The following is a 43,630-nucleotide window of genomic DNA, read 5'->3' on the forward strand; positions in this document are numbered from 1 at the left end:
AACACGGAAGTTAAGCGTCTCAGCGCCGAAAGTAGTTGGGGGTTCTCCCCCTGTGAGGATAGGACGTTGCCAGGCAACAGCGAAGACGATCAAGCATAGCGCTTGGTCGTCTTTTTTAATAGTTTAGGAGGGAATACCATGGCTCGTTCACCAAAAAATCCATTTACGTTTATTGAAGTGCTTGAACAACATGTTAGAGAAAAAAGAGTATCTTTCCATGTTCCTGGTCATCACAATGGGACGGTGAAAAACGGTGATTTGCCTCTACCTTTTTCTAAAATCATGCCATATGATTTGACGGAGCTTGCTCATTTGGATGATCTTCATGATGCCGATGGGATTATCCAGCAAGCTCAAGATGCTTTAGGTAATTTGTATAAAAGTAAGAGCAGATGGTTGGTGAACGGTTCAACAGTCGGAAATTGGAGTATGTTGGCAGCTACCGTAAAACGAGGTGAACAGGTATATGTACAACGTAATTCTCATAAATCAGTCTGGAATGCGATTGAGTGGCTGGGGCTGAAACCGATTTTACTGACTCCGGAAATTGAACGAGGCACAGGTATCCCTACTGTTGTACAATTAGAAACAATTCAAGAAGCGATTGAACAGTACCCAAATGGAAAAGCTGTATTATTAACTTCTCCCACGTATTACGGGGATATGGCCGATATTAGAGCAATCTCTTCTTTTTTAAATTCTGTTGACATTCCTTTACTTGTCGATGAAGCACATGGAGCGCATTTAATTCACCCCCATCTCCCAATGCGATCTGCGATTTTTGAAGGGGCTAGTGCAGTTGTTCAGTCTGCTCATAAAACATTGCCCGCGTTAACTATGGGTGCATGGATTCATTATAAGGAAAATATAGATGAAGAACGGCTAAAGCATGCTTTAGCTTCATTTCAAACATCTAGCCCTTCTTATTTAATTATGGCATCTCTGGACTATGCGAGATCTTATTTAGAAAATTTGAGCGATGATGATTGGTCATCAATCCAAATGAGTCATGCTAAATTTGTTTTAGAAATGAAACGAGCTGGTTTTATTGTCAAAGTAGGTGATGACTTTACAAAGGTAACAGTCTTAACCTATCCGAAGAATGGGCTTGTATTTAGTCAGCATTTAGCGTCGATTGGAATAGATGTTGAATTGGCTGCTGCAGATCATGTGTTATTTTGTCTCCCTTTGAGGGAACTTAAAGGACAGGAAATTAATCATTGGATCAAATTAATAAAGAATGCTGCGCGACATGTGCCGGTGATTGAAGAGGATGAAACGATTTTTCCTTTCCCCAAAACCAATCGCGTATCTTCTTTATATACTTTTGATGATCATCCTGAAGTGAAACGCGTACCTTTTGAACAAGCGATCGGACATATTGCCGGGGAAACAGTTATTCCATATCCGCCAGGAATTCCATGGATTTTAAAAGGGGAGCGAATTACAGCGGAAAAAATTAAAGTTCTGACTGATTGGATTTCTCTTAGAAGGAAGCTTCAAGCCAGTAGGCATGTTATGATAAAGCAAATTGATGTTATCGTAGAGGAGTTTTAAAGTGAACGGAATGTTTATAACAGTGGAGGGACCAGATGGTTCTGGAAAAACGACGCAGCTAAACTTATTAGTAGAGGCATTAAATAGCAAAGGGTATGAAGTCGTTGTCACACGTGAACCGGGTGGTACAACGGTCGGTAATAGTATTCGAGAAGTGCTTTTATCTCCCGAACATCATGAAATGACACCTCGTGTGGAAATGATGTTGTATGCCGCTTCACGAGCACAAAACGTTGATCAAATCATCCGTCCCGCTCTCGCAAGAGGGGCTGTTGTACTGTGTGATCGCTTTGTCGATGCTTCTATTGCTTATCAAGGTTATGGGTTACAGTATGATATGGATCAGATTGAATCCTTAAATGAATGGGCTACGAGTGGAATCACACCGGATGTGACATTCTTATTTGACTTGACCCCACAACGTGCACAAGAACGCATGAAAGACCGAGGACAGCTAGATCGTATTGAAAGTCGTGATCAAGCCTTCCACCAACGTGTATATGAAGGGTTCCATGCCCTGTTAAATAAATATCCAGAACGCATGATTCTGATTGATGCAGATCAATCTGTAGAATGCATTCATGACGAAGTGCTTGATGCCACATTAGAACGTCTAAAGAATAGAGGAGTGAAATTATGATGAAAATGGTGATTGCAATTGTGCATGACAAAGATAGTGCACGTTTGTCGGATGCATTGATTGAACAAGATTTTAGAGCAACGAAACTGGCAACAACAGGTGGCTTTTTAAAAGAAGGGAACACGACATTTATGATGGGTGTGCCTCAGGAACGATTGGATGATTTATTGAGCGTGATTCAGTCAAATTGTTCGAGCCGCGACCAAATGATTACGCCGATTTCACCGATGGGAGGTCACGCAGACTCGTACATCCCATATCCAGTTGAAGTGCAGGTTGGTGGAGCGACTGTGTTCGTCTTACCGATTGAAGGATTCCACCAGTTTTAATGGGAGTTGGACATATGCGTTTTCAGGATTTAGTGGAGTCGCAAACTGTAATATCTAAAGTGATTCAAAACTCAATCGTCATGAATAAAGTTGGCCATGCTTATATCTTTTCGGGGGATTATGAACCGTTTTTAATTGAAACGGCGCAATTATTTGCCAAAGCATTATTTTGTGAATCCCCGGAAGGTGCTGAACCATGCGGAGTTTGTCGGAATTGTCGTCGAATGGATTCAAAAAACATTGTGGACTACATCGAAGTGGAGCCGGATGGTGCAAGTATTAAGAAAGAACAGATTCAACAATTATTGAGTGATTTGTCATTGCGCGGAGCTGAAGGGGATCGACAAGTATACGTCATTCACCAAGCGCATAAAATGACTACGCAGGCTGCGAATAGTTTACTAAAATTCTTTGAAGAACCCGGTGTTGGAAAACTTGCGATATTGGTTACGACGCAACCTCAATTGCTCCTTCCGACCATTCGTTCTCGGGCACAGCAGTTGGCGTTTCGCCCAATCGATCGTACAAAATTAGCTGAAACAATGTCTGAAGAATTAGCTTGTACGTATGATATGGCTTATCTTGCTTTGACTGTTTACCCAAAATGGGAAGAGGCAAAAGAGGCGCTTCATCAGGAGTGGTTTGTACAGGCATACGGGCTAGTGGTACAATTAATTGAAGTATTGACGAAACGTCCACAAGAGTTGATTTTGTTCGCACAAGAAAAGTGGTTAGGACATTTTAAAGGTCGCAACGAAATGCGTGTTGGTTTAGAACTGTTTGAAATTTGGTTGGAAGAAGCGCTTAATATGAAAGTGCGTGATTCCTACACACCGAAGATTTTTACGAATGAGGCATCATTATATGGTGAATTTGTTCAAAATCGATCAGTTCAAAAAATCGCACGTGCGATTGAAAGTGTTCATGACGCGATTCGTAGACTCGAGGCAAACGTCAATCCTCAATTAACGTTCGAGCGATTATCGTTCGATTTGCAGAAAGGATAGGAGAGCGTGCTTGAAGTAGTTGGAGTCCGTTTTAAAGAAGCGGGAAAAATCTATTACTTTTCACCAGGCGAAGCAACGCTTAAACGTGGGGATCACGTAATCGTTGAAACGGTTCGTGGAATCGAATACGGGGAAGTGGTCCAAGTCGACAAACAACTCGGTGAAGACGAAGTTGTATTGCCGTTAAAGACGATTCTTCGTGTCGCGGATCAAAAAGATGCGGAAATCGTTCGAGATAACCGACTGGCAGCTGTCGATGCTCACGCCGTCTGTGAAGAAAAAATCCGAGAACATCAACTAGAGATGAAATTAGTAGATGTTGAGTATACATTTGATCGAAATAAAGTCATTTTCTACTTTACGGCTGAAGGTCGCGTCGACTTTCGTGAGCTCGTAAAAGATTTAGCGAGTGTGTTTCGAACTCGAATCGAACTCCGGCAAATTGGTGTGCGTGACGAAGCAAAACTATTGAGCGGAATTGGTCCATGTGGGCGCGTTCTATGTTGTTCGTCCTTCCTAGGAGAATTTGAGCCGGTATCGATTAAGATGGCGAAAGACCAAAATCTTTCTTTAAATCCGAACAAGATTTCTGGAGTATGTGGTCGTCTCATGTGTTGCTTAAAGTATGAGAATGACACATATGAAGAGTTAAAACGAGATTTACCAGATGTCGGCAAGCGAATCAAAATTCCAGAAGGTGACGGACGAGTGATCGGTCTGAATATTTTAGACCAACTCATTCAAGTGGAGTTGCACGATCGGACACGTATAGTCACATATACGATTGATGAACTCGTTGAAGTGGGTGCGATTAAACGGAAACCGTCAAAACAGTGATGGGGTGCTGAGTAGTGGAAAGAATGGATAAGAAAGAAGTTATGATGCGCGTTGATGCAATCGAGCAACAGATGCAACTCTTGACGGAGCACTTAGGCGTATTAAAAGAACAACTCGCTTATTTGCTAGAAGAAAATCAGCATATGTATCTTGAAAACCATCATTTACGTGAAAAAGTCGAACAGTTGGCGGAAGTCGACACGACGAACGGTGACTCGCAAATTGCGTTGTCAGGGAAAGGGCAGAACAACTTAGCTGCTCTTTACCAAGAGGGATTTCATATTTGCAACTTGCATTACGGGCAAGTTCGAAAAGATGGAGATTGCCTCTTCTGTTTATCAATGCTTAATAAACATTAATAAAGGGGCGATAGATGGGGGAAAAGCCCTATCCATCGCCTTTATTTTATAGTAGGAGGGAAACGAGTTTGACGGTTAAAAATGGTGAACGCCTTGACGATTTGCTCGGGCGTCCAGGTAAAATCATTCAAAGTGATGAGGTGTTCTCGTTTTCGTTAGATGCGGTCTTGTTAGCTGAATTTGTCTGGGTACCCATTCAAAAAGGGAACTTAGTCGATTTATGTGCAGGGACGGGCGCCATTCCACTTTTTTTATCCTATCGAACAAAAGGGAACATTACCGGGGTAGAAATTCAGCCCAAATTGGTGGATATGGCGAATCGAAGTATGGAAGTCAATCATCTCGAAGAAAGAATTCGCATCGTTGAAGGAGATGTCAAGACAGCGGCAGATGAGCTCGGACATGCTAAATACGATGTCGTGACGTGTAATCCGCCCTATTTTTTAGCGAACGAAACATCATTACGTAACAAAAAAGAGCATCATACGATTGCGCGGCACGAAGTGTTATGTACGTTAGAGGACTGTATCAAATCTGCCAGTCAATTAGTGAAACCTGGCGGAAAAGTCGCGTTCGTGCATCGGCCAGAACGTCTACTCGATATCCTGACCTTGATGCGTGCGTATCGAATCGAGCCGAAACGGATGCAACTCGTTTACCCAAAAGCCGGACGGGAAGCAAACACATTGCTCATTGAGGGGTCGAAAGATGGAAAAGCCGGACTTAAAGTTTTACCACCGTTTGTTGTGTATGAAGAGGACGATACGTACACGAAAGAGATGCGAGAAATTCTCGATGCTTAAACACTATACGTACATTGTCGAATGCAGCGACGGCACATATTATACGGGATATACGACCGATATTGAAAAACGGCTCAGCGCCCATAATGCAGGAAAAGGCGCAAAATACACAAAACCTCGTTTGCCTGTTCGGTTGTGCTATGTTAAATCGTTTCCGACAAAACGAGAAGCGATGCAATATGAGTGGTCTGTCAAACAATTGACACGTGCTCAAAAAGAGCAGTTGATGGAGGGGACGACGAATGAATTCACAAAAAAGCTATCAAACTGATCGGCCGACACTATACGTAGTTCCAACGCCAATTGGCAACTTGGAAGATATGACGTATCGGGCAGTTCGGACGTTACGTGAGGTCGATCTTATTGCGGCAGAAGATACACGACAAACGATGAAGCTGTGCCGTCACTTTGAAATCACGACGAAACTTGTTAGTTATCATGAGCATAATAAAGAGGCAAGCGGTCCTCGCTTAATTGAAGACATTCAAAACGGAAAATCCATCGCTGTCGTATCGGACGCGGGGATGCCCGGTATTTCGGACCCAGGGAGCGATTTGGTCAGGTTGGCGATTGAAGCAAACATACCTGTCGTCGTTTTACCAGGAGCTAACGCCGCGTTGACGGCTCTTGTAGCTTCGGGCCTTTCGACAGAGCGGTTCTTGTACTATGGCTTTTTGCCGCGTAAAAAGAAAGAACGGGTTGATGTTCTGACTTCATTACGCTATGAACCGGGAACTGTTATCTTTTATGAGGCACCGCACCGTTTGAAAGAAATGTTGTCAGCGGTTCGACAAGTGTTAGGGAACAGACAGCTTGTGTTAGGTCGTGAAATCACGAAAACGTTCGAGGAATTTTTAAGAGGAAGTGTAGACGAGGCAATCGAATGGTGTGAAAGTGAAGTACGCGGCGAATTTGTCGTAATGGTGAGCGGGGCTACGGAAGAGGCTCCGACAAATGAGTGGTGGGAAAGTCTTACGCCGGTTGAACACGTTACGCATTACATCTCTGAGGGACTTAAACCGAATGCAGCGATTAAGCAAACTGCAAAAGATCGAGATGTATCGCGAAATGACGTGTATGATTTGTATCATCAACTCGATAAAAAAGAGTAAGCAAGGAATCCCTTGCTTACTCTTCGCTGTAGTAGTTTTCAAGCATGTTTTTCAACTCAACGAGAACACGTTGTGCACCTTCTGGTGACAAGATGAGTTTACCGTCTGCCAATTTGAAGTTATCGTCTGATACTTCACCTGTAACTTGGCAAGTCATGTTTGGTTTGTATTTTTTCAAAACGATTTGATCGTTGTCGACATAAATTTCAAGAGCGTCTTTCTCAGCAATCCCGAGTGTGCGACGTAATTCGATTGGAATAACGACGCGACCAAGTTCATCAACCTTACGTACAATACCTGTAGATTTCATTTTGTATTTCCTCCTCCAATGGTGTCGAAATCTCATGGTGACAATAATCGTCAAAATTCGACAAAGTGACTTCAGCAAAAAGCATACTAAACTTTCCAATTGCAGTCAACTGCTGACTATTATAAATATCAAAAAACGAATTTTGTCGAATAAAAAACGATATATATCTAAAATTCCCCGAAAGTTTGAACTTGAAACAAAGAAAGGGTATTTTTGGAACATTTATGGCGGGCGCTTCGAATAGAATTCCAAACAATTGGTTTGGAAATTCTTTTGTCGAACCGTGTATAATGAAAATTGCAAATGTCGAAAGGATGGAGACTACATGATGGCAAAGCCTACATTTTATATTACAACCCCAATCTATTATCCGAGTGCAAAATTGCACATCGGTCACGCGTACACGACGGTTGCAGGAGATGCGATCGCGCGTTACAAGCGTTTGAAAGGTTTTGATGTCCGTTATTTGACGGGAACCGATGAACACGGACAAAAAATTCAAGAAAAGGCGAAAGAGGCAGGGGTGACCCCTCAAGCGTTCGTCGACGACGTCGTCAAAGATATCAAAGTACTCTGGGACCGTCTTGAAATCTCGTACGATGATTATATTCGTACAACTGAAGACCGGCACAAAAAAGTGGTCGAACATGTGTTTGAAACGTTATTGAAGAATGATGATATCTACTTAGGCGAGTATGAAGGCTGGTACTCTGTGCCGGATGAAACGTACTATACAGAATCCCAGTTGGTGGATGGAAAAAGCCCCGACAGCGGTCATCCTGTAGAGCTTGTTCGTGAAGAGTGTTACTTCTTCCGTCTCAGCAAGTATGCGGACCGCTTAATCGAATATTTCGAGTCGCATCCAGACTTCATTTTACCGGAGTCACGTAAGACAGAGATGATTAACAACTTCCTGAAGCCGGGGCTTCAAGATTTGGCTGTTTCACGTACAACGTTTGATTGGGGCGTAAAAGTTCCATCTAACCCGAAACACGTCGTGTACGTGTGGGTCGACGCGCTCACGAACTACATTTCTTCGCTCGGCTATGGTTCGGAGAATGATGAGCTCTTCAAGCGCTACTGGCCGGCAGATGTACATTTAGTCGGAAAAGAGATTGTCCGATTCCATACCATCATTTGGCCAGCACTTTTGATGGCGCTTGACCTCCCATTGCCGAAGCAAGTATTCGCGCACGGCTGGTTACTCATGAAAGACGGTAAGATGTCGAAATCGAAAGGGAACGTTGTCGACCCGATTCCGTTGATCGACCGCTATGGATTGGATTCAGTACGCTACTACCTTCTGCGTGAAGTTCCGTTTGGAGCAGACGGTACGTTTACTCCGGAGGCGTTCGTGGATCGCTTGAACTTCGATTTGGCGAACGACTTGGGGAACTTACTCAATCGAACTGTCGCGATGATCAAGAAGTACTTCGATGGAAAAGTGCCTGCCTATGCTGGAAACGTGACAGCGTTTGACGCAGACCTGTTGAATATGGTGAAAGAAACGACAGAAAAAACAGAAGCAGCCATGGAACATATGGAGTTTTCAGTTGCTCTCACAAATATTTGGCAGCTCGTTAGTCGTGCAAACAAATATATTGATGAAACGCAACCGTGGGTTCTCGTTAAAGATGAGACGAAACGTGAAGAACTTGCTTCTGTAATGACGCACCTTGCGGGAGTACTGCGTCATGTTGCGATCATGATTCAACCGTTCATGACACGGGCACCAAAAGAGATGTTCCGTCAGTTAGGTCTTGAAGGAGCGGATATGTCATGGGAAGCACTTGAATCGTTTGCTGCATTCGACAATGCAGTGGTGACGGACGGCACACCAATCTTCCCGCGTCGTGACGTGAAAGAGGAAGTCGATGCGATTCAGGAAATGATGCGTCAAGCATCGAAAGCGCGTACGGAAGAAGCGGAAGCCGAAGTCACAGCAGACGAGGAAGATGAAGATGTACGCCCTGAAATTACAATCGATGTATTTGACCAAGTCGAGTTCCGTGTCGGTCAAATCATCGAGGCAGATAAAATCAAAAAAGCGAAGAAGCTCTTGAAACTTCAAGTCGATCTCGGGAAAGAAACACGCCAAATTGTTTCGGGCATTGCCGAATGGTATGCGCCTGAAGATCTTGTAGGAAAAAAAGTCATCGTCGTGGCCAACTTGAAACCGGTCAAACTCCGTGGCGAGCTTTCTCAAGGAATGATTCTCGCAGCAGATCGTGACGGGAAACTTGAATTGGCTACTGTGTCTGAAAACATGCCGAATGGAGCCATCGTCAAATAACGTATGGGGGAGACCGCGGTCTCCCTCTCTTTTTCTAAAGGAGGAATGGATATGTTGATTGATACGCATACTCATATCAATGCTGAACAGTTCAATGAAGATGTTGAAGCAACAATTGAACGCGCCCGGGAAGCTGGGGTTTCCCCGATGCTGGTCGTTGGGTTTGATACACCGACGATTGATCGCGCCATCGAATTGGCTGAAACATATGAGGACATTTACGCGATTGTCGGCTGGCATCCGGTCGATGCGATTGATTGTACAGACTCTGATTTAGAGCGAATTGAAAAGTTGATGGAGCATCCAAAAGTGATGGCGCTCGGGGAAATCGGTCTGGACTATCATTGGGACAAGTCTCCGAAGGATGTGCAGCAACGTGTATTCCGTCAACAAATCGCAATCGCGAAACGGACGAACATGCCAATTGTGATTCACAACCGGGAAGCGACAGCGGACGTTCTCGATTTGTTAGAAGAAGAACATGCGGAAGAAGTGGGCGGTGTATTTCACAGTTACAGCATGTCGGTCGAGTTAATTGAACGGTGTCTGAACTTGAACTTTTATCTTTCTCTCGGGGGCCCGGTCACATTTAAAAACGCAAAAGTGCCAAAAGAAGTTGCGAAAGAGGTGCCGCTCGACCGTCTGCTTGTCGAAACGGACTGCCCGTATTTAACGCCAACCCCGTTCCGTGGAAAACGAAACGAACCGGCCTACGTGAAATATGTAGCTGAAGAGATTGCCAAGTTGCGTGGGATTTCGTATGAGGAGCTCGCTGAAGCGACGACTGCGAATGCGAAGAAATTGTTCCGTCTCCCATGATGAAGCGGTTAGTGATCAGTATTGCTGTTCTAGTGGCAGCTACAGCTGCGTACGTCTTGATGCAACCGGAGACCATCACGGTGATTGATGATGGAGTGGCGGTAGAATTCGAAACGCGTGCCGACTCGGTATTGCAAGTACTTGAAGAAATGGATATTTCTCTTGAGGAATCGGATTATGTGACGCCGGCATTAAGTGAAGATTTGCCGACGGATCGCATTATCCGAATTGAACGGTCCCATCGCATTTCGCTTCAAATCGGATACGGTCAGACCGAGACGATTAAGACAAGAGAACGTACAGTCGAGGATGTATTGCTTCGTTACGGGGTGACCGTGCGTGAGGGAGATGCGGTTTATCCTGCCGTTCGCACACCGATTTCAGACGGCATGACCATTCGCTACCAACCGGTCGTTTCGGTCAACTTGATCGTCGGTCAGGAGGCAAGAACGGTGTATACGATGGCGTCTGATGTGACGCAACTTCTGTTAGAAGAAGGCGTGAACATTACCGACCGGGATACGGTATTTCCTGACCAGTCGACGTTGATTCGTGACGGATTGACGATTACAGTCAATACGAATCGTGATGTCGTGCAGTATGAAAGTCAGTTGATTCCATTTGAGGTGGTCGAAGAATCAGATGACACACTTGAAATCGGTACAAAGGAAGTCGCTCAAGTAGGGATTCCGGGCCTAGAGCGGACACGGTATGAACTTACTGTAGAAAATGGTACAATTACAAATCGAGCGAAAACAAAAGTCGAAACGTTGCGTAAGACGCAGCCCCAAATTATCAAAGTAGGAACAAAAAAGGTTACTGAACCCGTAACAGAACCGACATCAGCGAGTACGACGAATCCGTTCGAGGCTGAAGCAGAAGTAGAAATGACAGAATCACCGAAGCCTGATGACGTATTAGACTTTACATCAGCCAAGCAGCTTCTTGTCGAGGCAACAGCCTACACGAATAATGCGGAAGATACCGTCACTTTTGACGGGCGTGTATTGACGCGTAGTGGCTATGATGTAACAGATACCATCTTGTTTGAAGGTATGCGTATTATTGCGGTGGATCCTGCCATTATCCCATTGGGTACACGCGTGTACATCGAAGGAATCGGTATGGCAATCGCTCTTGATACCGGAAGTGCCATCAAAGGTCATAAAATTGATCTGTTGATGGATACGAAAGAGGAAGCGGTGTCGTTTGGTCGGAAGCCGATGACAATTTGGGTGATTCCAAAGCAGGATGAAGAAAAGGAAGGAAATGGCCATGCGTGAAAAAATACAAGAAGTCATTGTTGTAGAAGGTCGTGACGATACGGCAAGACTTCAGGAAGTGTATGACGTTGACACGATTGAGACGAATGGCTCAGCTGTGTCCGATCAGACGATTGAGCGAATCAAGCGTGCCCAAGAGACGCGAGGAGTCATCATCCTGACAGACCCGGATTATCCGGGAGATCGGATTCGTGCAATCGTAGAAGAGCGGGTCAAAGGGTGCAAGCACGCCCACTTACCCCGGTCTGAAGCAAAAGGAAAGCGCGGAAAAATTGGAGTAGAGCATGCCAGTCCGGAATCACTCCGACGTGTGCTAAGTGCCGTTTATGAAGAACGAGTCGACACGGGAGAACCGGTTGTCACTCGTAAAATGGTGCTCGAAGCCGATCTAATCGGCGGTGCAGCTGCTGCCTCACGTCGGAAACGGCTCGGTGTCCTGCTTCGGATCGGTGAACCGAATGCCAAACAGTTTGTAAAACGAGTGGAAGCTCTTCGAGTCACCATCGAAGAGTGGGAGCAAGCACTTGCTCAATTAGAGGAGGAACAAGGTTGAAAGACATTGCAACGATCCAGCGAACGAAAGCGATCCTTGAACGCCATGGCTTTTCATTCAAAAAGTCACTGGGACAAAACTTTTTAATCGATTTGAATATTTTAAGTAAGATTGTCGGTGCCGCAGCACTTAGTGAGGCGAGCGGGGTTCTTGAAATCGGTCCTGGAATCGGTTCATTGACCGAACAATCGGCCAAGCGTGCAAAAAAAGTTGTGGCGCTTGAGATTGACCAGCGTCTCTTGCCGATTTTAGAAGATACGATGTCACCGTACCCTCATGTCAAAGTCATCCATGGAGATGCTTTAGAATTGAACTTGCGTGAAATCGTCGAACAGGAATTTTTGAACGAGGGCATTGAGGATATCTCGGTGGTGGCCAACTTACCATACTATGTGACAACACCAATTATTATGCGTTTACTTGAGAGCGGTGTGAAATTCCGTTCGCTGGTCATGATGATTCAAAAGGAAGTGGCAGAGCGGATTGGAGCGAAACCGGGAACGAAAGCTTACGGGTCGCTATCGATTGCGATTCAATACTACGCAGAAGCTGAAGTCAGCTTTGTCGTCCCGAAAAACGTGTTTATCCCGGCACCAAACGTCGACTCCGCTGTCATCACGTTACACATGCGGTCAGAGCCGGCAGTACAAGTGAAAGACGAAGCCTTTTTCTTTGAGGTGGCACGTGCCAGCTTTGCCCAGAGAAGAAAAACGATATTAAACAACCTAACAAACTATATCGGTAAAGCGCATAAAGAGGAATTAGAACGCTTACTACACGAGGCCGGTATTGATCCGAAACGACGCGGAGAAACATTATCCCTTGAAGAATTCGCACGCTTATCGGACACAATTTTACCACTTAAAAATAGTTGACGACCTTATTTAGAGTCGTTATAATATTATCTTTATTTTCATATTCAATTGTGCTATACTTGTAACAGTGAGGTGAAGCGTATGCCAAAGACGTTACAAGAAATCAGACAGAAACTCGAATCGCATGTTGGAGAACGATTGACGTTGAAAGCAAACGGCGGTCGTAAGAAAGTCGTTACACGGTTTGGAACGCTCGTTGAGACGTATCCCGCGGTGTTCGTTGTTAAATTGGATGAAGACCACCATAACGTGGAGCGTGTCTCGTATAGCTACGCTGATGTCCTAACGGATACAGTTAAAATTGAATTCGGCAATTGATTCATAAATGAGAGGCGGATGCATTGGCAGCTGCTTCTTTTTTTGTGCGCCCTTTTACGGTACAATGTCGAACAGGAGACATAAGGGAAGGGTGAACGTGATGCGCACGATTAGTGTGAAGGCCCCGGCGAAAATCAACTTGACGCTTGATGTCCTTGGTAAGAGACCGGACGGCTATCATGAAGTAGAAATGGTAATGACAACAGTAGACTTGGCGGACCGGTTGGAACTGACCGTCCTTGATACAGACGAAATTCGTATTCATTCGGAGCACGCCTACGTGCCAAATGATCACCGGAATTTAGCTTATCGTGCAGCTGAGTTGTTGCGCGAGCGCTTCAAAATCGAACAAGGTGTTGAAATCGTGTTGGAAAAGCAAATTCCTGTAGCGGCTGGTCTTGCGGGCGGGTCGAGTGACGCGGCAGCAACACTTCGTGGCATGAATGAGCTATTTGATCTGGGGCTGTCTCTTGAAGAGCTGGCGGAGCTAGGTGCTGAAATCGGTTCGGATGTTTCGTTCTGTGTGATGGGTGGTACAGCCATCGCACGGGGACGTGGTGAACAGTTAGAAATGATTCCGGCCCCACCACCGTGCTATGTCGTGTTAGGGAAACCGAAAATCGGTGTCTCAACAGCGGACGTGTATCGTTCGGTGAACATGGACGAAGTCGTCCATCCAAATACGGATGCCATGGTAGAAGCGATTCGTCAAAAAGATTTTAGAGGGATTTGTGAGCAGTTAGGTAACGCGCTTGAAAGCGTCACGTTACGGCTTCATCCTGAAGTAAAGCAAATCAAAGAGACAATGCGTCACTGTGGTGCTGATGGTGTATTGATGAGCGGAAGCGGTCCGACGGTATTCGCATTGATTGAGCATGAGCAAAAAGCACATCGCGTGTACAATGGATTGAAAGGTTTTTGCCCAGAAGTATTTGTCGTTCGGATTCTCGGCAAAAGGCATTGAATAAAAACGAATGAAAATGGTATATTTTGTTTAGAACATTCGTTTATTAACGATAATATGAAGGAGAATCCGTATGAAAATTCGTAGAAGCGGTCGTCTTGTTGATATGACGCGCTATTTGTTAGATCATCCGCACCAACTTGTGTCATTATCCATGTTTTCGAGTCGTTATAAAGCAGCAAAATCTTCAATCAGCGAAGACCTTGTGATTGTGAGTGAAATGTTGTCACATGACGGTATCGGGAAATTAGTTACCGTTCCCGGCGCCGCTGGCGGTGTGATGTTCATTCCGGGGTGGAGCAAAGACAAGTCACTCGATATGATTGATGCGTTATGCGATCAACTGTCTAAACCGGAACGCTTACTTCCGGGGGGATATCTTTACTTAACGGATGTGCTTGGAAATCCGAGTCAAGTCAAGCCGATGGGACAAGTGTTTGCGTCTGTATTTGCGGATCGGAAAGTGGATGTCGTCATGACAATCGCAACGAAAGGAATTCCGCTCGCTTACGCAGTGGCGGAACAACTTGGGGTACCGTTTGTCATTGTACGTTCGGATAGCCGTGTGACAGAAGGATCGACCGTCAGTATCAACTACGTGTCCGGCTCCTCTAAAGCGATTCGGACGATGGCACTTGCACGTCGCAGTTTGCCGCGTGGTGCGAACGTTCTATTGATTGATGACTTTATGAAAGCCGGCGGTACGATTCGTGGGATGATGAGTTTGTTGAACGAGTTTGAGGCGAATCTCGCGGGGGTTGGCGTTTTGATGGAAGCTGAAGGAGCCGAGAAAAAGATGGTCAGTGAGTATGTCAGCCTGATGAAGTTGACAAACGTAGATTCTGACGAGGGGCTCGTCACGATTTCAAGAGGAAATGTCGAACAGTTCTTAAAGTGATTGGCAAAATTTTGATTTCGTTTTATGATAAGAAAGTAAACAACAATCACTTATATAGTCATGACACTCGTTTTTTCAACTGAACCTTGCAGAAGGCACACCATGACGTAGACAACGATGAAAAGGGGACGCGAAACATGCAGATCACAGACGTAAAAATTCGCAAAGTTGCGACGGAAGGCAGAATGAAAGCTCTAGCCTCAATCACACTTGACCATGAATTCGTTGTACACGACCTTCGAATCATCGAAGGAAGTAGCGGTTTGTTTGTCGCCATGCCGAGCAAACGAACGCCAGAGGGGATTTTCCGGGATATTGCCCATCCGATTAATGGAGAAATGCGGAAAAAGGTAGAAATAGCTGTGTTAGAGTGCTATGCCGACACAGACGTAGAGGCATTTGAATCTCAGGAAGTTACTTTTGAAACAAATGAATGAGTTTAAACAGCGGTCGGTAATCCTTCCGCTGCTTTTTTGCGTTTGATTGGTTACGGATTAGTACAACTGTTGAAACGAAGGCACGGTTTCGATATAGTAGAAACGGTGTAAATAGGATTTAGTTATGGAAAAGCCGAACTATAGACAAGAAATACAGCTGATGGAGATAGGAGCGAATCAAGAATGGATCGTTTTGCAGTCATTTTGGCAGCAGGAAAAGGGACACGAATGAAGTCGAAGTTATATAAAGTTCTTCATCCTGTTCTCGGGAAACCAATGGTCGAACATGTTGTGGACCAGTTGGATCAAATCGGTGTCAGTCGTCAAATCGTAATCGTTGGCCATGGGGCGGAAGCGGTACAAGACACGCTCGGCACTCGTGTAGAGTATGCGGTCCAGGAAGAACAGCTTGGGACAGGTCATGCTGTGCAAATGGCAGAACCCGAGTTGGCAGGGAAAGCGGGCTCTACATTAGTCGTATGTGGAGATACGCCGCTTCTCACAGCGGAAACGCTCGAAGCGTTGCTCGCGCACCACGAAGCGCAGCAGGCAAAAGTGACGGTGCTGACTGCGATTGCAGATGATGCAACGGGCTACGGACGTGTCGTACGTGGAGAAGACGGAAATGTCGTGAAAGTCGTGGAGCATAAAGATGCTTCCGAGGCAGAACTTCAAATCCAAGAAATCAACACAGGAACTTACGTCTTCGATAACGAGCTTTTGTTCGAATCACTCAAACAAGTCGGGAATAACAACGCACAAGGTGAGTATTACTTGCCGGATGTTATTTCGATTGCGAAAGAGGCGGGAGAAGTCGTTGCGGCTCACACTGCACCGACGTTTGATGAAACGATTGGGGTCAATGACCGTGTAGCCTTGTCACAGGCAGAAACGATTATGCGTAAACGGACGAACGAACGCCTCATGCGTGAAGGGGTCACGTTCATGGATCCTGCATCGACGTATATTTCTCCAGATGCGGTGATTGGTTCGGATACGGTCATTTATCCGGGCACGGTCATTCTCGGGAAGACGACGATCGGATCGGAATGTGTCATCGGACCAAACTCAGATATTCGTAACAGTGTGGTCGAAGACGGTGCCGTCGTTCGTCAATCGGTTGTCACAGACAGCCAAATTGGTGAAGCGGCTCAAGTCGGACCGTTCGCGCACTTGCGTCAACAAGCTGTGCTCGGTGCAAACACACGCGTTGGCAACTTCGTCGAGATTAAGAAATCATCGTTTGGTGACGGCGCGAAAGCTTCACACTTGAGCTACATTGGTGATGCGTCAATCGGCGAACGTGTCAACTTAGGTTGTGGATCAATCACCGTAAACTATGACGGCAAGAACAAGTTCGAGACAGTGGTAGAAGACGATGCGTTCGTCGGCTGCAACGTCAACTTGATTGCCCCAGTAAAAGTTGGAAAAGGTGCGATTGTCGCAGCCGGTTCGACGATTACGGATGATGTCCCAGAAGAAGCGCTCGCGATTGCACGTGAACGTCAAACAAATAAGAATGGTTACACAAAACGATAACTTGCTGCCAATCATTATGGAAAACGATGGAGGAGAATCCTAAACATGTCTACTGTATACGAACGAGAAATTCGTCTATTTAGCTTAAACTCGAACCGCCCGCTTGCTGAAGAAATCGCGAAAGAAATCGGTGTCCCGCTCAGCGATTGCCAAGTCAAACGTTTCAGCGACGGTGAACTCTATATCAACATCGAGGAAAGTGTTCGTGGAGATGATGTGTATGTCATCCAATCAACAAGTTCACCTGTAAACGAAACGCTCATGGAGTTACTCGTTATGATTGATGCACTCAAACGTGCTTCCGTCCGTACGATCAACATCGTGATGCCGTATTATGGGTATGCACGTCAAGACCGTAAAGCACGCTCACGTGAGCCGATCACGGCGAAACTTGTCGCTGATCTTCTTACGGTGGCCGGGGCGACACGCGTCATCACAATGGACTTGCATGCAGCGCAAATCCAAGGATTCTTCAATATTCCGGTTGACCAATTACTCGGTGTGCCGCTCATCTCGACTTACTTTGAAACAGAAGAGTTTCAAGCGAAAGATATCGTGGTCGTCTCTCCAGACCACGGTGGTGTGACGCGTGCACGTAAATTGGCAGAACGTTTGAAAGCTCCGATTGCCATCATCGATAAGCGTCGTCCGAAAGCGAACGTCGCTGAAGTGATGAACATCGTCGGAAGCGTTGAAGGCAAAACGGCGATTTTGATTGATGACATCATCGATACGGCCGGAACAATCACTCTTGCAGCAGATGCGATTGTCGAAGCGGGTGCGAAAGAAGTATACGCTTCTTGTACACACCCAGTGTTGTCTGGTCCGGCGATGGAGCGCATCGACAACTCATCCATTAAAGAGTTGGTTGTCTTGAACACGATTGACTTAACAGGTCGTCCATGTTCAAGCAAAATCAAGCAAATGTCGGTTGCCCATTTGCTTGGCGAAGCGATCATGCGTGTACATGAACACAAATCGGTTAGTACACTATTTGATTAAAAAAACGAGGCCCGGAGGCATTCGCCTTTGGGCTTTTTTGTTCAGGAGGAAAGACTATGAAATGTATTGTCGGTCTCGGGAACCCCGGTAAAAAATATGAAATGACACGACACAACATCGGGTTTTTGGCGATTGATCGCCTGGCGGAGAAACATGGTATTCCATTAAACGAAGCGAAGTTTAATGCCTTGATGGGAACGGGAAGAATCAATGGTGAACGTGTCGTTCTCGTTAAACCGCTCACCTACATGAACTTGTCGGGTGAGGCCGTACGTCCGATTTTAGATTATTATAAGATTGAGATTGAAGATTTACTCGTGATTTACGACGATTTGGATATGGTACCTGGAAAACTTCGCTTCCGTCCAAAAGGGAGTGCAGGCGGACATAATGGGATCAAGTCGTTAATCCAACATCTAGGGACGGCCGACTTCAAACGATTGAAACTCGGCATCGGTCGACCGCCTCACCCGATCAAAGTTGTGGATTGGGTGCTCATGAATTACCGGAAAGAGGATATGGTTTCGTTAAATGAAACGTTAGACATGGCGGTATCTGCGGCTACGGATTTTGTAGATACGGAATGGATCGCGTTGATGAATCGATATAACTAAAGGGTCTGCGTACCCTTTTTTGTCGTATGAGTTGGAGGAAAACAGATGAACGCTTTAGAAAAATTTATGGTGACGTTGCCGGAGACAAATGTGATTCGGGACCGGCTTCAGAAAGTCGATCGCCAACTGGTTACGGGATTGACGACGAGTGCCAAAGCACTTGTATTGGCAGGTTTAGTGAAATCCTCATCGCGCCGCCTCGTCGTGGTCACCCACAATATGTATCAGGCTCAAAAGATGTTTGATCAACTGGAGTCCTTGATCGGTCCGGACAAGACGCTGTTGTATCCGATTGATGAAACGTTGGCCGGGGAGCTTTCCTTGACATCTAGTCCGGAATTACTTGCAGCACGAATCGACGCCAGAACACGTCTCCTCGACCAAACAGGAGGCGTTGTTGTCGTGCCACTCGGAGGGTTACGCCGATTTATACCGGCCCCGCATGATTGGGAGGCGAGTCGAATCCTCATAAAACCGGGACAACATCTTGATTTGTCCTTATTTGCCGCGCAGTTGTCTGCGAATGGTTATGAACGGACCGCGACCGTCACGACGCCAGGCGAGTTCTCGGTGCGGGGAAGTATTTTAGATGTGTACCCCTTGACGGAGTCACGGCCGTACCGAATTGATTTATTCGACACAGAAGTCGATTCGATTTTTACGTTCGATGCAGAAACACAGCGTTCGCTCGGCGTGGTCGCTGAAGCATGCATCACTCCTGCAACGGAATTTGTTGCAACGAAGGAGCAACGGATGCAAGCCGGAAAAGCGTTACGGAAGCAGTACGAACGAACGCGGGAACTCATTGAAAATGAAGTGATTCGTCAAGCGCTTGAAGAAGGGATTGCTCTCGATTTAGAACGATTAGAGCGAGGTGAACTCCCGGACAAAGTTGGCAAATATTCTCCGCTCCTCTATTCGTCAACGTTACTTGATTATATTGGAGAAGATGCGGTCCTCATTCTGGATGAAGTGGCCCGGATTGAAGATGCGGCGGACGTACAGGATCGCGAAGAAGCAGAATGGTTCTCTTCACTCATCGAGAAGGGGGAGGCTGTAAGCAATTACACCCTTTCTGTCCCGATGCATAAAGTGTTCCGAGACCTTAAACAAGTCGCATTTTCACTGTTGCCGTCTCGACGCTCCGGGATTCCGGAGGCGGATACAGTCCATTTGAGTTGCAGACCTTTACCGGCATTCCATGGACAAATGCACTTGTTGAAGCAGGAAGTCGAGCGTTGGCAACAAGGTGACCACCGAATCGTCTTTTTGGCCGGCGATAAATCACGTGCGGATAAAGTGGAAGCCTTGCTTGCGGATTACGGGATTTCTTCGACGTTTATGAATGTGGATGGCGAGCTCGAGCCAAGACGGGTCTCGATCATCATCGGTCAGACGGAAGGCGGATTTGAGCTGTCAACGAGCCGTCTCGTCGTGGTATCGGAAGACGAGTTGTTTAAGCGTGTCACAAAGCGGAGACGCCAAACGAAAAATCTGACGAACGCAGAGCGGATTAAGAGTTATCAGGAATTAAAGCCGAATGACTATGTGGTTCATGTCCATCACGGAATCGGGAAGTATTTAGGCATCAAAACGATCGAAGTCGGTGGAATCCATCAAGATTATCTTCATCTGGTTTATGCCGGTGATGACGCCCTCTACGTACCGGTCGACCAAATTGATTTAGTGCAAAAATATGTTGGAGCTGAAGGTAAAGAACCGAAAATATATAAACTGGGTGGCACCGAGTGGAAGAAAGTAAAATCAAAAGTCGCCAAGTCGGTAGAAGACATTGCGGATGAGTTGATTAAACTGTATGCTGCGCGCGAGGCGTCGGTTGGGTTTGCATTCCCGCCGGACGATGAGGAAATGGATCAATTTGAAGCATCGTTCCCGTACGCGGAAACCGAAGATCAGGTCCGCTCCATCGCTGAAATCAAAGCGGATATGGAACGTTCACGGCCAATGGACCGTTTGCTTTGTGGAGACGTTGGTTACGGGAAAACAGAAGTAGCGATTCGAGCAGCCTTTAAAGCGGTGCTGGCAGGAAAACAGGTCGCATTTCTTGTGCCAACGACGGTGCTTGCCCAACAACATTACGAGACGATGCTTGAGCGTTTCAGTGAATTTCCGATTAATGTATCAGTCATGAGTCGTTTCCGGTCGAAGAGTGAGATGACGGCGACGAAAAAAGGGTTGAAAGAAGGGACGATTGATGTCGTTGTCGGGACGCATCGTGTCCTATCAAAAGATGTGACGTTCGCTAACCTTGGTCTCGTCATTATCGATGAAGAACAACGGTTCGGAGTGAAGCATAAAGAGCGACTCAAACAGTTGAAGACAAATATCGATGTGCTCACACTGACAGCGACCCCAATTCCAAGGACGTTGCACATGTCGATGATCGGCATTCGCGATTTGTCTGTGTTAGAGACACCACCGGAGAACCGATACCCGGTTCAGACATATGTCATGGAATATGACGGTATCGTCTTACGTGAAGCGTTGGAGCGAGAATTGGCACGTGGCGGGCAAGCCTTCTTCCTTTATAACCGGGTGGAAGGGATCGAACGGAAAGCAGAAGAGATTCGTGCTTTGTTACCGGAAGCCCGCATCGCAACAGCGCACGGACGAATGACAGAGAGTGAGTTGGAAAGTCAATTGATCAGTTTCTTAGAAGGAGAAGCAGACATCCTGGTTTCCACTACGATTATTGAGACGGGAATCGATATTCCAAACGTAAATACGTTGATCGTTCACGATGCGGATAAGATGGGATTGTCGCAATTGTATCAACTCCGCGGTCGGGTCGGTCGTTCCAATCGCATTGCCTATGCCTATTTCACGTATCGAAAAGATAAACGGTTGACGGAAGTGGCAGAAAGTCGTTTGCAGGCCATCAAAGAATTCACAGAGCTCGGCAGCGGATTTAAAATTGCGATGCGTGATTTGTCGATTCGTGGTGCCGGCAACCTGCTTGGTGCGCAACAGTCAGGATTTATCGATTCGGTTGGATTCGACTTGTACTCACAAATGTTGTCTGAAGCCATTGAAGAGCGGAAAGACCGGATGCGTGGACAAGCCAAGCAAGTCGTATTCAAGCCTGAAATCGCATTCCAGGCAGATGCGTATATTCCGGATGAATACTTGTCTGATAGCGAGTTGAAAATTGAAATGTACAAACGGTTTAAGTATGTGGATACACCGGAAGCGCTGTTCGCCTTGCAGGACGAGCTGATCGAACGATTCGGTGAATTCCCTGAACCGGTTGCGCTCCTCATCCAACTGACACGCCTGCGGATTTATGGAGAGCTTGCCAAAGTGACTCGAATCAAACAAACCCCTGGACGAATCGAGATTGTGTTGTCTGCCGAGTCCACATCCGCGTTAGACGTCTCTTCCTTTATGGAATGGACGATGCCGCTCGGACGAAAACTCGGAGTAGGACAAGAAAACGGGGCGTTAAAACTGTCACTTAGTGGTCGAATGCCTCTAACTGAACTATTGAATGATGCCGATACTGTACTTGAAGAGCTGATGAAACGGTTGGTAGGCGATGCGGTCTCCAAATAAATTCACACAGGGAGTCGTGTTGTTTGCGCTCGCGGGATACGTGTCGAAGCTGATCAGCTTTGCCTACCGGGTCCCTTATCAAAATATTGCGGGAGACTTCGGGTTATATGCGTATCAAACGGTCTATCCGTTTGCGGCGATCGTGGCATCCCTTGGCATCTATGCCATGCCTGTCGTCATCGCAAAAATTGGTGTCGGGGCGAAAGGTCCACAGCAAAAACAAGAAATATTATGGGGTAGTTTTTATGCGCTGTTCACACTGGCGGCCATTTTAGTCGCCCTCGTATGGGAAATGGCGCCGGCAATCGGGTCCTTGCTTGGCGATGAACAACTCGCACCGGCACTTCGCGTGATTAGCCTCAGTTATTTGCTCATGCCGGCCTTGGCTGTGTTGCGTGGTTCCTTTCAGGCTGTCGACGACTTGAGACCGAGTGCATGGTCGCAAGTGCTTGAGAATTTGACGCGGGTTACTGTCATGCTGACGCTTTTATTTATTGGTGTGAGGATGGGGAAAGACGCCTACGAGCTTAGTCAATACGCCTATATGGCGGCGCTCGTAGGAGGTGTCGTGGCAATCGTCTTTTTAACGTATCAGACAAAAAGTCTTCGTGTCGTCAACGTATCCTGGTCCACATTCCGGCGTGTCCTGCGTTTGCTTGTGACGACCGGATTTGCGGTCGGATTCGCTTCGCTCGGTATACTTTGGATGCAACTGGTCGATTCCTTTACTATCGTGAATTTGATGGGAGGCAGTTACGAGGCGAAAGTGAGTAAAGGGGTGTTTGATCGGGGATACCCGCTCGTTCAATTTGCGATTCTCTTTACAACAACGATTGGAATGGCGAGTGTGCCGAACCTCGTGCGGCATTTTCGGGCTGGTCATATTCAAAAAACGACTCAGGGGTTACGTTCTATGATTCGCGTGACGACAACTGTGGCGGCAGCGGCGACGATTGGTTTGATGGGCGTGATGTTACCGTTGAATATCTCGCTTTTTGAGGACGAGTCAGGAACACAAGCGCTCATCTTGCTCGCCACGAGTACGTTTGCCGCTTCTCTGGCAGTCGTCAGCATGACTTGTCTGCAAGCAATCGATCGCGAATGGGTGGCCGCGCGTGGCATGGTTTTAGCGATTGTAGTGAAAAGTGTGATGAACGGATGGTTAGTTCCGTCGTATGGGATTTCCGGGGCGGCAATCGGAACGTCGATTGCTTTTCTGGCAATGGCTTCGTTCAACTTCAAATCACTCGACCGGTCGATTCCGTTAGGGGCGTTTCGGTTTGGTCACTACAAGCTATTGATCAAAACTTTGCTACCGATGATTGGGATTTTGGTCGGATTAAACTGGCTCGGTAGCAGATGGATTGATTCACGCATCGAAGCGTTCGGATGGCTCATTGGTATGGTCATGATCGGAGCTGGTGTGTATATATGGAGACTAGTCAGAACACATGTGTTAACGACAGGGGAATGGGAGTTGATTCCGTTCGGTAGTCGCTTACTCGATGTATTAGATAAAAAGGAGAACTGATATGGGTTACGGAATTACAGTGGTTGGGTTAGGTGCTGGTGAGTTAGAGCAGTTACCGCTCGGTGTATATCGTCATTTAATCAAGCAACCACTCGTTTGGTTACGCACGAAAGAACATCCTGTCGTTCAGGAATTGGAAGCGGAAGGAGTGGCTTTCGAATCCTTTGACTCGATTTATGAAGCAAACGATACATTTGAAAAAGTGTATGAGCAAATCGTCGAAACACTTCTGGAAAAAAGTGAAGAGATGGCAATCACTTACGCAGTGCCGGGACATCCGTTTGTTGCAGAACGAACGGTTGAACTACTCGTTGAGAGCGGGGCAAACATTCAAGTGATTGGCGGACAGAGCTTTTTGGATGCCATGTTTCAGGCACTTCAAATCGATCCGATCAATGGTTTTCAATTGTTAGATGCGACAGCTCTCGATTTGGAACGTCTGCAAGTCACCCAACACATTTTGATCGGCCAAGTATATGATGGTTTTGTCGCTGGTGACGTAAAAGTTCAGTTGATGGAACGTTATCCGGATGACCATCCTGTGACGCTGGTGACAGCGGCTGGGACGAAACGGGAGAAAATGATGAACATCCCTTTATACGAGATGGACCGGGTCGCAGAGGTCGACAATTTGACCACGTTATATGTCCCGCCTCTCACGGATGAATCGTATTTAGCAAGGGATTTTGCGACACTCAAACAAATCATTGAGACGCTTCGGGGACCGGAAGGCTGTCCTTGGGATCGAAAGCAAACGCACGCCTCGCTTCGGAAATATTTATTGGAAGAAGCCTATGAATTGATTGAGGCTATTGATGAAGAAGATGACGATGCGATGATTGAAGAGCTGGGTGATGTCTTGCTCCAAGTGATGCTTCACGCCCAGATTGGCGCAGACGAAGGGTATTTTGATGTACGCGATGTTATCGGAGCAATCAGTGAAAAAATGGTTCGACGTCATCCCCACGTTTTTGGTGAGGTCACCGTAGAAGACGCGAACGATGTTGTTGCCAACTGGAACGTGATTAAGCAAGAAGAAAAAGGGGAAAAGAAACAATCGCAATTAGACGGCGTGCTCGTTCATCAACCAGCGCTTATGAAAGCAGAGCAACTTCAAAAGAAAGCAGCGCAAGTCGGGTTCGAATGGGACGATGTATCAGGTGCGTTCGACAAGTTGGAAGAGGAATTGAAAGAATGGCGCGCCCAACCTGAAGACGAAACAGAGCTGGGTGATGTGCTGTTCTCCATCGTAAATGTCGCGCGATACTTCGGCATGAACGCGGAGCAGTCATTAGAACGGACAAACCGGAAATTTAAAAAACGCTTTGAATATATCGAGCAGCAGGGCGAAATCGAACAGATGACTCTCGAGCAGATGGATCGGCTTTGGGACGAGGCAAAGGAGAACGGATTATGAGATTAGACAAATTTTTAAAAGTATCACGGCTGATCAAGCGTCGTACATTAGCCAAGGAAGTCGCGGACCAAGGGCGCATTCAGTTGAATGGACAAGTGGCGAAAGCGAGCGCAGATGTAAAAGTCGGTGACGAACTTCAGATTCGATTCGGGAATAAATTAGTCACCGTAGTTATTGATTCAATCGCGGAGCATGCACGTAAAGAAGACGCGAAAGAAATGTATCGTTTAATTAAAGAAGAGAAGATGAACAGTAGTATCGACTCATAAAAAAAAGTATACTTAGTGTATTAAGTCAGATAGGGGGATGATGCGATGAATGGACGAAATCCGATGGATCGACAACGCCGTATTCGGGCGCTTGACGAGCGGAGAGAACAATTAGAAAAAGAAACACATCGACGACGAGTCCATCTTCGACGTCGTTTGGCGACGGCATCGCTCCTATTTCTATTCCTCATGGTGTTGATTGGGCAAAGTTATTTCTCAAAAGTCGGATATGTGTCAGACCAGAAGCAGAAGTTTGCGCAAGCTCAGGTCGAGTTAAGTGAACAGAAGGCGGAGCAAGCTGAGTTGCAAGAACAGGTTGAACGATTGCAAGACGAGGACTACATTGCGAATTTAGCTAGAAATGAGCTGTTGTTCTCAAAAGATGGAGAGATTATTTTCTACTTCTCACCGGAGGAATAACCGGGTTCGTTGACCGTTAACGAATCGACTCGTATAATTGTAGGGAATCAATTAAAAAAGGAGTACATTATTTTATGTCAATTGAAGTAGGAAGCAAGGTACAAGGTAAGGTTACAGGGATTACGCATTTTGGGGCGTTCGTCGAACTCCCGAACGGCAAAACAGGTTTGGTACACATCAGTGAAGTGGCAGATTCTTATGTCAAAGATATCAACGAGGTGTTGACAGTCGGACAAGAAGTCACAGTGAAGGTGTTGAACGTCGAAAACGATGGAAAAATCGGGTTATCCATCAAAAAAGCGGTCGATCGTCCTGTAAGCGAACGTCCGGAACGTCCAGAACGTCCAGCTGGAGAACGCTTCTCACGCGGCCCGCGTCCAGGTGGCCCAGGTCAAGGTCCACGTGGCGGTGGTCCACGCGGTGGTGGTCCACGTGGCGGCGGTCGTCGTGAACAACGTCGTGAACCGGAAACATTCGATACATTGATGAGCAAGTTCTTGAAAGACAGTGACGAGCGTCTTTCAACATTGAAGCGTCAAACTGACTCAAAACGCGGTGGACGCGGAGCCAAACGCGGGTAATCCTTCGTAAACCAATTAGCTTCTACTCGAAACCATATAGGTCTTCTTTAAAAGACGAGTCACGAACTTTACGAGTTCGTGACTTTTTTTCATTTATAAAAAATATTATAAAAAATAACTAAAATAGTTGCTTTTTTTTTAGGAAGAGAGCAAAATAGGGAACATGAAAAAATAGTTATGTTTTATAAGTGAAGGTGGAGAGAAAATGAATGGATGGAAACTATGGACGGCGGAGTGGCGTAGCATCTTTAAGAATCCGCGGATTTTGATTCCGATTCTTGCTGTGGCACTTGTTCCGTTAATGTATGCCGGCATGTTCTTATGGGCGTTTTGGGATCCATATGGACAAATGAAAGATTTGCCGGTCGCCATCGTCAATGAAGACAAAGGGGCAACATTTGAAGGGGAGTCACTTGCAGTCGGTGACGATTTAATTGAAAAGTTGTTAACGTCGGAAGCATTTGAATTCGTCGAAACGACAAAAAAAGAAGCTGAATCGGGATTAAACGATCATAAATACTACATGGCCATTGAAATTCCGAAAGATTTTTCAGAAAAAGCAACAACGGCACTGGATGATCAGCCGGAACAACTCGAGCTCAAGTACATTGCAAATGAATCGTATAACTTTTTAGCCGCACAAATCGGCGGTTCAGCGATGGAACAAGTAAAGGCGGAGCTTTCAACGGAAGTCACAAAACAATATGTGAGTGCGATGAAAGATGGAATCGATGAATTGGCTGACGGCCTGGGCGAAGCGGCTGACGGTGCTTCGACATTAGCGGATGGGTCGACTGCCGCAAAAGATGGAGCGGTCGAGCTAGCCGACGGGACAAAATTACTTGCATCCAAACAACGGGAGTTGGCAGACGGGGCAAGCCGGTTGAATGAAGGGATTGTCCAGCTTGAAACGGGAACGTCCGACCTCGCTGACGGAAGTAAACAAGTCCACGAAGGAAGTACCGTGCTCGCGGAAGGTGTCCATCAACTGGAAGATGGTGCTGTTGAATTACAGGCCGGTACTGGACGTCTTGCGGAAGGAACTGACACGTTTGCTTCTAAGCTCAGTGAGTTACATGAAGGGACGAAAACATTAAACCAAGGCGTACAGGAACTCGCTGGAGGGATTGAACGCTCCAAGGGCGGGACAGAAAAACTTAGTCAAGGTTCACAACAGTTGGCAGGTGCTTTGACTCAAGCGAAAGAAGGAAATGCAGCGCTTGTTGCGGGTCAGACAGATTTAATGAACGGTATTGAACAGATGAAGTCAGGCGTGCTTACAAAACAGGAAGAACTGATTTCGCAACTTTCAGCACTTGCTGATGCCGGTCAATCGGCTACGCCGGAAATGTTAAAAGCGATTGTGGCGCAGTTGAATGAAGGAAAACAAGCGACAGCGGCCGGTTTTGATTCGTTGAGTGCCGGTGCGAACCAAGTGAAAGAGGGTCAATCGACACTTGGCTCAGGGTTGGCTCAGGCTGAAGCCGGTGCAGGAGAACTTGCGTCCGGGTTGGCTGAATTAAACGATGGACAAAGTCAATTGTTAGAAGGGGCTCAGGCGCTTGCGGAAGGCTCGACAAAAGTCGAGCAGGGAACACAAACAGCGGCTGAAAGCTCACAAGAACTTGCATCAGCGAGCAGTCAACTGAACGCGGGTGCAACGAAACTGCAAAGCGGAACAAGTGAGCTTGCTTCGGGCAGTGATCGTTTAGCTACTGCAACCGGTCAGCTTTCAGAAGGCAGTGTGAAACTCGCTGATGGGGCAAAAGATGCAGGAGTTGGAACGAGTGAACTGGCAGATGGTGCTGGTAAACTTGCAGATGGAGGTCAAGAACTTCAAAAAGGAAGTAGTGACCTGGCGAATGGTATGGAAGAACTTTCTTCAGGAAGCAACGAATTGCGTGATGCTTTAGCAGAGGGTGCCGAAGAAGCGAAACTTGGTTTGAGTGAAGACAATGTCGAGATGATGGCCGGTCCGGTCTCATTGGTCGATGATTCAATTCACGAAGTTCCAAACTACGGAACTGGATTCGCACCTTACTTCATGTCGCTCGGTTTATTTGTCGGAGCCCTTCTACTTTCGATTGTATATCCATTATATGATCCGGCAGGACGTCCGAAACGAAGCCTGTCATGGGTCCTTTCGAAATCAGGTGTATTACTTGTCGTCGGTTTCTTCCAAGCCTTGATCTTGGATGTGGCGATGGTGCAACTGCTTGGACTCGAAGTAAGTGAACCGATCACATTCTTTGGATTCAGTTGGTTGATTAGCATTACGTTCTTGTTCATTGTCCAATTACTCGTAACGACACTTGGAAACCCGGGACGTTTTGTGGCAATCATCTTGTTGATCTTACAATTGACGACTTCGGCAGGAACATTCCCGCTCGAATTGATTCCGAAGGCGTTACAACCGTTCAACGCATTGTTGCCGATGACTTACACGGTGGCGGGATACAAAGAAATTCTGTCAGCGGATGGTGCACAGTATTTACAAACGGCAACGGCGTATCTCGCCTTTGTATCGATCGGATGTTTCGCTTTATTATGGGCATATTTCCGAATCGCATGGAAAAAGAAATATCGCACAGTTACAGCAGAAGCATGATTTCAAATCGTAAGAAAATCGTGTATAGTGAGGTAGACGACACTATGCACGATTTTTTTATAAAAAAATATAAAAAAGAATTGACACTCTTGTGGTGACTGGTTATTATAGAAAATGTGCTTAGGACGCAAACAATAACATGGCGGTGTAGCTCAGCTGGCTAGAGCGTACGGTTCATACCCGTGAGGTCGTGGGTTCGACTCCCTCCGCCGCTACCATTTTATTTAGGCCCGTTGGTCAAGCGGTTAAGACACCGCCCTTTCACGGCGGTAACACGGGTTCGAATCCCGTACGGGTCACTTAGCCTAAGCGAAAAGAAGCCATCTCATCTTGAGATGGCTTCTTTTGTTATATCTAAGGAGGGACTTCATGAAAAAGGTGCTTGTCGCAGTGTCAGGTGGTGTGGACTCTGTCGTCCTATTAGATTACCTTGTCAAAAAAGGTTGGGACGTTGGAGTGGCGCATGTACATCATGGATTACGATCAGAATCGGATGAAGAATACGAATTCGTCTCGAATTTATCCCGATCTTACGATGTTCCTTTCCATGGGAAGCGTCTCACTTTTCCAGATGGCGGCTCGCAAGCAATTTACCGTAAAGAGCGGTACCGGTTTTTCGAAGAGTTAATGGACCATTATGGCTATGGAGCGGTCGCAACAGCGCATCATGCAGATGATGAACTGGAAACAGTTCTGATTCAATTGCACCGTAACATGGTAGAGGTGAAAGGGATCTTGAGGTGTCGACCTTTTGGTAGTGGAGAGTTGATTCGGCCGTTGCTAAATGAAACGAAGCAAAGTTTGTTAACGTATGCTGCTTCGCATCAATTGGAGTGGCGGGAGGATCAGTCGAATCAGGACGACACGTATTTACGAAATCAGATCCGACATCGAATCATCCCTCGCTTGAAAGAAGTGTGGCCTGATATTGTGCAAAAGGTAAGTGATGCTGCTGAAATACAAAAGAAGCTTTGGGAAGAACGATACGCGTTTTGCCGGCGTTGGGTAGAGGAGTATGTTGACCTCGAAATGAAAGCGTTTCATGTGAAACTTAAAGATTATTCGACCTTATCCGATTTAGAAAAGTATACAGTGGGTAGACTATTATCTATGCGCTATCAGGTTGAAGTAGGAGAAGGGATAGAAAGGCTTTTCGCAAGTACCAAGTCAACGGCTTTTTACGATGTGTCAGATCGACAGTTCTTTCGGAAGCGAAATGGCGTGCTCAGTTTATTGGAACGAGAGCGCGAAGACATTCCTGCACATCACATCATCGAGGAAATTCCCGCCCGTATTCAATTCGGAAAACAAGTCATTACATTTTGGAAAGAAGAAGGGACGTATGGTATCCCATTAGATGACATACAGTTCCCGTTGACAGTGCGGACGGCCCAACAGGGTGACCGGATCCGCTTACGGATAGGGACGAAAAAAGTCTCGCGTATTTTCATCGATGAGAAAATTGATCGTCTCGATCGTCCACGTGTCCCGTTAATTGTTGACGCCACCGGTCGGGTTATCGCTATAGTAGGGATAAGAGTTTCAGATTTTGTAGACAAGTCGGATGCGATTTGTCTACGATTAATGGTAAAATGATGATTGTGTCGAAACAGAAAGAGGAGGATTTCAAGATGTCATTAAAGAACGATATGGAGAAAATTTTAATCTCGCGTGAAGAGATTCAGGAAAAGGTGAAAGAACTCGCAGGAACACTCAGCGAAGACTATAAAGAAGAATTCCCACTTCTCGTATGTGTATTGAAAGGTGCGATGCCATTCATGTCGGACCTTGTCAAAGAGATGGACATCCACTTGGAAATGGATTTCATGGATGTATCGACGTACCATGGTGGAACATCGTCAACAGGTGAAGTTAAAATCGAGAAAGATTTAAATACATCTGTAGAAGGACGCGACATCTTGATTGTAGAAGATATTATTGATAGTGGGCTCACGCTCGGCTATCTCGTAGATTTGTTGAAATACCGTAAAGCGAAGTCGGTAAAAATCGTGACACTTCTCGACAAACCGACTGGACGTAAAAATGGATTATCAGCAGATTACAGCGGATTTGTCATTCCGCATGAGTTTGTAGTCGGTTATGGTCTTGACTACGAAGAGAAATATCGTAACCTTCCATACGTCGGTGTGCTCAAGCCGAGCGTTTACGGGGGTTAACGTTTTTCTTTTGAAAATGTGACGTGGTAAGATAAAGGAAATACCCAAAGTATAGACATATACTGAATGGGCGAGAACAATGGTTCTCGGAATAGGAGGCAGAGAATGAATCGTGCAGTGAAAAACACATTAGTTTTCGGTGTGATTTTCCTAGCCTTGATCTTGTTCCTTCAATATTTACAGAATCCGAATAGCCAGAGTGAAACACTCTCTTATTCGAAATTCCTGGAATATGTGGAAGATGATCGGATTGAGACGGCAACCGTACAAGAAATCCCGGGGGCGATCTCGATCACAGGCGATCTTTCGGGAGATGAAGACCAGCGTTTTGAAACAAATATTCCGGCCAACGAGGCCGAGTATGCCGAAGTCCTCTCAAGTCTTCGAGCAAATACGGATATTCAAATCGAGGAAGCTGAGTCAAACAGTAGCTGGTTCAGTATCGTTTTCGCGATTTTACCGTTCATCATCATCTTCATCTTGTTCTTCTTCTTGTTGAACCAAGCACAAGGTGGCGGCGGTGGCGGTCGTGTCATGAACTTCGGGAAATCGAAGGCGAAACTGTACGACCAGGAAAAACGTCGTGTCACATTCAAAGATGTGGCGGGAGCAGACGAAGAGAAACAAGAACTCGTCGAGGTTGTCGAATTCTTGAAAGATCCTCGTAAGTTCTCGAAACTCGGTGCCCGTATTCCAAAAGGGGTCCTACTCGTAGGTCCTCCGGGAACAGGTAAAACGCTATTGGCGCGTGCGGTTGCTGGTGAAGCCGGCGTACCGTTCTTCTCGATTTCTGGTTCGGACTTCGTCGAGATGTTCGTCGGGGTCGGGGCGTCGCGTGTTCGTGACTTATTCGAGAACGCGAAAAAGAATGCACCATGTATCATCTTCATTGATGAGATTGATGCGGTTGGACGTCAGCGTGGCGCAGGTCTTGGCGGCGGTCACGATGAGCGGGAACAAACGTTGAACCAATTGCTTGTTGAAATGGATGGATTCAGTGACAACGAAGGGATTATCATGGTTGCGGCGACAAACCGTCCGGATATCCTTGACCCGGCCCTTCTTCGTCCGGGTCGTTTCGACCGTCAAATCACGGTCGATCGTCCAGATGTGAAAGGTCGCGAAGAAGTCCTTAAAGTCCATGCGCGCAACAAGCCGCTCGACTCGACTGTTGACTTGAAATCAATTGCTCAACGCACACCTGGTTTCTCTGGGGCGGATCTTGAAAACCTCTTGAACGAAGCAGCACTTGTTGCTGCCCGTTCGGACCGTGCCGCGATTTCAGTGGTTGACGTGGAAGAGGCGATTGACCGTGTCATTGCGGGTCCTTCTAAGAAGAGCCGCATCATCTCGGATAAAGAACGCAACATTGTCGCGTACCATGAAGCGGGTCATACCATTATCGGTCTGGAGCTTGAAAATGCCGATGAAGTACACAAGGTTACGATTGTTCCACGCGGTAACGCAGGTGGATACGTCGTCATGCTTCCGAAAGAAGACCGTTACTTCATGACAAAACCGGAGCTTGAAGACAAAATTGTCGGTCTCCTTGGTGGACGCGTCGCAGAGGATGTCATCTTCGGTGAAGTATCAACAGGAGCGAGCAATGACTTCCAGCGTGCGACAGGGATTGCTCGGAAAATGGTTATGGACTATGGGATGAGCGACAAACTTGGACCGCTTCAACTTGGTTCGAACCATGGCGGACAAGTTTTCCTCGGTCGTGATTTCCAGACAGAGCAGAACTATTCAGATGCGATCGCACAAGAGATCGATTTGGAAATCCGTGAAATCATTAACCGTTGTTACGCGAAAGCGAAACAAATTCTGACGGAGCGCCGTGAAGACCTCGAGCTCGTTGCGAAAACGTTGCTTGAAGTCGAAACGCTCGACTCGAAGCAAATTCGTCACCTCATCGAGACGCGTGAGTATCTTCCGCACGAACCGGAAGAGGACACTGTGTCGTCTGTCGATTCAGATGATGAGATGAAGAAAGACGAGGCGGCCGTTCAACACGGACAAGTCGTTGATCAACCTGAAGCAGTTCAGGAACAACAACCTGATGTGGTCCCGGAAGGCGATAAACCGGAAGCGACCCCAACAGAACGTCCGAATAATGAATCACGCTAAATGAATAAGACGAATGCCCAGACGAGGCATTCGTCTTTTTTCGTGTTATAATTCGAGCGAACTGTAATTGACAACAAAGTGAGGAACTTTATCATGATTTTAGTGATTGATGTTGGGAATACGAATATTGTACTCGGGATGTATGAGGGTGAAACACTCGTTCACCATTGGCGCATCTCGACAGATCGCACCAAGACAACCGATGAGTACGGTATGCTCGTAAAATCGTTATTTGATCATTCGGACGTGTCGTTTGATCAAGTGGACGGAGTGATCTTATCTTCAGTCGTTCCACCGGTGATTTTTCCGCTTGAACAAATGTCGCAGCGGTATTTCAATGTTCGACCGATTGTCGTGGGTCCAGGTGTGAAAACGGGGCTTGATATTCATGTGGAAAATCCGCGTGAAGTAGGAGCAGACCGAATCGTGAATGCGGTCGCAGGGATTGCGAAATATGATGGACCGCTCATCATCGTAGATTTCGGTACCGCGACGACTTATTGTTATATCGATGAAAAACGACGCTACCATGGCGGGATTATTTCACCGGGGATCATGATCTCAGTTGAAGCGCTGTATCAACGTGCGGCAAAACTACCACGAATTGAACTTGCGACACCGCCGACAGTTGTGGGTAAAAATACAATCCAGGCGATGCAGTCAGGGACGTACTATGGATACGTTGCCCAGGTCGACGGGATTGTCAACCGGATGAAGCGGGAAGTCGGAGAAGCGACGGTCATCGCGACCGGTGGACTCGCGCGCTTGATCAGTGAACACGCTGAGACGATTGACCATGTTGATTCGTTCTTGACGCTCGAAGGGCTACGCCTAATCTATGAGCGCAATCAAAAGTAAACATTTATTTAAAGGAGTTATGAAATATGATTCAACCAGAACAACAAGCATTACTTGATCAAATGAAAGAGGATTATCTCGTTCGCGCACTAGGCTTCAACGGCGAAGTCCGTGCCTTTGCTGCCCGTACGACGAAAACGATTTTTGAAACACAGCTCCGTCACCAAACAACACCGGTCGCATCCGCTGCACTCGGTCGCACGATGACAATCGGCTCAATGATTGGTGCGATGCAAAAAGGTGCCGCACGTGTCACATTGAAAGTTGAAGGCGATGGTCCGATCGGAAAAATTATCGTCGATGCCGATACAGCTGGCGATGTTCGTGGTTACGTGTCTTACCCACGAGTTGATGGCGGCACGTTCGTGAACGAACAAGGATTGACGAAGTTGAAAGTTGGAGATGCAGTAGGTAAAGGGACGATCTCAGTTATTAAGGATTTAGGCCTGAAGGATTATGTGGGCGGATCTTCGGAAATTCAAACAGGTGAGATCAGTGAAGACTTCACTTATTATTTCGCAACATCTGAACAAGTGCCGTCAGTCGTAGGTGCGGGGGTACTGGTATTGCCGGAAGACGAATCAATCCTTGCTGCAGGCGGGATTATCGTTCAATTGCTTCCAAACGCATCTGAAGAGACGGTCCAGGCTTTGGAGAAGGCGCTTCAAACCTTCCCGCCGGTATCGGTATTGATTGGTGAGGAGAAGACGCCTGAAGAAATGTTGGGACTGCTTCTTGGTGATTCGTTGGACGTACTAGACCGCAACCCAATCCAATTTAACTGCACATGTAGCCGTGAACGGATGGAAAACGCGATCATCGGACTTGGAAAAGAAGAAATTCGTCAAATGATTGAAGAAGATGGTGGAGCCGAAGCGGTTTGTCACTTCTGTGGAGAAAAGTATCATTTCACGGCCGATCAATTGGAGACAATGAAACAACAGGCACAATAATCGGCAACGTTCCAAATTGCATATTTTCAATTCGATAGGGTATGATAACAATATCGGAATAGTCGGAATTATGGAGGAGGAAATGTTATGCATATTGTGAATTCGGTGACAGATTTAATCGGTAAAACGCCGATTGTGAAATTGAACGGAATGACTGGACCGGAAGATGCGTCTGTTTATTTGAAACTGGAGTATATGAACCCGGGGTCAAGCGTTAAGGACCGGATTGCGCTAGCCATGATTGAGGCGGCGGAAAAAGAAGGTGTCTTGAAGCCGGGTGACACGATCATTGAACCGACAAGTGGAAACACGGGAATCGGTCTTGCGATGGTCAGTGCGGCAAAAGGATATAAAGCCGTTCTTGTCATGCCGGAGACGATGAGCATGGAACGACGTAACCTGCTCCGTGGTTACGGTGCGGAACTGATTTTGACACCGGGGCCTGAGGGAATGGGCGGTGCGATTCGTCGCGCAACAGAAGAAGCTGAAAAAAATGGCTACTTCTTGCCGCAACAGTTCAATAACGCAGCCAACCCGAATGTGCACGAGATGACGACGGGGCCGGAAATCGTAGAAGCATTTGAAGAGGCTGGCCTGCAAGTCGATGCGTTGATTGCCGGAGTCGGTACAGGCGGTACGATTACAGGTGCCGGAAAAGTGTTGAAAAACAAATATCCTGACGTGAAGATTTTGGCGGTGGAGCCAGTTGATTCACCGGTCCTTTCAGGTGGGAAGCCGGGTCCACATAAAATTCAAGGGATTGGTGCCGGTTTCGTTCCGTCGATTCTGGACACAGAGATTTATGAAGGTGTCATTCAAATCACGACTGAACAAGCGTTTGAACATGCCCGGAAAGCGGCTCGGACGAACGGGGTGCTTGGTGGAATTTCATCTGGTGCAGCCATCGCTGCCGCATTAGATACAGCAAAACGACTTGGTAAAGGGAAAAATGTAGTGGCGATTATTCCTTCCAATGGGGAACGCTACCTCAGCACACCGCTTTACCAATTTGATGAAGAAGCGAACGAAAGTCGCGTCTAACAATTTCAGGCAGGGTTCGGAAGACAATCTCTTTCGAATCCTGTCTTTTCTTGTGTACAATTAGAGGCATGAATGAAAAAACGGAGGAATGGAATTTGAGATCGACAGCGTTTAGAACGAAGCGGATGACGAAACAAAAAATGTATGAGACCTATATGACGTTAACAGCAGATCAATCCCATTATGCGTGGTTGGAGAGTGGACGCGCGGGGCGTTACACGATCGCCGGGATCGAACCGTTTGGTCGTTTACATGTCAAAGACGGCATCGGAACTCTTCAAGTCAATGGACATACTGAGACAATCAAAGGCGAGCCGCTCGATATTTTGAGTGAGGTCCGCTCCCGTTATCAAGCGACACGGCCTGAAGGAGCACCGCCGTTCTTTGGTGGAATGATCGGTTATGTGAGTTATGACGTAGCACGTACGATTGAACGATTGCCGAGTGAGGCGATCGATGATTTAGAGACGCCGGATCTTTCATTTCTTCTGTTCGATGAAGTGGCCGTGTTCGACGAACGTGATGAGTTGTTGTATGTCATGGTGACGTCCGACCAGGATGCTGAACGAAAAGCGGATCGTCTCGCTGCGATGTGGAGTCTTGAAACGCACTATTCCTTTAAACCGGATCAAGAGATTGCCTTAGAACGTACGCGTTCTCTTTCGGAAGAGGCATTTGTTGAGGCGGTAAAACGCATTCAAGACTATATCGTAGAAGGTGATGTCTTCCAGGTGAACTTGAGTGTACGTCAATCAGAACCGCTTCAAGCTGACCCGCGCCGTGTATACGACACGTTGCGCCAGGTAAACCCTTCTCCGTACATGGGATATTTCGTTGATGACTTCTTGACGATGGTGTCTGCATCACCGGAACTATTGATTGAAAAGCACGGCGATGAAATTTCAACCCGCCCGATTGCCGGAACGCGTCCGCGCGGTAAAGATGACGCGGAGGACCTGGAACTGGCCAATACGTTGCTCGACAACGAAAAGGAACGAGCCGAACATGTCATGCTCGTAGATTTGGAGCGGAACGATTTGGGGAAAGTGGCGGCGTACGGAACGGTGCATGTCGATGAATTAATGGTCATTGAAAAATATTCACACGTGCAGCATATCGTGTCGAATGTTAAAGGGAAAATTCGGGACGGTGTGACAGGAGCGGAAGCCCTTGGAGCGATGTTCCCGGGAGGTACGATTACAGGGGCTCCGAAAATCCGGACAATGGAAATCATTGAAGAGTTAGAGCCGGTTCGTCGAGGTTTATATACAGGGTCCTACGGCTGGATGAGTTGGGACGATGACCTCGTGTTCAATATCACCATCCGTACGATGGTTGTCAAAGACGGCTTGGCCCACGTCCAAGCGGGAGCAGGAATCGTGATTGACTCAGACCCCGTCGCTGAATATAAAGAGTCGTTATCGAAAGCGAAGGCGCTATGGACGGCGAAGAAAATGACGGAGGCAAAATCATGATTGTACTGATTGATAACTATGACTCATTTACTTACAACTTAGTTCAATACTTTGGCGAACTCGGTCAGGAGCTTGTCGTCTTTCGGAACGATGAAGTGACGGTTCAGGAGATCGAAGCATTACAACCTAGTTATCTGGTGATTTCGCCCGGACCCTGTACGCCTAATGAAGCGGGCATCAGCATCGAAGCGATTCAGTCGTTTGCGGGCCGTGTCCCAATTTTAGGCGTATGTCTCGGACACCAGGCGATCGCTCAAGCGTTTGGAGGAGAAGTCGTCCATGCGGATCGGTTAATGCATGGAAAAACCTCCCCGATTTCTCATGATGGGAAGACGCTATTCAAAGGCGTGCCTCAACAAACCATCGTGACGCGCTATCATTCTTTAGCGGTGGAACGTGAGTCATTACCGGAATGTTTAGAAGTGACGGCTGAAACGAAGGAAGGGGAACTGATGGCGCTACGCCATAAAACCCTTCCGATTGAAGGGGTGCAGTATCATCCGGAAGCCATCTTAACTGAACATGGGAAGGAAATGATTCGCAACTTTATCGAGGAGTATCGTCATGTGGTATTGGCATAACGGCGAACTGGTGAGACCGGATGAGGCGAATGTTTCCATTGAAGATCACGGTTTTTTATATGGGATGGGATTGTTTGAGACGTTTCGGACGTATGAGTTTACCCCTTTCTTATTTGATCTCCACTGGGAGCGTCTGGTCAAAAGTATGAATGAACTATGGATTGACTTCCCTTATACGAAAGAGCAAATCGAAGAAGCGATTCAAATGGTCGGTCGTAAAAACAATGCTTCGAATCTCTATATTCGGCTCAATGTGTCGGCAGGGGTTGCACCGCTCGGGCTATATGAAGGTCGTTATAGCCAACCGAACGTGTCGCTGATCGTCAAAACACTTCCGGACACGTTTGTTCCCCAGGAAAAACGATTGGAACCTATTCCATTCCCGAGAAGTCGGCCGGAAGCTTCGTTTCGGTTAAAGTCTCATCACTACATGAACAATATCCTCGGGAAACGGGTATTGCAGGACCGGCAAGCGGAAGGGCTTTTCGCCGATGAAGAGGGTCATGTGGTGGAAGGGCTCGTATCAAATGTCTTTTGGGTAGATGCGAATGGTCAACTCTGTACAACGCCACTTTCGAGCGGTGCCTTGGCGGGCGTGACCCGGCAGTGGATGCTGAAAACGTTCGACGTCATTGAGCGGACGGTCACGTTTGAAGAATTGGAAGAGGCATCGGAGATTTGGATGACGAATTCGATTCAGCAAATTGCCCCCGTAACGCATTACGCGAACCGGCTGTACCCGGGCAAACAAGGCGAACGATTCAAGGCGTGCTGGTCAATGTTGATGCACGCGATTCGACAGGAGGATGGAGTATGACGAAAATTATGGGGATCTTAAATGTGACACCGGATTCCTTTTCCGATGGCGGCCGATACACAGCTGTCGAACAAGCGGTGGAACACGCGAGACAATTAGTAGCGGATGGAGCCGAAGCGATTGATGTCGGCGGGGAATCGACAAGACCCGGAGCAAAAACCGTGTCGGCTGAAGAAGAAATCGATCGCGTTGTACCGGTCATTCGAGAGTTGAGACGGAAAATCGAGATACCGATTTCAATCGATACGTATAAACCGGAAGTGGCGAAAGCGGCAATCGAAGCGGGTGCGAACATCATCAATGATGTCTGGGGATCGAAATGGGGAGATCGCTCCATGGCCCATGTCGCAAAAGAATTTGGTGTACCGATCATTCTGATGCATAACCGGGAAAAGCGTGAGTATACCGACTTCATCGAAGAAGTCGTGAATGACTTGCGAGATTCTATTAAAATTGCGCATGAAGCAGGAGTTCAGGACGACCGCATCTGGTTAGATCCGGGTATCGGGTTCGCAAAAGACTATGATCACAATATGGAGCTGATGAATCAACTCGAAGTCGTGACGAATCTAGGCTACCCGGTGTTGTTGGGGACGTCCCGTAAATCCTTTATTGGACAAACGCTCGACTTACCGACAGAGGAGCGGGTAGAAGGAACAATTGCGACGACGTGTCTTGGGATTGTAAAAGGTTGTGAGTGGATTCGGGTTCACGATGTAAAAGAAAACGTGCGGGCCGCTCGCATGATGGACGCCATGTTAGGAGGCGGGAAGCGTGGATAAAATATACGTGAATGGGATGCGTTTTTACGGATACCATGGAGTTTTTGAAGAGGAAAATCGTCTCGGGCAACGTTTCAACATTGATTTGGTGTGTGAAATGGACTTGGCGCCTGCGGGTCAGACGGATAATTTGGATTATGGTGTGAGTTATGCGGGGTTGTATCAATTAACAGAAGAGATTGTGACAGGAGAACCGGTCAATTTGTTAGAGACACTTGGAGAACGTATTGCATCGGCTGTTTTGGCGCACAGTGAGTTGATTCAAAGTGTGACAGTCAAAGTCATCAAACCCGATCCGCCGATTCCGGGACACTATGACTCGGTCGCGATTGAGATGACAAGGAGACGAGCGCAATGATCTATGTAGCACTTGGGGCCAATATCGGCGAACGGGCAAAACAATTGCTGGAAGCCATTCAAGCTATGGAGAAGGCGGGACTGCACATTACGAAACAGTCTTCCGTATATGAAACGGCCCCGGTTGGGTTCGTAGACCAGCCTTCATTTTACAACATGGTCGTTGAAGTGGAGACGACGCTTTCTGCTGATGTGGTTTTGGAATACCTGCAGCGAATCGAGTTGAAGTTGGGGAGGGAACGTTTGTTTAAAAACGGACCGCGGACAATCGACCTTGACATCCTGTTGTTTAACGGGGAAGATATACAATCGAAGCACTTAACCGTACCACATCCTAGAATGCATGAACGTGCTTTTGTGCTCGCCCCGCTCGAGGAGATTGCTCCTGACGTCGAGGTGAAAGGAATGACGATCAGACAGCTGTTCATGAATCTGCCGGATGCAGATCGTCAAGATGTTGTACGATTACAGACACTTGTGAACTTGGTTTAACGTGAGTAAAGGAAGTGGAGTCGTGACAGGCTTTAAAATTGGGAATGTGGATATAAAAAATCGGGCCGTCCTCGCTCCGATGGCTGGTGTAACGAACCCGGCCTTTCGATTGATTGCGAAAGAGTTTGGCGCCGGACTGGTATGTGCCGAAATGGTAAGCGACAAGGGAATTTTGCTCGAAAATGCTCGGACGATGCGAATGCTCTACGTAGATGAACGGGAGAAACCGCTTAGCCTGCAAATTTTTGGAGGTTCAAAAGATACACTTGTCCAAGCGGCACAATATGTCGATCAACATACAAATGCGGACATCATCGATATTAATATGGGATGTCCGGTTCCGAAAGTCACCAAGTGTGACGCCGGTGCGAAGTGGTTGCTTGACCCTGATAAAGTGTATGAGATGGTTAATGCCGTCACGGATGTCGTTGAGAAGCCTGTATCTGTGAAAATGCGTCTCGGTTGGGATGATGAGCACATTTTCATCCTGGATAACGTAAGGGCGGCGCAGTCTGGCGGAGCGGCGGCAATCGCCATCCATGGCCGGACTCGCTCGCAACAATACGAAGGCGTCGCCAATTGGGATTGGATTGGAGAAGCGAAAAAAATTGCGACTGTTCCGATTATCGGGAACGGAGATATCTCTACTCCCCAAGAAGCAAAACATGCGATTGATCATTATGGGGTGGATGCTGTCATGATTGGCCGGGCGGCGCTCGGTAACCCGTGGATGCTTTATCAAACGGTGCAGTATCTGGAAACGGGCGAACTTCCGCCGGAACCTCAGGCACGTGAGAAAATCGATATTTGTATGCTTCACCTTGACCGGTTGAGCGCAATTAAAGGTGAACGGACGGCGGTTCGTGAGATGCGTCAGCATGCGGCCTGGTATTTGAAAGGTTTGAAGGGCAGCGGTCCGATTCGTAAAGAAATTAATGAAGCGGAATCTCGGGAAGCGTTCGCGAGTATTTTATATCGGTTTGTTGAACAAATTGAACGACAACTATTAGAAGTGTGAACTAGTGAAAATAAGGGATTTGTGGTAAGCTTGTTTGGCGAAAAAGTGCACCACAACGAATGAACGGCTTCGGCTGTGCTGTTGGCCATCGGGTCGACAGTTTTTTGTTAGGGATAAACCCAATAAGAACAGAGGAGTGAATGGAATAGTGAGCCACGAGTTAGAAATGAATGACCAAATGCAGGTTCGTTTTGAAAAAATGACTGACATGCGCGAACGCGGGATCGATCCGTTCGGACATCGGTTTGAACGTTCTGCACACGCGGGTGAGTTACATGAACAGTATGAAGAAGTAGAGAAAGAAGCTCTCGCTGAACAGGATGTAGAAGTGACATTGGCTGGTCGTATTATGACGAAGCGCGGAAAAGGAAAAGTTTTCTTTGCGCACGTGCAAGATGTGACGGGCCAAGTTCAAATTTACGTCCGTAAAAATGATGTCGGGGATGAAGCGTTTGATTTGTTCAAGTCTTCTGACCTTGGCGATATCGTTGGAGTAAAAGGGAAGCTCTTCAAAACAAACGTCGGCGAACTTTCGATTCATGTTGAAGAGTTCGAATTGTTGACGAAGGCCCTTCGTCCACTTCCGGATAAATATCACGGTTTGAAAGACGTGGAACAACGTTACCGTCAACGCTACCTTGACTTAATCACGAACCAAGATTCTCGTCAGACCTTCATTTTACGTAGCCGTATCATTTCGGAGATTCGGAACTTCTTGAACCAAAAAGGATATCTAGAAGTAGAAACACCGATGTTGCACACAATCGCAGGTGGAGCAGCTGCTCGTCCGTTCTTGACACATCATAATGCATTGGACATGGAACTCTACATGCGAATCGCAATCGAGCTTCACTTGAAACGCTTGATTGTCGGTGGACTTGAGCGTGTATATGAAATCGGACGTGTTTTCCGTAATGAAGGAATTTCAACACGTCATAATCCTGAATTCACGATGATTGAATTGTATGAAGCGTATGCAGATTACAACGATATTATGGATTTGACGGAAGAATTAGTAGCACACGTTGCGAAAGAAGTTCTTGGTACAACGGATGTACAATATGGAGAAGATACAATCCATCTCGGCATCGGCTGGAAACGTGCGCACATGGTTGACCTTGTAAAAGAGGAAACAGGTGTTGATTTCTGGCAACAGATGACGGACGAGGATGCCCGTGCACTTGCTAAAGAGCATGGTGTCGAAGTACAAGACCATATGACATTCGGTCATATCGTGAACGAATTCTTCGAGCAGAAAGTGGAAGAAACGTTACTTCAACCAACGTTCGTTACAGGTCATCCTGTGGAAGTGTCACCACTTGCTAAAAAGAATGACACAGATCCGCGTTTTACAGACCGCTTTGAATTATTTATCGTTCGTCGTGAGCACGCGAACGCATTTACTGAATTGAATGACCCAATCGATCAACGCGAACGCTTTGAAGCGCAGTTGCTCGAAAAAGAAGCCGGGAACGACGAAGCACATGAATTGGACAATGACTTCCTGGAGGCGCTCGAGTATGGAATGCCGCCAACGGGTGGTTTAGGCATTGGGATCGACCGCCTTGTCATGCTATTGACAAACGCGCCTTCGATTCGAGATGTGTTACTCTTCCCGACAATGCGTCATCAACAATAAAACCAAGTCTGGTCACCGTTATGGTGGCCAGTTTTGTTTTATGATTCGTACCATCTATTGAAAGAATAGTTGCTTTCAAAAGTTCTTTTGAAAAAACTTTTGAAATTACTCTTGCATTTCTTAAATGTGTGAGGTAAAGTAATAAACGTTGCCGCTGATGGCAGCGGGAAGAAAATAAAAAAGTGGTTGACAATTGTGTCGATGACTTGTATTATTTTAAGAGTCGCTAAGAGCGGCAGACGAACTTTGAAAACTGAACGATGAGGCAAAAATAAGTTTTACAATTTTTGAATGAAGCGCAAGCTTCGTCAATTTAAGAGCTATATCAAATTCTTTGGAGAGTTTGATCCTGGCTCAGGACG

Annotated in this window: 43 protein-coding genes and 2 tRNA genes; 44 read left to right on the forward strand and 1 reads right to left on the reverse strand. The window is 46.8% G+C overall.

Features of this window, described 5'->3' with window-relative positions; all coding sequences use genetic code 11:
• Positions 1–138 precede the first annotated feature (138 nt).
• From KNP03_RS13035 to rsmI, 9 genes are all read left to right on the forward strand, one after another.
• Entirely contained in the window at positions 139–1,557 is a 1,419-nt protein-coding gene (locus tag KNP03_RS13035) for an aminotransferase class I/II-fold pyridoxal phosphate-dependent enzyme (protein ID WP_214829938.1), read from the forward strand.
• A gap of 1 nt (position 1,558) precedes the next feature.
• Positions 1,559–2,197: a dTMP kinase gene (tmk, locus tag KNP03_RS13040; protein WP_214829940.1), complete on the forward strand. Its 639-nt coding sequence runs from the start codon at positions 1,559–1,561 to the stop codon at positions 2,195–2,197.
• Complete coding sequence (locus tag KNP03_RS13045; protein ID WP_214829942.1) at positions 2,197–2,526, forward strand: cyclic-di-AMP receptor; 330 nt, start codon at positions 2,197–2,199, stop codon at positions 2,524–2,526. Before tmk ends, KNP03_RS13045 begins: the two co-directional genes overlap by 1 nt.
• Before the next feature lie 14 nt (positions 2,527–2,540).
• Positions 2,541–3,533 carry a DNA polymerase III subunit delta' gene (locus KNP03_RS13050; RefSeq protein ID WP_214829944.1) on the forward strand — a complete coding sequence of 331 codons (993 nt, stop codon included), beginning with the start codon at positions 2,541–2,543 and terminating at the stop codon, positions 3,531–3,533.
• A gap of 6 nt (positions 3,534–3,539) precedes the next feature.
• Complete coding sequence (locus KNP03_RS13055; RefSeq protein WP_214829946.1) at positions 3,540–4,370, forward strand: PSP1 domain-containing protein; 831 nt, start codon at positions 3,540–3,542, stop codon at positions 4,368–4,370.
• Between the two features lie 23 nt (positions 4,371–4,393).
• Positions 4,394–4,729 (forward strand): DNA replication initiation control protein YabA, encoded by a 336-nt coding sequence (yabA, locus tag KNP03_RS13060; RefSeq protein WP_012727746.1) that lies wholly within the window; start codon positions 4,394–4,396, stop codon positions 4,727–4,729.
• A 68-nt stretch (positions 4,730–4,797) separates the two neighbouring features.
• On the forward strand, positions 4,798–5,532 hold the full coding sequence (locus KNP03_RS13065; RefSeq protein ID WP_214829948.1) for a tRNA1(Val) (adenine(37)-N6)-methyltransferase: 735 nt from the start codon (positions 4,798–4,800) through the stop codon (positions 5,530–5,532).
• The gene (locus KNP03_RS13070) at positions 5,525–5,803 is read left to right on the forward strand and encodes a GIY-YIG nuclease family protein (protein WP_214829951.1); all 279 of its coding nucleotides are present in this window, start codon (positions 5,525–5,527) and stop codon (positions 5,801–5,803) included. Before KNP03_RS13065 ends, KNP03_RS13070 begins: the two co-directional genes overlap by 8 nt.
• On the forward strand, positions 5,775–6,644 hold the full coding sequence (gene rsmI, locus KNP03_RS13075) for a 16S rRNA (cytidine(1402)-2'-O)-methyltransferase (RefSeq protein WP_214829955.1): 870 nt from the start codon (positions 5,775–5,777) through the stop codon (positions 6,642–6,644). The genes KNP03_RS13070 and rsmI overlap by 29 nt, the downstream gene beginning before the upstream one ends.
• A gap of 16 nt (positions 6,645–6,660) precedes the next feature.
• Here rsmI and KNP03_RS13080 read toward each other — a convergent pair whose 3' ends face one another.
• Positions 6,661–6,954: an AbrB/MazE/SpoVT family DNA-binding domain-containing protein gene (locus tag KNP03_RS13080; protein ID WP_012727742.1), complete on the reverse strand. Its 294-nt coding sequence runs from the start codon at positions 6,952–6,954 to the stop codon at positions 6,661–6,663.
• 328 nt (positions 6,955–7,282) lie between these two features.
• On the opposite strand from KNP03_RS13080, the gene metG reads away from it, so the two are divergent.
• The 35 genes from metG (at position 7,283) to lysS (ending at position 43,268) form a co-directional block, all read left to right on the forward strand.
• Entirely contained in the window at positions 7,283–9,247 is a 1,965-nt protein-coding gene (gene metG, locus KNP03_RS13085) for a methionine--tRNA ligase (protein WP_214829958.1), read from the forward strand.
• A 51-nt stretch (positions 9,248–9,298) separates the two neighbouring features.
• On the forward strand, positions 9,299–10,066 hold the full coding sequence (locus tag KNP03_RS13090) for a TatD family hydrolase (protein WP_214829961.1): 768 nt from the start codon (positions 9,299–9,301) through the stop codon (positions 10,064–10,066).
• Positions 10,067–10,077: 11 nt separating this feature from the next.
• Positions 10,078–11,349, forward strand: coding sequence for a ubiquitin-like domain-containing protein (locus KNP03_RS13095; RefSeq protein ID WP_338082740.1), 1,272 nt, complete (start codon positions 10,078–10,080; stop codon positions 11,347–11,349).
• Complete coding sequence (gene rnmV, locus KNP03_RS13100; protein WP_214829967.1) at positions 11,342–11,902, forward strand: ribonuclease M5; 561 nt, start codon at positions 11,342–11,344, stop codon at positions 11,900–11,902. The genes KNP03_RS13095 and rnmV overlap by 8 nt, the downstream gene beginning before the upstream one ends.
• Positions 11,899–12,777, forward strand: coding sequence for a 16S rRNA (adenine(1518)-N(6)/adenine(1519)-N(6))-dimethyltransferase RsmA (rsmA, locus tag KNP03_RS13105; protein WP_214829969.1), 879 nt, complete (start codon positions 11,899–11,901; stop codon positions 12,775–12,777). The genes rnmV and rsmA overlap by 4 nt, the downstream gene beginning before the upstream one ends.
• A gap of 81 nt (positions 12,778–12,858) precedes the next feature.
• Complete coding sequence (locus KNP03_RS13110; protein WP_214829972.1) at positions 12,859–13,095, forward strand: Veg family protein; 237 nt, start codon at positions 12,859–12,861, stop codon at positions 13,093–13,095.
• A gap of 100 nt (positions 13,096–13,195) precedes the next feature.
• Positions 13,196–14,059 carry a 4-(cytidine 5'-diphospho)-2-C-methyl-D-erythritol kinase gene (ispE, locus tag KNP03_RS13115; protein WP_214830041.1) on the forward strand — a complete coding sequence of 288 codons (864 nt, stop codon included), beginning with the start codon at positions 13,196–13,198 and terminating at the stop codon, positions 14,057–14,059.
• Positions 14,060–14,132: 73 nt separating this feature from the next.
• Positions 14,133–14,957 (forward strand): pur operon repressor, encoded by an 825-nt coding sequence (gene purR, locus KNP03_RS13120; protein ID WP_214829974.1) that lies wholly within the window; start codon positions 14,133–14,135, stop codon positions 14,955–14,957.
• A gap of 137 nt (positions 14,958–15,094) precedes the next feature.
• Positions 15,095–15,394, forward strand: coding sequence for a septation regulator SpoVG (gene spoVG / locus KNP03_RS13125; protein ID WP_214829978.1), 300 nt, complete (start codon positions 15,095–15,097; stop codon positions 15,392–15,394).
• A 183-nt stretch (positions 15,395–15,577) separates the two neighbouring features.
• Positions 15,578–16,933, forward strand: coding sequence for a bifunctional UDP-N-acetylglucosamine diphosphorylase/glucosamine-1-phosphate N-acetyltransferase GlmU (gene glmU, locus KNP03_RS13130; RefSeq protein ID WP_214829981.1), 1,356 nt, complete (start codon positions 15,578–15,580; stop codon positions 16,931–16,933).
• A 45-nt stretch (positions 16,934–16,978) separates the two neighbouring features.
• Positions 16,979–17,935 (forward strand): ribose-phosphate diphosphokinase, encoded by a 957-nt coding sequence (locus KNP03_RS13135; RefSeq protein WP_012727731.1) that lies wholly within the window; start codon positions 16,979–16,981, stop codon positions 17,933–17,935.
• 56 nt (positions 17,936–17,991) lie between these two features.
• Positions 17,992–18,549, forward strand: a complete 558-nt coding sequence (pth, locus tag KNP03_RS13140) for an aminoacyl-tRNA hydrolase (RefSeq protein ID WP_214829985.1) — start codon at positions 17,992–17,994, stop codon at positions 18,547–18,549.
• A gap of 45 nt (positions 18,550–18,594) precedes the next feature.
• A complete protein-coding gene (gene mfd, locus KNP03_RS13145; RefSeq protein ID WP_214829989.1) occupies positions 18,595–22,122 on the forward strand; it encodes a transcription-repair coupling factor in 3,528 nt (1,175 codons plus the stop codon).
• Complete coding sequence (locus KNP03_RS13150; RefSeq protein WP_214829992.1) at positions 22,106–23,653, forward strand: polysaccharide biosynthesis protein; 1,548 nt, start codon at positions 22,106–22,108, stop codon at positions 23,651–23,653. The genes mfd and KNP03_RS13150 overlap by 17 nt, the downstream gene beginning before the upstream one ends.
• Before the next feature lies 1 nt (position 23,654).
• Complete coding sequence (gene yabN, locus KNP03_RS13155) at positions 23,655–25,070, forward strand: bifunctional methyltransferase/pyrophosphohydrolase YabN (RefSeq protein ID WP_214829995.1); 1,416 nt, start codon at positions 23,655–23,657, stop codon at positions 25,068–25,070.
• The gene (locus tag KNP03_RS13160) at positions 25,067–25,339 is read left to right on the forward strand and encodes an RNA-binding S4 domain-containing protein (protein ID WP_214829998.1); all 273 of its coding nucleotides are present in this window, start codon (positions 25,067–25,069) and stop codon (positions 25,337–25,339) included. The genes yabN and KNP03_RS13160 overlap by 4 nt, the downstream gene beginning before the upstream one ends.
• A gap of 45 nt (positions 25,340–25,384) precedes the next feature.
• Positions 25,385–25,759: an FtsB family cell division protein gene (locus KNP03_RS13165; RefSeq protein ID WP_214830001.1), complete on the forward strand. Its 375-nt coding sequence runs from the start codon at positions 25,385–25,387 to the stop codon at positions 25,757–25,759.
• 74 nt (positions 25,760–25,833) lie between these two features.
• Positions 25,834–26,340, forward strand: a complete 507-nt coding sequence (locus KNP03_RS13170; protein ID WP_214830004.1) for a S1 domain-containing RNA-binding protein — start codon at positions 25,834–25,836, stop codon at positions 26,338–26,340.
• Positions 26,341–26,545: 205 nt separating this feature from the next.
• A complete protein-coding gene (locus KNP03_RS13175) occupies positions 26,546–28,948 on the forward strand; it encodes a YhgE/Pip domain-containing protein (RefSeq protein WP_214830007.1) in 2,403 nt (800 codons plus the stop codon).
• Positions 28,949–29,089: 141 nt separating this feature from the next.
• A tRNA-Met gene (locus KNP03_RS13180) sits at positions 29,090–29,166 on the forward strand.
• 9 nt (positions 29,167–29,175) lie between these two features.
• Positions 29,176–29,247 (forward strand) — tRNA-Glu (locus tag KNP03_RS13185).
• A gap of 70 nt (positions 29,248–29,317) precedes the next feature.
• On the forward strand, positions 29,318–30,544 hold the full coding sequence (gene tilS, locus KNP03_RS13190; protein ID WP_214830010.1) for a tRNA lysidine(34) synthetase TilS: 1,227 nt from the start codon (positions 29,318–29,320) through the stop codon (positions 30,542–30,544).
• A gap of 35 nt (positions 30,545–30,579) precedes the next feature.
• Positions 30,580–31,125 (forward strand): hypoxanthine phosphoribosyltransferase, encoded by a 546-nt coding sequence (gene hpt, locus KNP03_RS13195; protein WP_214830014.1) that lies wholly within the window; start codon positions 30,580–30,582, stop codon positions 31,123–31,125.
• Between the two features lie 105 nt (positions 31,126–31,230).
• The gene (gene ftsH / locus KNP03_RS13200) at positions 31,231–33,255 is read left to right on the forward strand and encodes an ATP-dependent zinc metalloprotease FtsH (RefSeq protein WP_214830016.1); all 2,025 of its coding nucleotides are present in this window, start codon (positions 31,231–31,233) and stop codon (positions 33,253–33,255) included.
• A 93-nt stretch (positions 33,256–33,348) separates the two neighbouring features.
• Complete coding sequence (locus KNP03_RS13205) at positions 33,349–34,113, forward strand: type III pantothenate kinase (RefSeq protein WP_214830019.1); 765 nt, start codon at positions 33,349–33,351, stop codon at positions 34,111–34,113.
• 26 nt (positions 34,114–34,139) lie between these two features.
• The gene (gene hslO / locus KNP03_RS13210; protein WP_240544621.1) at positions 34,140–35,066 is read left to right on the forward strand and encodes an Hsp33 family molecular chaperone HslO; all 927 of its coding nucleotides are present in this window, start codon (positions 34,140–34,142) and stop codon (positions 35,064–35,066) included.
• Positions 35,067–35,153: 87 nt separating this feature from the next.
• The gene (cysK, locus tag KNP03_RS13215) at positions 35,154–36,107 is read left to right on the forward strand and encodes a cysteine synthase A (protein ID WP_214830022.1); all 954 of its coding nucleotides are present in this window, start codon (positions 35,154–35,156) and stop codon (positions 36,105–36,107) included.
• A 95-nt stretch (positions 36,108–36,202) separates the two neighbouring features.
• On the forward strand, positions 36,203–37,582 hold the full coding sequence (locus KNP03_RS13220; RefSeq protein ID WP_276313838.1) for an anthranilate synthase component I family protein: 1,380 nt from the start codon (positions 36,203–36,205) through the stop codon (positions 37,580–37,582).
• Positions 37,579–38,163 (forward strand): aminodeoxychorismate/anthranilate synthase component II, encoded by a 585-nt coding sequence (pabA, locus tag KNP03_RS13225; protein WP_214830025.1) that lies wholly within the window; start codon positions 37,579–37,581, stop codon positions 38,161–38,163. Before KNP03_RS13220 ends, pabA begins: the two co-directional genes overlap by 4 nt.
• Entirely contained in the window at positions 38,147–38,980 is an 834-nt protein-coding gene (locus KNP03_RS13230) for an aminotransferase class IV (protein ID WP_214830028.1), read from the forward strand. The genes pabA and KNP03_RS13230 overlap by 17 nt, the downstream gene beginning before the upstream one ends.
• Positions 38,977–39,762: a dihydropteroate synthase gene (gene folP / locus KNP03_RS13235; RefSeq protein WP_214830031.1), complete on the forward strand. Its 786-nt coding sequence runs from the start codon at positions 38,977–38,979 to the stop codon at positions 39,760–39,762. Before KNP03_RS13230 ends, folP begins: the two co-directional genes overlap by 4 nt.
• Positions 39,755–40,120 carry a dihydroneopterin aldolase gene (gene folB, locus KNP03_RS13240; RefSeq protein WP_214830033.1) on the forward strand — a complete coding sequence of 122 codons (366 nt, stop codon included), beginning with the start codon at positions 39,755–39,757 and terminating at the stop codon, positions 40,118–40,120. The genes folP and folB overlap by 8 nt, the downstream gene beginning before the upstream one ends.
• Positions 40,117–40,611 carry a 2-amino-4-hydroxy-6-hydroxymethyldihydropteridine diphosphokinase gene (gene folK, locus KNP03_RS13245; protein ID WP_214830035.1) on the forward strand — a complete coding sequence of 165 codons (495 nt, stop codon included), beginning with the start codon at positions 40,117–40,119 and terminating at the stop codon, positions 40,609–40,611. The genes folB and folK overlap by 4 nt, the downstream gene beginning before the upstream one ends.
• A 79-nt stretch (positions 40,612–40,690) precedes the next feature.
• On the forward strand, positions 40,691–41,629 hold the full coding sequence (gene dusB, locus KNP03_RS13250; protein ID WP_240544625.1) for a tRNA dihydrouridine synthase DusB: 939 nt from the start codon (positions 40,691–40,693) through the stop codon (positions 41,627–41,629).
• Between the two features lie 148 nt (positions 41,630–41,777).
• Positions 41,778–43,268 (forward strand): lysine--tRNA ligase, encoded by a 1,491-nt coding sequence (gene lysS / locus KNP03_RS13255; RefSeq protein WP_214830039.1) that lies wholly within the window; start codon positions 41,778–41,780, stop codon positions 43,266–43,268.
• Positions 43,269–43,630 lie beyond the last annotated feature (362 nt).

The organism is Exiguobacterium algae (assembly GCF_018617875.1).
GTDB classification, from domain to species: Bacteria; Bacillota; Bacilli; order Exiguobacteriales; family Exiguobacteriaceae; genus Exiguobacterium; species Exiguobacterium algae.

Bases quoted from the DNA above. Each gene is read 5' to 3' on its own strand.
- KNP03_RS13205 (WP_214830019.1), top strand. From the start codon at position 33,349: ATGATTTTAGTGATTGATGTTGGGAATACGAATATTGTACTCGGGATG.
- KNP03_RS13035 (WP_214829938.1), top strand. From the start codon at position 139: ATGGCTCGTTCACCAAAAAATCCATTTACGTTTATTGAAGTGCTTGAA.
- KNP03_RS13170 (WP_214830004.1), top strand. From the start codon at position 25,834: ATGTCAATTGAAGTAGGAAGCAAGGTACAAGGTAAGGTTACAGGGATT.
- pabA (WP_214830025.1), top strand. From the start codon at position 37,579: ATGATTGTACTGATTGATAACTATGACTCATTTACTTACAACTTAGTT.
- metG (WP_214829958.1), top strand. From the start codon at position 7,283: ATGGCAAAGCCTACATTTTATATTACAACCCCAATCTATTATCCGAGT.
- hpt (WP_214830014.1), top strand. From the start codon at position 30,580: ATGTCATTAAAGAACGATATGGAGAAAATTTTAATCTCGCGTGAAGAG.
- yabA (WP_012727746.1), top strand. From the start codon at position 4,394: ATGGATAAGAAAGAAGTTATGATGCGCGTTGATGCAATCGAGCAACAG.
- KNP03_RS13070 (WP_214829951.1), top strand. From the start codon at position 5,525: ATGCTTAAACACTATACGTACATTGTCGAATGCAGCGACGGCACATAT.
- cysK (WP_214830022.1), top strand. From the start codon at position 35,154: ATGCATATTGTGAATTCGGTGACAGATTTAATCGGTAAAACGCCGATT.
- KNP03_RS13160 (WP_214829998.1), top strand. From the start codon at position 25,067: ATGAGATTAGACAAATTTTTAAAAGTATCACGGCTGATCAAGCGTCGT.
- KNP03_RS13110 (WP_214829972.1), top strand. From the start codon at position 12,859: ATGCCAAAGACGTTACAAGAAATCAGACAGAAACTCGAATCGCATGTT.
- glmU (WP_214829981.1), top strand. From the start codon at position 15,578: ATGGATCGTTTTGCAGTCATTTTGGCAGCAGGAAAAGGGACACGAATG.
- ispE (WP_214830041.1), top strand. From the start codon at position 13,196: ATGCGCACGATTAGTGTGAAGGCCCCGGCGAAAATCAACTTGACGCTT.
- hslO (WP_240544621.1), top strand. From the start codon at position 34,140: ATGATTCAACCAGAACAACAAGCATTACTTGATCAAATGAAAGAGGAT.
- folK (WP_214830035.1), top strand. From the start codon at position 40,117: ATGATCTATGTAGCACTTGGGGCCAATATCGGCGAACGGGCAAAACAA.
- folP (WP_214830031.1), top strand. From the start codon at position 38,977: ATGACGAAAATTATGGGGATCTTAAATGTGACACCGGATTCCTTTTCC.
- rsmI (WP_214829955.1), top strand. From the start codon at position 5,775: ATGAATTCACAAAAAAGCTATCAAACTGATCGGCCGACACTATACGTA.
- pth (WP_214829985.1), top strand. From the start codon at position 17,992: ATGAAATGTATTGTCGGTCTCGGGAACCCCGGTAAAAAATATGAAATG.
- KNP03_RS13175 (WP_214830007.1), top strand. From the start codon at position 26,546: ATGAATGGATGGAAACTATGGACGGCGGAGTGGCGTAGCATCTTTAAG.
- spoVG (WP_214829978.1), top strand. From the start codon at position 15,095: ATGCAGATCACAGACGTAAAAATTCGCAAAGTTGCGACGGAAGGCAGA.
- mfd (WP_214829989.1), top strand. From the start codon at position 18,595: ATGAACGCTTTAGAAAAATTTATGGTGACGTTGCCGGAGACAAATGTG.
- KNP03_RS13135 (WP_012727731.1), top strand. From the start codon at position 16,979: ATGTCTACTGTATACGAACGAGAAATTCGTCTATTTAGCTTAAACTCG.
- ftsH (WP_214830016.1), top strand. From the start codon at position 31,231: ATGAATCGTGCAGTGAAAAACACATTAGTTTTCGGTGTGATTTTCCTA.
- KNP03_RS13165 (WP_214830001.1), top strand. From the start codon at position 25,385: ATGAATGGACGAAATCCGATGGATCGACAACGCCGTATTCGGGCGCTT.
- KNP03_RS13080 (WP_012727742.1), bottom strand. From the start codon at position 6,954: ATGAAATCTACAGGTATTGTACGTAAGGTTGATGAACTTGGTCGCGTC.
- KNP03_RS13050 (WP_214829944.1), top strand. From the start codon at position 2,541: ATGCGTTTTCAGGATTTAGTGGAGTCGCAAACTGTAATATCTAAAGTG.
- yabN (WP_214829995.1), top strand. From the start codon at position 23,655: ATGGGTTACGGAATTACAGTGGTTGGGTTAGGTGCTGGTGAGTTAGAG.
- purR (WP_214829974.1), top strand. From the start codon at position 14,133: ATGAAAATTCGTAGAAGCGGTCGTCTTGTTGATATGACGCGCTATTTG.
- rnmV (WP_214829967.1), top strand. From the start codon at position 11,342: ATGCGTGAAAAAATACAAGAAGTCATTGTTGTAGAAGGTCGTGACGAT.
- KNP03_RS13090 (WP_214829961.1), top strand. From the start codon at position 9,299: ATGTTGATTGATACGCATACTCATATCAATGCTGAACAGTTCAATGAA.
- tilS (WP_214830010.1), top strand. From the start codon at position 29,318: ATGAAAAAGGTGCTTGTCGCAGTGTCAGGTGGTGTGGACTCTGTCGTC.
- KNP03_RS13150 (WP_214829992.1), top strand. From the start codon at position 22,106: ATGCGGTCTCCAAATAAATTCACACAGGGAGTCGTGTTGTTTGCGCTC.
- KNP03_RS13045 (WP_214829942.1), top strand. From the start codon at position 2,197: ATGAAAATGGTGATTGCAATTGTGCATGACAAAGATAGTGCACGTTTG.
- dusB (WP_240544625.1), top strand. From the start codon at position 40,691: ATGGCTGGTGTAACGAACCCGGCCTTTCGATTGATTGCGAAAGAGTTT.
- KNP03_RS13230 (WP_214830028.1), top strand. From the start codon at position 38,147: ATGTGGTATTGGCATAACGGCGAACTGGTGAGACCGGATGAGGCGAAT.